This window comes from Arthrobacter agilis, from assembly GCF_006494655.1.
Lineage (GTDB): Bacteria > Actinomycetota > Actinomycetes > Actinomycetales > Micrococcaceae > Arthrobacter_D > Arthrobacter_D agilis.
This window is the reverse complement of the sequence record NZ_VHIM01000002.1, coordinates 1-55547: the sequence shown is the minus strand read 5'-3', so window position 1 is coordinate 55547 and position 55547 is coordinate 1. Positions and strand designations below refer to the sequence as shown.

Below are 55547 nucleotides of genomic sequence, written 5' to 3'. Positions count from 1 at the left end.
AGCCACATGCCGACGACGCCCGTGCCGAGCGTGTTGATCCAGAGAACCGGCCGGGAGATGTGGACCATGCGCAGCGCCGCTGGCGCAGTACCTGCCTCGGGCACGTCGGGTGTCCTCCTCGGACCTGCTGGGAGCGCAGCCGGGGTCGGAATCCGCGCGCTGGATGGCTCCAGCCTACGTGCTGGCACCGCGGCCGATCGTCCGCCGCCACCACCGCCCCTGCAGGTGCGCGCCTCGGGGCCTCCTGCTCGGCCCGGGGATGTGACGCAGTCGGCTCCGACGGGGCGGGTGTGTCTAGAATCATAGGCGGGCCCGACGGTGTGCTCCCGATGCACCATCCCTCCACTCGTCAAAGGAAACCCACGCCCCATGAAGATCGGAATCCTCACCAGCGGCGGCGACTGCCCCGGACTGAATGCCGTCATCCGCGGCGCAGTGCTCAAGGGCATCACGACGCACGACCAGGAGTTCGTGGGATTCCGGGACGGCTGGCGCGGCGTCGTCGAGGGCGACGTCGTCGACCTCCCCCGCCACGCGGTTCGAGGGATCTCCAAGCAGGGTGGCACCATCCTCGGGACCTCGCGCACCAATCCCTTCGAAGGTAACGGCGGCGCCGAGGCCATCAAGGCCAACCTCGATCGCCTGGGCATCGACGCCGTGATCGCGATCGGTGGCGAAGGCACCCTGGCGGCCGCGAAACGGCTCACAGACCTCGGCCTCAGGATCGTCGGGGTCCCCAAGACCGTGGACAACGACCTCGACGCCACCGACTACACGTTCGGATTCGACACCGCCGTGCAGATCGCCACCGAGGCGATCGACCGCCTGCGGACCACGGGCGAGTCCCACAGCCGCTGCATGATCGCCGAGGTCATGGGACGCCACGTCGGCTGGATCGCGCTCCACGCCGGCATGGCCTCCGGCGCCCACGCCATCCTGATCCCGGAGCAGCAGACCAGCATCGAGCAGATCGCGCAGTGGGTGTCGGACGCCAACGCGCGAGGCCGCGCACCGCTCGTCGTCGTCGCCGAGGGATTCGTCCCGTCGCACATGGAACAGGCGCACTCCGAGCGCGGCCTGGACACCTTCGGCCGCCCCCGCCTCGGCGGCATCGCCGATCAGCTCGCCCCCGAGCTCGAATCCCGGACGGGGATCGAGACGCGAGCCACCATCCTCGGCCACATCCAGCGCGGCGGCGTCCCGACGTCCTTCGACCGCGTCCTCGCGACACGCCTCGGCATGGCCGCCGTGGATTCGGTGAAGGAAGAACTCTGGGGCACGATGGTCTCGCTCAACGGCACCGAGATCGCCCACGTGGGCTTCGAAGCGGCGCTGGGCAACCTCAAGCGCGTGCCGCAGCACCGCTATGACGAAGCCGCGATCCTCTTCGGCTGAGCTCGATGGAACTCGATCCGGGAACCGTGGCAATCGTCCAACTCGCGTGGTCCAGGCTCCTGGGGCTCGACGACGACGCGCTCGCCGACGCGCCCGGGGGCTCCCGGGAACGGGAGCGCCTCTACAGCGTGGACGACGACGCCTCGGTGCTCACCTTCGTGACCCTCTTCGGGCGGGAGGTGCTCCGCGGGCCGCAGTGGGCGATCGACGCCGGGCGGACCCTGAGCGGCCTGGACCTCCGCAGCCATTCCACGCTGCTCACCCTCAGCCGTGACCACGGTGGCCGCGCCATCGGCGAGGCACAGCTGTACTTCTGCGACGACCTCCCCCGGTTCGACGGCCCGCCCGCCGTCGTCTCCAGTGATCCGGCCCTCGTCCGGGACCTCGAACGCCGGTGCCCGCCCGACGACGTCTCCGAGGCCGGACTGGGCGAGCTGGACCATCCCTTCGTCCTCCTCGAGGACGACGCCGCGGATGCCGGCCCAGGAGACTCCCCTGCCCGGGCTCCCCGGCCGCTCGCGGGCGCCGGGTACGACATCTGGGAAGGGATCCTCGCGCACACCGCGGTCATCACGCCGCCCGACGAGCGGCGGAAGGGCTACGCCCAGCGCCTGACCGCCGTCGTGGTCGAGGAAGCCATGGCGGCGGGACTCGTTCCGCAGTGGCGCGTCCGCACCGACAACACCGCCTCACAGCGGACGGCCCGACGCGCGGGCTTCGCCTTCGCGGGAACGCAGACCTCGGTGGCCCTCGGCTCCTGAGCGCTCACCCGGCGGACGGCACGCGCGGATGGTCATGCGGACGGGACCCGCCCACGGTGGGACGGCCGCAGCGTGTGCCGCATCGGCATCGGCCGGGCCGGACGCATCAGGCGAACAGGTCCAGGAGTTCCGCCCGACCGAACATCTCCGCGGCGGCACGGGCCGACGGCGTTCCGGCATCGGGATCGGCCCCCGCCGTGACGAGGAGCCGGGCGACCTCGGTGTGGCCCTTGAAGACGGCGCCGGCCAGGGGCGTCTGGCCGCGGTCGTTGGCCTGGTCCGCGTCGGCGCCCCGCTCCAGCAGGTCGCGGACGATCGCCGGGTGGCCGCTGTAGGCTGCGAGCATCAGCAGGCTGTCGCCCGCCGTATTGGTCAGCGTGTAGGGCACCCCGGCGTCGAGGTAGCGCGTCAGCGTCCCGGTGTCACCCTGGCGTGCGGCATCGAACAGCGCATGGGCCAGGGCGATCGCGGCGGCAGCGCCGTCGTTCCCGCCCGCGCCGTCCTCCCCGCTGCCGTCCAGGGTCATCGGGGCGACCTCAGGAAGCCGCTCGCGCGGCCGACGACCTGCCCGGCGTCCGGCGCAACGATGACCTCCTGGCCCGCGGCGTACACGTCCTCACCATCCTGGACGACGAGATCGGCCGTGGCGTCGACCGACCGCTTGAGCACGGCGAGCGCTATGGGGCCCATCTCGTAGTGGTGGCCCACGGAGGTCACCCTGCCCACCGTCCGTCCCTCACTGAGCACCGCGCTTCCCGCCTGCGGCAGGGTGTGCTGGCTGCCGTCGAGGTGAAGGAACGTGAGGCGGCGCGGAGGGTGCCCGAGATTGTGGACGCGCGCGATGGTCTCCTGGCCCTTGTAGCACCCCTTCGCGAGGTGGACCGCGGTGCGCATCAGGTCGAGTTCGTGCGGGATGGTCTTTTCATCGGTCTCGGACCCCGCACGCGGCCGCCAGGCGGCGATCCGTAGGGCCTCGGCGGCCAGCGACCCGGCCAGGGCCAGACCCGTCCGGTCGACGACGTCGCCCAGGGCCTCGCGCGGGACAAGGTACTCGAACCACGGACGCTCGCGGCCCGGATGGTTGCCGTCCTCGACGGTCGAGTACGCGTAGCCGCCGACGCCGATCGAGGGCCAGGGGTCCTGCCAGACGACGACGTCGTCCCCCAGCTCCGGCAGGGCCCTCGTGGCGCCGAGCACGGCCCATCGCTCCGTGACGTCGGCGATCTCGACCCGCAGCATGAACTTCATGCGCTCGAGCCACGCGGCGAGGGGCGCAGCCTCCCCGCCCTCCGTGACGAGCCATGCGGTGGCGCCGTCGTCGACGACGTGGATGGAGTACTCGATCCGCCCCTGTACGGTGAGCAGCAGCGTCTCGGAACTCCGCCCGGGCTCGAGCCCGAGGAGCAGCTGGGAGGACAGGGTGTTGAGCCAGCTCAACCTGTCCGGCCCGGCGACGGTGACCACTCCCCGGTGCGAGAGGTCCACCACTGCCTGACCGTCGGCCAGGAGGCGCTGCTCACGGAAGGGATCACCGTAGTGGGACGCGACGTCCGCGTCCGCTCCCCCACCTTCGACGGCACCGGGACGGGCAAGGAGCGGGCTGGGTGTGGTCATGACGATATAACGCCTTCCGGGCGGGCCTATTCCTGTGATGCGGGGATGCGGGGATGTCGGGATGCCGGCGGAGAGCGAGCCGGTCAGGAAGTCTTCTTCAGGATGGCGGAGGCGTGGGCCTCGAGAGCGTTGCCCTCCGCCGCAACGTCCCAGCGCCAGAAGAGGCTTCCCTCCACGAGGCCGAACAGCCGGGTGGCGGCGGTGTAGTCCTTGGAATGCTGCCCACGCATCACGAGATCCGTGCTGAGCTGGATCTGGGGACCCTTGATACTCCCGTAGTACAGCTCGGCGATGCCGCCGGGGTGCACGATCGTGGCCGTGATGTCGAACCCGCCCGCGTCGTTGCGGAACTGCTCGACCTCGTCCGCCGTCTTCAGCGCCGGCACGATGTCCGCGGGACTCAGGCCCGGGCCGACGTCCGAATCATTGAGCTTGCGCTCGAGGGACCAGAATCCGGTCTCGGCCGACAGCGGACGCAGCCTCGCGCCCTCCTCGTCGATCAGCCAGGACTCGGCGCTGTACTGCAGGTACGGAAGGCCGTTCTGGGAGAACACCACGCGCTGCGCGAACCGCTCCGACTCGGCCGTGCCCTCCCCCAGCATCCCCGTACCCTCCCAGGTTCCGAGGAGCCACGAGAGGGGGACGAGTTCGGGGGTCAGGTCGGTGGGCAGATCGATCGACATGGGTACTCCGAACCGATCGGCTACTTCTGGCCCTTGTACAGGCGCGTGATGACGAGGGCGGCGAAACCGGCCATGCCGAGACCGGCGACGACCAGCAGCGAGATGAAGAAGATTTCAAGGGCGAGGATGGACATGCTGCCATCCTAACGCGAGCGACCGACAGCGCCGCACGGGAGCCGCACCGCCCACCGGGGCTTGCGACATCTCGCAGCATCCACGGGCCGACGGGCTCAGGACAGGAAGAGCCTGTCGAGGAAGTAGACGACCGCCCCGAGGGCGAGGACGGGTGTGACCCCCGCCGAGACGGCCGCCAGGACGCCGAGGGGGGCTTCACGGCCCACGAGGAGGCGTCGCGTGCCCGCCAGCACCGCCCCGCAGGCGAGACCGACGACCGCGGCCGCCAGCGGCCGCACATCGGTGAACAGGAGCGCCCCCAGCGGACCCGCGAGTCCTGCGAGCACCACGGCGATCGGAGCTGTCAGCCGGTCCGGGAACGGCAGGAGGCACGCGAGGATCCCGACCAGGACACTGACGCCGGTCACGAGCAGGACGCCCGAGTCCGTGGCGTTGATCCCGAGCCTCTCGGCAGCCACCCAGCCGGACCCCATGCAGACGGCGACGACGCCGGAGCTCGCACCGAACGTCGATTCGAGCCGGTGGCTCTGCCCGGTCCCACGCAGCAGCTGGATCATGAAGATCGCACCGACACCGAGGGCCACCGACGCCGGGAACCAGGCGAGGAAGGACGACCCGGGCACCGTCGCGGCCAGGACGACGGCGAGCAGGGCACTGAGGCCGATGGCCGTCGACTGGCTCTTCCGGGCGGGGACCCGGAGGATGGCGGGCCATCCGATCGCCGCGAGGACGGCGAGGGCGCCGGTGACGACGGCGACCGCCGGCAGGGAGACGTACGAGGACCCCACGATCGCGCCTGCCGTCAGTACTGCAGCGCCCACCACTGTGCCCACACTCGTCCTCTTCACCCCAGCAATACTGCCCTACACGGGCCCCCGGCCGCTCCCGTCCAGGACGGACCGGACCGGAGCTCCGCGGTGGAACGGACACGGCGCAGGACCTGCGACGTGCGCCCCGTCACAGCCCTGCCGCTATACTTGACGAAATCTCGATTGACCCCGGCCTGTTCCAGGAGCGGGGCGCCGCTGCCCGATGATGCGCATTCCCGACCCGTGGAGGACTCATGCCGCACATCCTGATGCTGACCAACACCACAGGTTCGTCCGTGGAGATCCTGCCGGCGCTCGAACTGCTCAACCACCGGGTGCACATCCTCGCCGCCGAGCCCACCGCACTCCTCGAGACCGAACCCTGCGACGTGGTCCTCGTGGATGCCCGCAAGGACCTCGTGGGCGCACGGTCCCTCACCCAGTTGCTCAAGGCCACGGGGCTCAGTGCCCCTCTGGTCCTCGTCCTGACCGAGGGCGGCATGGCGGCCGTGGCGGCGAACTGGCTCGCGGACGACGTCGTGCTCGACACCGCCGGGCCCGCGGAGGTGGAGGCACGCCTTCGGCTCGTGATCGCGCGATCGGCGGCGGCCGGTGAGGAAGCCAGCTCCGAGATCCACGCCTCGGGTGTGGTCATCGACGAAGCGAGCTACACGGCAAGGGTCGGCGGGGAGCCGTTGAACCTGACCTACAAGGAGTTCGAGCTCCTGAAGTACCTCGCCCAGCATCCCGGACGCGTGTTCACCCGCGACCAGCTCCTGCACGAGGTCTGGGGCTACGACTACTACGGAGGAACCCGGACCGTCGACGTCCACGTGCGGCGCCTCCGGGCCAAACTGGGCGCCGATCACGAACAGCTGATCGGCACGGTGCGCAACGTCGGCTACCGCTTCACGCTCACGCGCCTGCCCGAGGACCGCAGTTCGGTCAACCAGGACGCCTGAGCGTTCCGCTTGCGGGACACACGAAAGCCCCTTCCACCGCCGGGTGGAAGGGGCTTTCGTGTGTCCCGCAAGCGGAACCTTGGTGGAGGACATACGGGTCGAACGTATCGCGGGCACCCCACTGGTGCATCCCCCTCGAGCAGATCACGACGTTACCGCACGGCCCGCCGACGGGCAAACCGGCGTTCGGCGGGCAGGGCTAGGCTGGGCGCATGACCGCCGCGCAGCAGATACCCACCTGGTCCGTCGACAGGATCGCCGGCGCTCCGGCGGCCGAGGTCCTCGAGGAGGTGCGCCGCCTCGCCGGCGCGGCCTCCGAGGCGGACGGCAATCCTCCCCTGTCCGAGCAGACCCTCGTCACCCTGCGCGCCAGGGACGTCGGCGAGCGCCTGCTCGTGTTCACCGCCCGATCCGCGGGTGAGACGGACAGCAACCTCTCCGGCGTCGCCGTGATCACGAGCGGCTCCGGTGAGGCCCCCGTCCTCGAGCTCGTCGTCGCCCCCGACTGCCGGGGTGAAGGAGTGGGCACCGCGCTGATCGACGCCGTCCTCGCCGAGGGCATCACGGATCTGCGGGGCTGGTCCCACGGCAACCACGCCGCCGCCGCCGTCCTCGCAGCCCGCTTCGGCTTCGCACCCGTACGGGAACTGTGGCGCATGCGGCTGACACGCGCCGCCGTCGAGGAATCGGTTCCGGCCCTCGAGCTGCCCGAGGGCGTCCTCCTGCGGTCCTTCGTGCGCGGGCAGGACGAGGAGGCCTGGCTCGCCGCCAACGCCGCCGCCTTCGTCCACCACCCCGAGCAGGGGGCCACCACACGCGACGACCTCGAGGCGCGCATGGACGAGGACTGGTTCGACGCGGACGGCTTCCTGCTCGCCGTGCGAGAGGCCGACGGGGCCCTCCTCGGCTTCCACTGGACGAAGGTGCACCCGGCCGCCAGAGGGCATGCGGCGATGGGCGAGGTGTACGTGGTCGGTGTCGCTCCGGAGGCCCAGGGCATGGGTCTCGGGAAGGCCCTGACGATCGCCGGGATCGAATACCTCCACGGGAAGGGGCTGCAGGCCATCATGCTGTACGTCGATGCGGACAACACGGCCGCCGTCGCGCTGTACCGCAGGCTGGGTTTCACGCGCTGGGACGTGGACGTCATGTACGCGGGCGAGGCGGCGCACCCCACCTTGTAAGGTAATTTCGAGACGTACCCGGCTGCTCTGCGCCGGGTACGAGACGATGCCCGCCCACGCTGCAGGAGACGCCATGGATTCACAGATCACACGCCGGGGTGCGTCGCTCTACGGCTCGTCCGAGACCGCTCCTGCACGGGCCACCCAGGATCGCATCGACATCCCCGAGTTCGCGCCCAGCCTCCTGCCGTCCGGGGAGATCCGCCCGGACCGGTTCCTGGACCGTGAGATCAGCTGGCTCGACTTCAATGCGCGCGTCCTCGAACTCGCGGAGGATCCGGACCTCTTCCTCCTGGAGCGCGTTAATTTCCTCTCCATCTTCGCGTCCAACCTCGACGAGTTCTTCATGGTCCGCGTCGCCGGCCTGAAGCGCCGCATCGCCACGGGACTCGCCGTCCCCTCGGCCGCCGGCCTGAGCCCCATCGAGCAGCTCGAGAAGATCATGCAGGACGGGTACCAGCTGCAGCAGCGCCACGCGGCCGTCTTCGCCGACCACATCCGGCCTGCGCTCGCGGACGAGCAGATCCACCTCACCACCTGGGAGGAACTCGACGAGCCGGCGCGCGCCGATCTGCACAAGATGTTCGCGGAGAAGGTCTTCCCGATCCTGACGCCCCTCGCGGTCGACCCGGCGCACCCCTTCCCCTACATCTCGGGTCTCTCCCTGAACCTCGCCGTCGTGGTCCGCAACCCCGTCAGCGAGAAAGAGCTCTTCGCGCGCGTCAAGGTGCCCGACCAGCTGCCGCGCCTCATGTCGGTGGACGGACCCCGGGCGGGCAACGTCGCCGGGCGCATCGCCCGATTCATCCCGCTCGAGGAAGTCATCGCCGTCCACCTGGACCAGCTGTTCCCCGGCATGGAGGTGCTGGAGCACCACCTCTTCCGTGTCACCCGCAACGAGGATCTCGAGGTGGAGGAGGACGACGCCGAGAACCTCCTGCAGGCCCTCGAGAAGGAGCTGCTGCGCCGCCGCTTCGGCCCACCCGTGCGCCTGGAAGTCACCACCGACATCAACCCGAGCATCCGCGCGCTGCTCTCGCGCGAGCTCGGCGTCGAGGAGGACGAGGTCTACAACCTCCCCGCCCCCCTGGACCTCCGCGGGCTCAGCGTCATCGCCGGGATCGATCGCGGCGACCTGCACTACCCGAAGCACGTGCCGCACACGAGCCGCTACCTCAATGAGAGCGAGACCTCGAAGGCCGCGAACGTCTTCGCCGCCATGCGCCGCCGGGACATCCTGCTGCACCACCCCTACGACTCCTTCTCGACGTCGGTCCAGGCGTTCCTGGAGCAGGCGGCCGCGGACCCGAAGGTGCAGGCCATCAAGCAGACGCTGTACCGCACCTCGGGTGACTCCCCGATCGTCGACGCCCTGATCGACGCCGCCGAGGCCGGCAAGCAGGTCCTGGCCCTCGTGGAGATCAAGGCCCGCTTCGACGAGCAGGCGAACATCTCCTGGGCCCGGAAGCTCGAGCAGGCCGGCGTGCACGTGGTCTACGGAATCGTGGGCCTCAAGACGCACTGCAAGCTCTCGCTCGTGGTGCGCCAGGAGATCGACGGGCTGCGGCGCTACTGCCACATCGGCACCGGCAACTACCACCCCCGCACGGCACGGTACTACGAGGACCTCGGCCTGCTCACCGCGAACGAGCAGGTGGGCCAGGATCTCTCCCGCCTGTTCAACCAGCTCTCCGGGTACGCTCCGAAGTCGACGTTCAAGCGGCTGCTCGTCGCGCCGCGCTCCGTGCGCTCCGGGTTGATCGACCGCATCGAGCGGGAGATCGCCAACAAGCAGGCCGGTCTCGCCGCGCGCGTGGTCATCAAGGTCAACTCGATGGTGGACGAGGCGATCATCGATTCGCTCTACCGGGCCTCGCAGGCCGGCGTCCAGGTCGACGTGATCGTCCGGGGCATCTGCTCGGTCCGCCCCGGCGTCCCGGGGCTCAGCGAGAACGTGACGGTGCGCTCGGTGCTCGGTCGGTTCCTCGAGCACTCCCGCGTGTTCGCGTTCGCGAACGGTGGCGACCCCGCCGTCTTCATCGGCTCCGCGGACATGATGCACCGCAACCTCGACCGCCGGGTGGAAGCACTCGTCCAGCTGAGCGCGGCCGAGGACATCTCCTACCTCATGAACCTCATGGACCGGTACATGAACCCCGGCGTCTCCAGCTGGCATCTCGACGAGACGGGGTGCTGGACCCGTCACCACAAGGACGACGACGGCGCGGCGCTCGAGGACATCCAGTCGTGGCTGCTCGCGTCCCGTGCCCGCCAGCGTGCGGTATCGCGCCGCTGATGGCATCGCCCACCAAAGACGCCGCTCCCACCGGCACCGAGGGCGGACGTGCCCCGGTGATCGCTGCCGGCACCCTCTGCTGGCGCATGGAGAAGGGCGCCCTCGAGGTCCTGATCATCCACCGGCCGCGGTACGGGGACTGGTCCTGGCCCAAGGGCAAGCTGGACCCCGGCGAGACCACGCCCGAGTGCGCGATCCGCGAGACCTTCGAGGAAGTGGGCCTGAGCGTCACACTCGGCATCCCCCTCGCTGTCATCACCTACCCGGTGGCGTCGGGCCGGAAGGTGGTGCACTACTGGGCGTCCCGGACGGAACGCCTCGTCCCGGTGCCCGACGGCAAGGAGGTGGACCGCACGCAGTGGGTCCCGCCGGAGCGGGCACGCGAGCTCCTGAGCAATCCGTCCGACGTCGAGCCCCTCGACGCCCTCGTCCGCGCCCACGCGGCGAAGGACCTGCAGACGTGGCCGCTGATCGTGGTGCGCCACGCAAAGGCGAAGCCGAGATCCTCCTGGAGCAGGGCGGAGGGTGAGCGTCCGCTCGCCGCGACGGGCCGTCGGCAGGCCGTCGCCGTGAGCCGCCTGCTGCAGGCCTGGAGCCCCGAGCGCGTGGTCAGCAGCCCGTGGGTGCGGTGCGTGCAGACCGTCTCCCCCTACGTGACGCAGCGCAGCGCGAAGCTGAAGCTCGTGGACGCCCTGACGGAGCACGACGCCACCCGGAAGCCCGGCCGCGCACGCACCGCCGTCGAGCGCGTCTTCGACAAGCGCCGGTCGGTGGCGCTCTGCACGCACCGGCCCGTGCTCCCCCTGGTGTTCTCGGTCCTTGCGAACCACATGACCAGCTCACTGCGTCGCGGGCTTCCCGTGGATGATCCATACCTCGCCCCTGGTGAAGCCGTGATCTGCCATGTCAGCAGCACGCACCACGGGCGGATCGTCTCGGTGGAGCAGTTCAGGGCGTACGACGACTGAACCAGGAGCTTGACGTCTCCGTCTTTGTATCAAACACTTGATACAAACAGATGGGGGACCAGCATGACGTACATCGAGGCCGCCGCGGTCAATCTGCTCGTGAGCACCATCGTGATCGCCCGCATCCTGTGGCTCGCGCACCGCAGCGGCGATCCTGATGCGCCGCCGCTGCGGCTGGCCCGCCGGCACGGGATGTGGGCCGCGCTGCTCGCGCTCCTCGCCGGAGGCGTGCTCGGGCAAACGCCGTTCGCGTTCCTCAGCGGGTACTGGACGGCTGACCAGGCCTCCCGGATCGCCGAGCCGCGAGTGCTGCAGGACCTCGCGCAGGCCGCCGGACCGTTCCTCGCCCTGGTGGGCGTCTACGTCCTCGCGCAGTACACGGGCCCGAGGCGCAGGAGCGACGTGCGGGTCGTCGACCTCGCGGTGCGGCGACTCCGGGACTACCTCCCGGTACGCCTCTGCGTGTTCACCGGGGTCCTCGCGCTCCTGGCCGCCGCGTCCATCGCGACCACCGCGGGTCTCCCCGCGATCGACCGCGAACCCGGCGCCGGCCAGGACGCCGCCATGACGCTCGTCGCGCGCGTGCCCGGGTACTACTTCGCCCTCGTCTCGGGCACGGCCTACCTGCTGCTCCTCCTCGGCACACTCTTCGCACTCGTCGTGATCGTGGCCCGGCCACGGGTCGGGACGCTGACCCACGTCGAGGACAGCATCATGCGCCGCGTGTTCATCAACCGCCTGCTCCGCACCATCGCCCTGGTCACCACCAGTGTCCTAAACGGGTGCCTCGAGTTCGCCGCACTCGGGCAGACGGACGCGTCCTGGGGTACGGCACGGTTCGTCCTGGCCGTCCTGTGGTTCGCCACCGTCGTCGTGGTGCTCGCCGCGCGTCCACGCTTCGAGCCCGCGGAGGTGGACCGGCAGGTGGATGCGCCGCTCCTCGCCCCCGAGGGTTCCCTGCGCAGAGCTGTTCTCGTGACGCTCAGCGGCCGTCGGCTCGGGTACGCCGCCTGGGCCCTCGGCATGGTTCCCCTCCTCCTCACGATCGGCGCGCCGATCGGAGGGCTCCTGAACCTCGTGGTGCTCTGTGCGGCCTACGTGCTCTTCCAGGTCGCGCAGCTGTGCGCCGAGCTGTTCCTCGCACAGAACCACGGCGAGAAACCCCAGCTGCACTGGAGCATCGCGCGCCGCCTTCCCGCCTCGCTCCTGCTCGTCGCGGTGCCGACGTGCGTCACCGTGGCCGGCGTGGCGTGGCTGGGCGGTTGGATCGCGACGCTGCCGGGTGCGTCGGCCGAGCTGCCGTTCTGGACGGCCGCCTACGCCCTCGTGCTCGGCGTGTCCCTGCTCGTGCTGCTCCTCGGGGCCTTCCGTCCGGCGATCAGGGAGGCCGTCGTGGAGGACGATCGCCGGCTGCGGGCGGCGTCTATCCGCCGCGCCCTCCTGATGCTCCAGTCGGCCATGCTCGCGCTCGCGGCGTTCCTCGTCTCGGACAACCGGTACGCGCTGGCCGCGGCGGTCGGCGACCGGACGGCCACCGGGCCGTACCCCGCGGACCAGGGCGAGTTCGCCGCCCTGATCCTGACGCTGATGCTCGGTGCCGTCCTCCTCGCCGTCCTGCCCGGCCGGAGGTTCCGCACGGCCCAGCCGGCGCCATCGACGGGCGCCGCGCCGTGAGTGCCGACCTCCGGCTGGATCTCTCCTCCCCGGTCCCGCCGTTCGAGCAGATCCGCGCCGGGATCGCCGGGCTCGTCCGCAGCGGCGTGCTGCTGCCCGGCGCGCGCCTGCCGACGGTCCGAAGCCTCGCCGCCGATCTCGGCGTCGCGGCCGGCACGGTGGCCCGCGCCTACCGTGAGCTCGAAGCCGCAGGGGTGGTCGAGGGGCACGGACGGCGCGGGACCACCGTCCGGCCCGCGCCGCCACGCGGTCCGGCGCCCCCGGACCTCACCGCCGCCGTCGCCCTCGCCGCGGCTCGCGCGAGGGCCGACGGCGTCCCGGTGGACGAGCTGGTGACGCTCGTCCGGCGGGCCTATCTCGACGACGTGCAGGTGTCGGGGCCCGCCTCGCCTCCGGCGCCGCCCCCCACGTCGACCCCGTCGCCGACTCCGTCCCGGACCGCGGCGAATTAGACTGGCCGGGTGAGCACTACCATCCCCACTCCGTACGAGGACCTGCTGCGCGACGTCATGGCCAACGGTGCAGCGAAGAGCGACAGGACAGGGACCGGCACGCGCAGTGTCTTCGGCCGGCAGCTGCGCTTCGACCTCGCCACGTCCTTCCCCCTGATCACCACCAAGCGGGTCCACTTCAAGTCCGTGGCGCTCGAACTGCTGTGGTTCCTGCGCGGCGACTCGAACGTGCGCTGGCTCCAGGAGCGCGGCGTGTCCATCTGGAACGAGTGGGCGGACGACGACGGCGAACTCGGCCCTGTCTACGGAGTCCAGTGGCGCTCGTGGCCCACGCCCGACGGCGGGCACATCGACCAGATCGCCCAGGTGGTCGAGGCGCTGAGGACCAACCCCGATTCCCGCCGGCACCTCGTCTCGGCGTGGAACGTCTCCGAGATCAAGGACATGGCCCTGCCACCGTGCCACGTGTTCTTCCAGTTCTACGTGACTCCCGGCGTCGACGGCGCCCCGGGGAGGCTCTCCTGCCAGCTGTACCAGCGCTCGGCGGACACGTTCCTGGGAGTCCCCTTCAACATCGCGTCCTACGCCCTGCTGACCCTGATGGTGGCTCAGCAGACCGGCCTCGAGCCCGGGGAATTCATCTGGACGGGCGGCGACGTGCACGTGTACGACAACCACGTGGAGCAGGTCGCCGAGCAGCTCTCCCGCGAGCCGTACCCGTACCCCCGGGTCGAGCTGACCCGGAAACCGGCGAGCATCTTCGACTACACCCTGGAGGACTTCGCCGTGCTCGACTACCGGCACCATCCCACCATCAAGGCACCGGTGGCGGTATGAGCACCGCGCGCGAGCCGGCGCCGACGCCGTCGCCCAGGACCCTGAGCGTCCCGGACGCCGTCGGCTCCCGGCCGGTGGTGGGCATGATCTGGGCCCAGACCGAGGACGGCGTGATCGGGAAGGACGGCGGCATCCCCTGGCATGTGCCCGAGGACCTGGCGCACTTCCGGGCGACGACCACCGGGCATCCCGTCATCATGGGGCGCCGTACCTGGGAATCGTTCCCCGAACGGTTCCGGCCCCTGCCCGACCGCACGAACATCGTCATCTCCCGCTCGGCCGGCGAGTTGCCGGGCGCCGTGGTCGTCCCCTCGCTTGAGACCGCGCTGGCCCTGGCTGCCGACAGTCCCGGTGCCGGGGAGATCTGGATCATCGGTGGGGGTCGCGTCTACGCCGACGGCATGGCCCACGCCAACGCCGCCCTCGTCACCGTCGTCGAATCCGCGGTCGAGGGTGACACCTTGGCGCCCGCCCTCGGCGCCGAGTGGTCGCTCGCCGCGCTGACCCCGGAGTCCGGCTGGCTGGAGTCGTCGAAGGGCCCGCGGTACCGGATCAGCCTCTGGACGAAGCAGGAGTAGATGCCCTCCGGGTCATAAAGCGGGCGCCCCCGCCCCGCCCGCCTAAACTGGACGGCATGACTTCAGCACCCGAGAGTTCCCCCCTGCCGACCGTCGGATTCGTCGGGTGGCGCGGCATGGTGGGTTCGGTCCTCATGCAGCGGCTCCAGGACGAGGGCGACTTCGCCCGGATCAACCCCGTCTTCTTCTCGACCTCCGCGGCCGGCGGAGCGGCGCCGACCTTCGCCGACGGCGCGGGCCCGCTCCAGGACGCCTACGACATCGAGACCCTCGCCACCCTCCCGATCATCGTGACGGCTCAGGGCGGCGACTACACCTCCGAGGTGTACCCCAAGCTGCGCGACGCCGGGTGGTCCGGGCTGTGGCTCGACGCCGCCTCGACGCTGCGCATGGAGCAGGACAGCGTGATCGTCCTCGACCCGGTCAACCGGTCGGCGATCGACGCCGGCCTCGCCAACGGCGTGCGGGACTTCGTCGGCGGCAACTGCACGGTCTCCTGCATGCTCATGGGCCTCGGCGGACTCTTCCGCCACGGCCTCGTGGAATGGGGCACCTCCATGACCTACCAGGCGGCCTCCGGCGGCGGCGCCCGGCACATGCGCGAGCTCCTCACGCAGTTCGGCGACCTGCACGGGACCGTGGCGATGAACCTGGACGACCCCGCCTCGGCCATCCTCGACATCGACCGGGCCATCCTCGCCAAGCAGCGACACCCGAGCCTGGAGGCCTCCCAGTTCGGCGTGCCGCTCGCCGGCTCCGTCATCCCGTGGATCGACAGCGACCTCGGCAACGGCGTCTCCCGCGAGGAGTGGAAGGCGGGCGCGGAGACCAACAAGATCCTCGGCACGGAATCCCGCATCCCGTTCGACGGACTGTGCGTCCGCGTGGGCGCCATGCGGTCGCACTCCCAGGCCCTGACCCTGAAGCTGACGGAGGACCTGCCCGTCAGCGAGATCGAGGCGATCATCGCGGCGGACAACGACTGGGTCCGGGTCATCCCGAACACGAAGGCGGACACACTGGCGTCCCTGACCCCGGTCGCCGCCACCGGGTCGCTGACCGTGCCCGTGGGGCGCATCCGCAAGCTCGAGATGGGGCCGGACTACATCAGCGCGTTCACGGTCGGCGACCAGCTGCTGTGGGGCGCGGCCGAGCCGCTCCGCCGGATGCTCATGATCGCCACCGGCAACCTCTAGTTACCCGGCACCTCTGCGGTGGCCGGCGACACCTGGTAGACAAGAGCCCTCGCGACGTCGTGGATCCGCACGTTGCTGTCGTTGGACATCTTCCGGAGGCGATCGAACGCCTCGTCGCCGGTGCACCGGTACCGACCCATGAGGATGCCTTTGGCCTGGTCGATGACGCCGCGCGAGATGAGCGCCTCCTGCAGTTGTTCCACCTCCCGCTGCGCCGACTGGTACAGGCTGGAGTGCGCCATCGCCGTCGTCGCGTAATGCACGAAGCGGCGGCCGGCCTCTGCCGAAGTCGCCGCCGACGGCTCCTTCAGGTACTCGAGAATCCTGACCAGGTCCTCCCGATGATCCGTCACGTCCTCCACCTGCTGCAGGAGCGCGACCAGCACGCCGTCCTGGAAAACCGGGATGTTGACGGGACTCCAGTACCGTTCGACGAAGACACCGTCCTCCGTGGGGTGCGGGATGTCGTATCGATGGACGTGCAGGACGTCGCGCTGTCCCGTGGAGATGACGCGTTCGAGGGAGCGCCGCATCGCGCGGGCGGGTGCGTCGTCGCTCTGCTGGGGATTCTCGACGAAGACCTCGAACGCCTGGCGTCCCACGAGCTCGTCCCGTTGCATACCCATGGACGATGCAAACATCGCATTGACATCAAGAATGACGAAATCGAGATCCATCAACGCCAGGCCCGAGGTCGAGGACTCGAACGCGCTGTCCCGGAGGGCTGCAACGCCCCCCTCCCGATGTATGACCTGCTGCTCGTCCACCCTCAGATCCTTCTCGCCCGGCTCTACCCCCGCGCACCGCCGGGCCGGCGGGCGCGCTACGTCAACACTCGATCCTAGCGACAACCGAGGACAGTTTCCCGACAGTCCCGGTCCTTGCCCCCTGGGCCAGGGAAAAGGTCGGTGGGCGGCGGCACCATGGGCGCATGGACCCCATGAATGCAGACACCGTCCTCCGGCGCTTCTTCGCCGCGAGCGGGCACATCCGGCATCCGGAGAGCCTGCTCAGGTACGAGCGGGTCCAGAGCCACCTCCGGACCTACCTCGAGGACGTGGCGGCCGAACGGCTGGGGCGGCCCGATCGGGCTCTGCTCGCCCTCGAGCGACAGTTCGACGACGGGACGCCCTACGCCCGGATCATGGGGGCGCCCGAACTGCTGCATGCGCTACCGGACTTCCTGGCTCCGCCCCAGCTCCTGCCGGACTTCCACGACCGCCTGGCCCAGATCAGTGCTACCTCGAGACTCGCCCAGTGGCTGTGCTCACGCCGGCTCGTCCAGCGGGAGGAGAGCTGGAACGACGTCGTCCTCACCCGGGCGGCGGCGGAACAGGCGCGGCGCTCCCCCGCCCTGTGACGGCCCGCGCCCGGGCTACAGCGAGCAGTTGACGAGCAACGGCTCCGCCTCGAGCCGGATACCGAATCGCTGGTCCACGCCGTCGCGCACGAGTCGCGCCACCGACAGCAGATCCGACGTGGACGCCCCGCCGCGGTTCGTCACCGCCAGCGTGTGCTTGGTGGAGAGGGACGCGCGGCCGCCGGCGGCAGCATGACCGTCGTCGTCCGAGAGGCCGAAGCCCTTCGAGAACCCGGCATGCTCGATCAGCCAGGCGGCGCTGAGCTTCACGCGCCCGCCCCCGGCTGCCGGGTAACGCGGAGCATCCCCCGGAAGACCGGCGGCCACGTCCTCGGAGACGATCGGGTTGGTGAAGAAGGACCCGGTGCTCCAGGTGTCGGGGTCGGGTGCGTCGAGGACCATGCCCTTGCCTGCCCGCAGGGTCAGGACCGCGCGGCGCACGTCGGTGGCGTAGGCGCGCGCACCGACCTCGATCCCCAGCGTCCTGGCCAGTTCCGCGTAGCGGACGGGCGCGCTCATGCGTCCGAGGCCGAGCTGGAACTGGACGGTCAGGACCACGTAGCGCGGGGAACCCTCGACTGTGCTCCGCTTGAGCAGCGAGTCGCGGTACCCGAATCCCAGCTCGAAATTGGTGAAGCTCCTGATGCTGCCCGTCTCGCGGTCGTAGGTGCGCACCGTCGCGATGGTCTGCGCCACGTCCGATCCGTAGGCGCCGACGTTCTGGACGGGTGTCGCGCCGGTCGACCCGGGGATCCCCGAGAGTGCCTCGAGCCCGGAGAACGCGTGCATCACGGTGTACTTCACGAGGTCGTCCCAGTCGTGTCCGGCCTGCACCGTGACCATGACGCCGCCGCAGCTCGCGTCGTCGTCGTCCACCGTGAAACCTGACGACGTGATGTGGAGAACCGTCCCGTCGAAGCCGTCGTCGCCGACGAGGACGTTGGAGCCCCCGCTGATGATGAGGAGCGGGCGTCCCTCGGCGTCGGCAGCGCGGACCGCGGCAATGATCTCCTGCTCCGTCGACGCCTCGATGAGCTCGCGCGCCCGCCCCCCCACGCGGGCGGTCGTCAGGTCGGCGAGGGGCGTGCCGGACACCGCGACGGGCGCCGTCATGCGAGCTTCACCACGGCCTGCGCCTTCACGAGGACCTTCTGTCCGGCGGACGTGACCGTGAGATCGATCCGCGCCGTCGACCGCTCGGTGTCGATCGCCCCGACCACTCCGGTCACCTCGACCACGGCACCCGGTTCACCCGGCTGCGCGGTGGTGTCCTCGACGACCACCGGCTTCGTGAAGCGCGTCTGGTAGTCGAGGATCGCGGCAGGATCCCCGCACCAGTCGGTCACCAGCTGGACCGAGGCGCCCATGGTGAACATCCCGTGCGCGATGACTCCCGGGAGGCCGACACCCTCCGCGAAGGACGGGTTCCAGTGGATGGGGTTGAGATCGCCGGACGCCCCCGCGTAGCGGACCAGGTCCTGGCGCGTGATCCCGACGGTGCGCGTACCGATCTGCAGCCCGACCTCGAGGGTGGCGAGTTCTACGGTCATGCTCACTGGTCCTCTCCGCGAACGAGCAGCGACGACGTCGTCGTGGCGGTGCGTACGCCGTCGACCGTGGAGATCTCGGCGCGTGTGGTGATCATGGCTCCGCCGCCCATCGCGCGGACCTGGTCCACGTGGAGTTCGGCGACCAGCTCGTCGCCGGCGACGATGGGGCGGTGGTGGACGAAGCGCTGGTCGGCGTGGACCACGCGCGAGAAGTCAATTCCGGCGCTCGGGTCACCGATCAGCTGTGCGTCCGCCCGCTGCGCCACGATGATCGCGAAGGTGGGCGGAGCCACCAGATCGGCATGGCCGAGGGCCTCCGCGGCGGCGACGTCGTAGTGCGCCGGATGCGTCGCCTTGACGGCCCGGGCGAAATCACGGATGGCCTCGCGTCCCACGGAGTAGCTGTCGCCTGCGGGATAGCTGCGTCCCTGCAGGCCTGGGTCGATGGTCAATGAATCCTCCGATGGAAGGGGGCGGGGGTACGGCGAAAGCAGAGGGTCAGGACGGCCCGGGTCAGCGCCGTGCCTTCAGACGACGGCGCATGTCGCGGGACCTCACGACCATACCGGCGAGATGGCATACCATGCCGGCCACGATGATCGGGATGGCCGTGAAGACCAGGGTCCGCTGGTCCGTCACCGCTCCGACCACCGCCACGAGGATGCCGAGGGCCGTGGTCACGAGGGCCGAGATCACCAGCTTGCGATAGAGGTCGGAGCCGGTCTCCCAGGGCGTGTTCAGCATGACCCGATTCTACCGCTGACCTCACCCCACAGGACGGCGGCAGGTCAGAAGAGGGATTCCTGCACGGCCGGGATCGGTGTGCGGAAGGCTCCGAAGCGCACACGCCGGCCCTTCAGCTGAGCCAGGTCGGCGATGAAGCGCAGATCCGTGCCGTCGAGGGCGACCAGCGCCGACGGTCCGAGGACGTGCTGCACCGTGAAGCCGTGCCGCCCTGTGGTCAGCGGCTGCGGATAGGGCTGGAGCGCCGCATGGCCGAGAACGGCCGACCAGGACGCGGGCGGCTCGAACTCCTCGCGCACCACCTCGTACCCGTCGATGCCGAGTCCACCTTCGAGCAGGCCGCGCGTCGCCAGGGCGAAACCGTCGTTCACGTGCTCGAGCCGTGCGGCCGCCAGCGGTGCACACAGCGCGGTCGCCTTGACCCCGGATCTCACGGCCTGCTGGAGACCGACAGCCCGGGTCACGCCGTCCTCGAGGACCCGCACCACCCGTCCGTCCGCGGCGTACGCCACGAACTGGGCCACGACGGCGCCCTGCTCCACGAGGCGGGCGTGCTTCCGTGGATGGGAGGCGGTGCCCACCTTGGTCGATCCGTCGGCGAAGGTCGCGACGTACAACCAGTGCGGCTGCTCGAGATAGCGCTTCAGCCCCGCGGGTGCGATCCCGGAACGGTGGAAGTCGTGCATGAACCGGACGTCGTCCTGCGCGAAGCATCGGCCGCACGGGGAGCCTCTCTCCGCCGGGGCCTGGTCCGCGCAGCGCACCCACGTGCGGTCGTCGCGGCCGTGCACGCGATGGAAGCCGAGGCAGAACCGTCCTTCATCCGCGACCTCGAAAGCGACCCGCGCGCCGGGTGTGAGCGGCAGGTCCGGTGCAGGGGCGTCGGCGGGCTCCCTGTCCTCCTGAACGGCGTGCAGGGACAGGACCGGGCCGGAGGAGCGCCAGGTCACGCCGCTGCTCAGGTACGTGGGGGTCACATGACCACCCTAGGTCCACCGCCGACGACACGATCAGGCAAGCACGTTCCTGAGGTCATAGGCAACCGGGAGGTCGAGCTGGTCGAAGGTGCACGAGCGTGCCTCGCGGTCCGGCCGCCAGCGCTCGAACTGGACCGTGTGCCGGAAGCGGTCACCTTCCATCTGGTCGTACCGCACCTCGACCACCCGACGCGGATGCAGTCTGACATAGGAGACGTCCTTTGCCGAGGCGAACCGGCTGCGCTCCGTGGCGCCCCGCTGGATCTCGCCGTCGTCATCCCGCAGCACATCCGGTTCCAGCTCCTCCACGAGTTCGAGCCTGCGCTTGGTGGAGAAGGCGGAAATGCCGCCCACGTTCCGCAGTTCACCGTCGACGTCGTACAGGCCGAGCAGGAGCGAACCGATGCCCTGACCCGATTTGTGGACGCGGTACCCGAGCACCACGGTGTCGGCGCTGCGGTGGTGCTTGATCTTCAGCATGCGGCGCTTGTTGGGTTCGTATGCGGCCGCCAGCGGCTTCGCGACGACGCCGTCGAGCCCCGCCCCTTCGAACTCGACGAGCCAGCGGCGGGCGAGCTCGACGTCCCGCGTGATCTGGGAAAGATGTACCCGGCCGCCGAACGATTCCCCGATGCCCTCGAGCGTGCGGCGCCGTTCCCGGAAGGGAAGGCCCGTGAGATCCGTCTGGTCGAGCGCGAGGAGGTCGAAGGCCACGAACGACGACGGCGTCTTGCCCGCGAGCAGGCGGACGCGGCTCTCGGCAGGATGGATGCGCTGGGACAGGGCCTCCCAATCGAGGCGCTCGGCACCCTGTTCACCCCGGCGGACGATGATCTCCCCGTCGACCACGCACCGCTCCGGCAAATGTTCGAGCAGGGTCTCGACGAGTTCCGGGAAGTAGCGGGTGAGCATCTTCGACCCGCGGCTGCCGATCTCGCAGCTTCCGCCGTCGATGCGCACGATCGCCCGAAAGCCGTCCCACTTCGGCTCGTAGACGAGCCCGCCCGGCACGCTGTCCTGGTTCGGTACGGCATCGACGGCCTTGGCGAGCATCGGCTGGAGGGGGAAGGGCAGGTCGGTCATGCCCTGATCCTGTCTCATCGGGAGTGGTTCCGGCCAGAGGGTGAAGCCGGCGGAAAGAAGGCGGTGCTGCGGACGCGAGGAAGTGGCGACCGGACTCGATCCGGCCGCCGTTCCCCGCATCCCTGCTGGAGGAACTCCTCAGGCGGTCTGGCCCTCGTGCGGGCCTTCCGCGATCTCCTCGAGCAGCTTGTCATTGAAGGCGTCGAGGTCACCGGGGTTGCGGCTCGTGACCAGTCCCTGGTCCACCACCACCTCCTCGTCGCTCCAGTTGGCCCCTGCGTTCTTCAAGTCGGTGGCGAGGGTGTGGTAGGACGTCAGGTCGCGGCCCTTGACCACACCCGCCTCGATCAGCAACCAGGGTCCGTGGCAGATCGAGGCCACCGGCTTGTGCTGTTCGAAGAAGGCGCGGGTGAACGCCTGGGCGTCGGCGTCGACTCGCAGGAAATCGGCGTTGACGACGCCGCCCGGCAGGACGAGGGCGTCGTAGTCGTCCGCAGTTGCGTCAGCGACTGCGAGGTCCACGTCGAAGGTTTCGCCCTTGTCCATGCCGTCGAAGCCCTGCAAAGTCCCCGTTTTCGGTGACACGAGCGTGGGGACGCCTCCCGCCTCCTTCACGGCGTTCCACGGGCTGGTGAGCTCGATCTGCTCCACTCCGTCCGTCAGCAGGAATGCGACTTTCTTGCCTGAGATGTCATGTGCGGGCATGCTGTTCTCCCTTGCGTAGAGCGTTGGCTGTCATACGGTCTCCAGCCTAGGAACCCCCGAAGTGATAAGCAAGCTGAGCATTTCCTGTTCCGACTGCTGCTTGGCGCCTCCGGGCGGGGCGTTCTACCGACCCGCGCCGAAGTGCCCTCCACGCTGCGGGCGCGCCCTGACGTGCATGCGTTCGCCCTGCCGGCCGAACAGACTGATGAACTCCACCGTCTTCCCGTCCGCGCTGGCGAACCAGTGGGGTGTATGGGTGTCGAACTCGGCGGCCTCACCCGGACCGAGGACGAAATCGTTGTCCCCCAGCACCAGGCGCAACGAACCGTTGAGGACGTAGAGCCACTCATAGCCCTCGTGGACCTGCAGGTCCGGCTCCGTACCGCGCGCATCACCTGCGAGGACCATCTTGAAGGCCTGCACGCCCCCCGGCCGGCGCGTCAGCGGGATCGCCGTATGGCCCTGGTGCTCGATGGGACGCAGGTGGATACGCGGATCCCCGGTGGGCGGCGCCCCGACGAGATCGTCGAGCGGGACGTCGTAGAGCTGGGCGATGGGCAGCAGCAGTTCCAGGTTCGGCCGGCGCTGACCGGCTTCCAGGCGGGACAGGGTGCTCACCGAGACACCCGATGCCGCGGACACCTCGGCGAGTGTCAGGTCGCGCTGTGTCCTGAGGGCTCGCAGCCGGGGGCCCACCGCGTCGAGTACGGCATCCAGTTCGAAGATCATCAGCCCATCTTGCCATATCGGCAAACTAACTTGCGGACATTCTCCGGCATGCCGATGCTGGAGACACACCCGCTACCCGAAGGAGACTTCCTTGCCACACACCGACGGCACCCTCCCTGCCCGCTACGACGTCGTCGTCATCGGAGGCGGCCCAGCGGGCCTGAGCGCCGCCGTCACGCTGGCTCGCGCGCAGCGATCTGTCCTCGTCATCGACGCCGGGGCGCCGCGCAACGCCCCCGCCCGGGGCGTGCACGGATTCCTCACACGCGAGGGCATGGACCCCCGCGCCCTCCTGGCAGCCGGGCGCGGGGAGGCGGAAGCGTACGGCGCCGTCGTCCTCGACGGCGAGGCAACCAGCCTCCGGCGGACGGCCGAAGGCTTCGGGGTGGAACTCGGCGACGGCCGCGCGGCGGCCGGCAGGCGGCTCCTCCTCGCCACGGGGCTCGAGGACGGACTTCCCGCCATCACCGGCTTGCGGGAACAGTGGGGCGCTGGCGTCGTGCACTGCCCCTACTGCCATGGCTACGAGATCCGCGGGCAACGGATCGGCATCCTCGGCACGGGCCCCCTGTCCGTCCACCAGGCCCTCCTCTTCCGGCAGTGGTCGGAGAAGATCACGCTCTTCCTCCACGACACGGTGGAGCCGACCGAGGAGGAGTGGGAGAAACTCGCCGCACGTTCCATCAGCGTGGTCGACGGCAGGGTGGTGTCCGTGGACCAGGCGGACGGCGTTCTGACAGGCGTCACGCTCGAGGACGGGGCACACATCGACCGCGATGCGCTGGCGGTCGGGACGCGGATGAATGCGCGCGGCGGCCTGCTCGAGGGCCTCGGACTCGACCTGCAGGATCATCCCACCGGAATGGGAAGCTTCATCGAACCCGGTCCCATGGGTTCCACGGCCGCCTCCGGCGTGTACGTCGCGGGCAATGTCTCGAATCTCTCGGCGCAGGTGATCGTCGCGGCCGCGGAGGGCACCATGGCGGGCGCGATGATCAACGCCCACCTGATCGAGGAGGAGACGGCCTGGGCCGTGGAAGGCCGCAGCGGACCGTTCTCCGCTGCGGGCGAGGCCGAGGTCTCGGAGCGCGTCCTTGGCAAGCGCCACCTCGGGCTGCATGATGGGGCGGTCACGCCCGCTCCCGGAACCGACACAACCACACCGACACCGATGCCGACGTTGGCATTGACGACGACGCCGGACGAAGGAGTGCACCATGCTCGTTGAATACACGCAGGAGTTCTGGGACGACCGCTACCGCCAGCGGAACCGCATCTGGAGCGGGAAGCCCAACCGGCACCTCGTCGCCGAGACAGCCCGACTGCCCCCCGGGAGGGCGCTCGACGTGGGCTGCGGTGAGGGAGCGGACGCTGCGTGGCTCGCGGAACAGGGCTGGAGCGTTCTCGGGATCGATGTGTCCGAGGTCGCTCTGGAGCGGGCGCATGCGCACTCGGCGGAACTCGATCCGTCGGTCGCTGCACGCCTGCACTGGAAGCAGGTGGACCTCCTCGCAGCGCCGGATCTGCCCCGTGACCTCGACCTCGTGTCGGCCCAGTTCCTGCACCTGCCCGAGCCGCAACGCTCACAGGTCTTCGCGGAGCTCGCGACCCTCGTGGCCGTCGGCGGAACGCTGCTGATCGTGGCACACGATCCGTCCGACCTCCACTCCGGGGTGGGGCGGCCGCACCAGGCCGACCTCTTCTTCACCGCGCCGGAGATCGCCGCCCTCCTGGACGATTCGTGGGACATCCGCGTCTGCGAATCCCGTCCGCGGGTGGAGCGGAGCGCTGACGGGCATGAGCACGCGATCAGCGACGCGGTCCTCCTGGCAATGCGCCGGAGTTGACGTCCGGGCGCTGTCGACGTCAGCAGGTCCGGAACACGTGGCCGGGCTCGCCCGCCGCGCGGAGTTCACGGTCGCGCACCACGGTCGACGCCGGTCGGTCGCCGGCGGCGCAGGGATCGTCCGCCGACGGTCCGGGGTACTCGACCGCCAGCACCGCATCGCCGTAGACCGCCGTGTAGGCGGCGCACTCGGCGAACTCGATGCACTGCTCGGCGATCGCGAAGTCGAACCCGACCCTCTCGAGTCCGGCAGCCTCCTCGGCTGCGTTCTTCTGGCCCACGAGTAGGCCGAGCGCGTGAGACTCCCGGAGCAGCACCTCCGCCAGCGCTACGTTGTCCGCGAGGGCGAGCCGGCCCTCCGACCGCCGGTAGGAGTCGAGATTGTCCAGCTCCACGGCGTCGAACCCCTGCTCCGCGCAGGTCCGTAGGACACGGACGGCCCGAGCAGCGATGGCCTGGCGTCGGGCCGCGGTCCCTGTGTCCAGCAGGTACTCGTCCGGCCACTCCGGATCCACCATCGGGGTGCCGTCCACCTCGAGGACCAGCCCGTCGGTCAGCCAGCCGGCCGCCTCGCCCGGCTGGCTCTGGAAGGCGTTGACGTAGCAGATCGAGTACAGCCCCTCCGCGGGTCCACTGTCCACGCTCCGCACGACGACGCCCACCCCCTCGTCGGGCTCGTAGGCCCCGCCGAGCTGATAGTCCCACGACACCCCGGCGGGGAAGGGCCGGGGATCGTCCTGCGGGGAACAGGCGACGGCAGATGTCGCGCCGAGCAGGAGGATCACCGCTACACGTGTCCACCGCCGGAGTATTCCCATTGAGCCACCGTAGCGCCGTCCGGAGCGAACCGGCGTCCGGCGCCCTCGGCCGGTCGGCGTGGGCTGACTGACCGGGCGCCGCCGACACCCCGACCGACGAGCGCCTGCGGTATCCGTCACGTGTGCGGCGCGCTGACGAGACAGTGATCGTCCTGCTGAACAAGTGGAATTTTGAGTAGTAATCGTCAGATATCGGGTACCGCTTACTCGTGTGCACGCCCGAAAGCTGGCCAATCATTGCATTGAGGTCCGACTGCTCGGACCACACCCTCCTTTCCCTGGTTATCAAGCCGGTCATCTCGGATGACCTTGCTAGCCAAAAGACCCATGCCAACTTCGTCGACGAAGTCCACTGCGTCGAGCGGCCGTCGGCGCTGCTCCCGATGCGGTGAGCCACTTTCCTCGAATGGGCATGCGCTCTTTCTGAAGGAGGCAGACGCGGGCGTGGGATTCGGCAGCGACCCCACGGCCATCAATCGCAAGGGAAACGCATTGGTCCTGATCAATAGTCTGCGCACGGGTCGCTCAGCTGACGCGGCAGTAGTCCGCGACGCACGTCCCCTCACTAACGCTTTCAGCCCTACGAGCTTCGACTGGCTGACCCCTCCCGACGACGAGGAGAAGTACTCCTACCTGCGAACGCCGCAGCATCGTTGGGTTTTTTGGGCTTCCGCCGGAGCCATGGCGGGGGTGGCAGCCAGCTTCGTCGGTCTTGCGACGCAGTCCTACTGGACGCTGGTCTTCCTGCTGCCATTGGTTCTACTTGTCGTCGAGCAGATCCTCAGTCTGTGGACCTCGACTTTTCGTCGGCGCGTGTCGATGGCAGACCACGCGTCCACCGTCGACCTGTGGAATCCCACGCGGATACCCAGCGTCGACGTCTTCCTTCCCACGTGCGGGGAGGACCTGGCGGTCCTCTCCAATACGGCTCATCACATCCGGAATCTGGTGTGGCCGGGCACGCTGGAGGTGCACGTTCTTGATGACGCCGCGCGCCAGGAGGTTCGCGATCTCGCGACGCGCAGCGGCTTCGAGTACAGAGCCCGCACCGGCAGCGACTTCAAGAAGGCCGGGAACCTCCAGGCTGCGTTCGAGGGCACGTCTTCCGATCACGTCGTCATCTTCGACGCGGACTTCGTGCCCCGGCCGGATTTCCTGCTGGAACTCGTGCCCTACATGGATGATTCCAGGGTCGGGATCGTCCAAAGCCCGCAGCATTTCTCCACCGACCGCTCGATGTCCTGGTTGGAGCGGTGCGCGGGCGCGACACAGGAACTTTTCTACCGGTTCATCCAACCCTCGCGCGACGCCGTAGGCGGAGCGATCTGCGTGGGTACATCGGCGGTCTATCGCCGTGAGGCTCTGGATGCAATCGGCGGCTTTCCGCTGATCGGTCACAGCGAAGATGTCTATACGGGCCTGCACATGCAGGAGCAGGGATACCAGCTCAGGTACGTGCCGACGCTCGTCTCACGGGGTCAGTCGCCGACGGACGTCGATTCCTTCATCGCCCAGCAATACCGATGGTGCGAGGGATCGATGTCGCTTGTGGCGTCGAACTCTTTCCACAACAGCGGTTCATTGACCCTTCGCCAGCGGGTCAGTTTCTGGGCCGGCTTCCTTTACTACATCAGCACGGCAACGGTTGCGCTTCTCGCGCCGATTCCCTTGTTGGTCATGGCGTTCCTGTTCGGCCAGAACGTCACTCCCCTGAACTCCCTCCCACTGCTGGGCGCAGTGGTTCTGTGGCTGATCGTACTGCCGGCGGTCTCGTTGGGCCGCTGGCGTCTGGAGGTGTTGCGCGTCCAGACCCTCTACGGCTTCGCCCATCTCTTCTGCATTGCCGACATGTTCCGCGGGCTGGTGTCCGAGTGGGTGCCGACCGGCAGCGTTGCCGCGCAGGTCCCCATCGGGCAGCGTGTGCGGTCCTTCATGGGCCCCTACATCCTGATCACCCAGACGATGACGCTGATGGGACTGGGATTGGGCGCCTATCGGTTCGGTATCGATCAGTTCTGGGCCACCATCGCCCTTTTCGCCCTCTCGGCCTATGTGTTCGTCCCTGTCGGGGTGCTGTCGATGGGCTGGGGTCGGGCGGCAGCCGCCGCCCATGAGCCTGCACGAAGGACGGAGGTAGCCCAGTGAGCACGACCATCGACTACCGCCCGACATGGCGAGCGGCGGCCGGATCCTTCCTACCACCGGCCAAACGTGCGGGGGCCGATCGCTACATCCGCCACATCCCAATCGCTCTGATTCTGCTGATCCAGGCGGTAGCGGCACTGCGGCTGACCAACACGGCCTTTCAGGACGAGGCGCTGTACCTCTACACCGGCGACTGGATCATGCAGTCCTGGATCGATCCGGAGGTCGTGGTGTCGACCAACCCCGACGCATTCTTCTCGGGAGCGCCGATGCTCTACCCCGTGTGGGCAGCATTCCTGAATCAGCTCGGCGGACTGGCCCTGGCCCGTTCGTTCTCCATGGTCTGTATGCTCAGCGCGACGGTAGCGATCTACTGGGGCACCAATGTGCTGTTTGATCACCATTCTCGTCCGCGAACTGCGGGCATCTTCTCCGCGTTCATCTTCGCCCTGTCAGCTCCTGTTATTTTTCTGTCGAACTTCGCCACGTTCGACGCGCCCAGTTTCGCTCTCATCGCCTGGGCGACGGCGCTCAGCATCTGGTCGAGCAAACGAAACCGCTCAGCCCTATGGGGAGTGGTGATCGGGACCCTGTGCTCCCTGGCTGTGCTGCTGAAATACTCCTCCGCCATCGATGTCCCGTTCGTGATGCTGCTCACCCTGGTCGTCGGTTGGGCCGTGCGGTCCACACGAGGCCGAGCGGTGGCGCGCGGGGCGATCGCAGGACTCACTGCCCTTGTGCTTTTGGTCGGTTCCGCGCTGACATGGGCCTCGACGCTGCTTGCCGGTCTTCGGATGACCACCACCGACCGGGCCGCGATCGTCGACGAGACGCCGGTCTTGGTTCTGGTCAGCCACGTCGGAGTCTGGGCTGGGATTGCATTCGCGCTCATGCTCGGCGGTGGGATCTACCTGATGCGCCGCCAGCCGATCCTGGCGATGTTGCTGCTCGCAGGGACGGTGACGGCCGCCGGTTACCAGATCTGGATGGGTGAGTCGGTGTCCCTGCACAAACACCTCGTGTTGGGGATGATCTTCGGCGCGCCGCTGGCAGGCGTCCTACTGGCGGCCCTGGTGCGGGCCGCGCGGCGCATCTCCGTCCTGCTCGTCGTGGTGGCTTGCTACGTCGCGCTCATGGGCGGGCTCATCCAGTCCGAGAAGCTTTTCGCAGTCTGGGTCGACACGTCGCCGCTCCATGAAACGGTCGAGTTCGCGGTCGATTCGATGCCACAGCTTTGCTCGCTGGTCGAGGTGCCCGAACCCCTGACCTACTCGTTGGGCGACAAGACCGATCCCTGGCAGTGGACCTCGACGTACGAAGGCTCGTTCTTCTACGATGACCCCCAGGACAAGGGGCAGGTCCTCCTCCAGGGACTTGAGGCTTACCAGCGAGCATTGGAGGACAACTACTTCCAACTGGTCGTCCTCGACGGCAGCACCACCATCGGCAGCCAGTTGCAGCCGGAAGCATCCGGTTTCATGCACACCGACACACTCACCGACCCCGACACCGGCCATATCTGGAAGATCTACCAGAGGTTCGATGACATCCCGCAGTCGACGTGCTCCACGCAGGACGCTCCCGCTGTCGCTCAGGGCGCTGCCGACTGAAGAACAGCTTCGCCGGATCGGACTCGGATCACTCCGCCAGCTGCAGACGGATCCATGAGCCGAACGCAAAAGAACCCCCCGGAATCTGAAGGACTCCGGGGGGTTCTTTTGTAGCGGTGCCGGGACTCGATCCCGGGACCTCACGATTATGAGTCGTGCGCTCTAACCAGCTGAGCTACACCGCCCCAAATGAGACTGCCCGCACCGACCTGGTGATCGTCACGGGCCCCTCATTCGCGAGCCCCCCACCGGAATCGATCCGGTGACCTCGTTCTTACCAAGAACGCGCTCTACCACTGAGCTAGGGGGGCAACAGCAAGAAACTTTACCAGTTCCCAACCGCTGGTGCGAAATCGTCGGACCCCCGGAAGGCGCCTCCCCGATTCCACCTCGGACCCGCGCTGGGCGCGGGTCCGACGGGGATCACACGATGCTTGCTACCACTGCTCGGACTGTGCGTTGGAGCGTCCTGCGCCCGCCCCTGCGCCCTTGCCGTGCCGGGGCTTCCGGCTGGCATCGCCCGAGAACCGGGTGTCACCGTCGCGCTTCGGGAAGTCCTTCTTGAAGGGCTTCTTGAACTCGCCCGCGCCGCGGTTACCCGAGGGCTTGCGGCCCTTGTCGAGCTCGAGGTGGATGAGCTCCCCACCGATACGGGTCCGGGAGAGGGCGCGCAGTTGGTCCTTCGACAGGTCGGCCGGAAGCTCGACGAGGCTGTGGTCCGCGCGGATGTCGATCCCACCGATCTGCGAGGAGGAGATTCCACCCTCGTTGGCGATGGCGCCGACGATCGAGCCGGGCATCACGCGCTGGCGACGTCCCACCGCGATGCGGTAGGTGGCGTTGCCCTCGGTGAGGGTGCGCGTCGGGCCGCGGGACCCGAAGGCATCCTTGCGACCCTCGGCGCGCTCGCGCTGGCCGGCGGGGGCCACGGGGATGTCCTGGACGAGGATCGGCTGGCCGCCCTGCGCCATGATGGCGAGTGCCGCAGCGATCTCGGCCGCCGGCACGTCGTGCTCGCGCTCGTAGTTCGCGATCAGGTCACGGAACAGCGAAACGTCCTCGGTGGCCAGCGTCTTGGTGATCTTCTCCGCGAACTTGTTCAGGCGCAGCTCGTTGATCTTGGCCGTGGAGGGCAGCTGCATCTGCTCGACCGGCTGGCGCGTGGCCTTCTCGATCGACCGGAGCAGGTACTTCTCCCGCGGGGTGATGAAGAGGATCGCGTCACCCGAGCGGCCCGCGCGGCCGGTGCGGCCGATGCGGTGCACGTAGGACTCGGTGTCGTGCGGGATGTCGTAGTTCACCACGAGCGAGATGCGGTCCACGTCGAGTCCACGGGCGGCGACGTCCGTGGCGACGAGGATGTCGATCTTGCCGTCGCGCAGGGCCTCGACCGTGCGCTCACGCTGCTGCTGGGGGATGTCTCCGTTGATGGCTGCAGCCGAGAAGCCCCGTGAACGCAACTTGTCCGCCAGGTCTTCGGTAGCCATCTTGGTGCGGACGAAGGCGATGATGCCGTCGTAGTCCTCCACCTCGAGGATGCGGGTCATCGCGTCCAGCTTGTGCGGGCCCATGACCTGCAGGTAGCGCTGGCGCGTGTTGGTGCCCGTCGTCGTCTTGCCCTTGACCGAGATCTCGGCGGGGTCGTTCAGGTACTTCTTGGCGATGCGGCGGATGGCCGGGGGCATGGTCGCGGAGAACAGGGCGACCTGCTTCTCGTCGGGCGTCGAGGAGAGGATCTTCTCGACGTCCTCGGCGAAGCCCATGCGCAGCATCTCATCAGCCTCGTCCAGGACCACGTACTCGAGGTTGGACAGGTCGAGCGAGCCCTTCTCGATGTGGTCGATGACGCGGCCCGGAGTGCCGACGACGACCTGCGCGCCACGACGGAGGCCGTTCAGCTGCGGGCCGTAGGGCGATCCACCGTAGACGGGGAGGACGGTGAAGCCCTCCATGTGCTTGGCGTAGGACGTGAACGCCTCGGCGACCTGGAGCGCGAGCTCGCGGGTCGGGGCGAGCACGAGGACCTGCGTGTTCTTGCTGGGGCCGCCGTTGATGTCGGCGAGCTCGGCCATCTTGGACAGCGCGGGGATGGCGAATGCTGCCGTCTTGCCGGTGCCGGTCTGGGCGAGGCCGACGACGTCGCGGCCTTCGAGCAGCGCGGGGATGGTCGCTGCCTGGATGGGTGAGGGCTTCTCGTAGCCGACGTCGGTGAGGGCGGCGAGGACGCGGCCGTCGAGGTTGAGGTCGGTGAAGCGGATGTCCACGCCGTCGTCCTCCGGCGCGGCGGCGGGAGCCGCAGCGGTCGCCTCGGTGACGGCTGATGGAGTGGTGTCGGTGATCTGCTCGGACAGGTTTTCAGGCACGGGAAGAATCCTCCAGGTAGGTGCCGGTCGGCCCTACGGGATGGAGCCCGGAGTGCCGAATGAACATAGAAATCCGGCACTGTTTCAATCCCGCGGCAGGACTTCTTGCCACACGTGGTTCTCTGCTCTCTCAGCAGTGATGTGTGACTTTTCTTCTAGCCGGCGCTCCCTGATGAATCTGCTCGTGAGTCTGTGCTCCGAGCCCCAACACAACCTATCCGGCCCGAAAGGGGCGGAAATAAAGGGAATACCGGTGTGGGGGATGTTTCAAGTCTACGGCATGCGGGCGCCCGCGGACGTCGCAGGGACGACGGCGGGAGGGTGACGTTCGGCACGTCAGGTGAGCGACGCCACTCTCAGGGCCTGCAGCGCGGCCTTCCGCACCTGCGGGGTGAGGCTGAGCGTCTTCGAGTCGGCGGCGCCGAGGAGGGACTGCGCCTGCTCCTCCGACAGACCGGCGTAGACCTGCGCAGCGGTGACCCCGTGCTCGGGGACATCTGTCACCCTGATGGTGTCCCCGGCCGAGACGGTCCCCTTCGTGACGACGCTCAGGTAGGTGCCCACGCGGTTGGCCTCGGCGAAACGCCTGACCCACGACCGCTCCCCCAGGTAGCGCGCGAAGTTGATGCACGGCGTACGCGGCATGGTCACCTCGAGCACCACCTCCTCGCCGATCCTCCAGCGCTCCCCGATGACCGCATGCGAGGCGTCGACGCCGGACACCCTCAGATTCTCCCCGAACAACCCCGGCGTGACCTCGCGTGCCAGTTCCGCCGACCAGAAGTCGGCGTCGTGCTGTGCGTAGGCGTAGACGGCCTTCGTGGGACCGCCGTGGTGCTTGCGGCTGGCCTGGACATCGCCGGTGAGCCCGAGGGTGTGGACCGTCACCGGCCCCTCGACCGGCCGCTTGTCGATCGCGGTGACACCCGTCGAGTCCTTGGTGGGCAGGAGCCCGTGGACGCGGCAGACGGCGAGGAGGGTTCCGGTGGTCATGGCGACCATCCTAGGCGTGCTGCAGCATGACCGGCGTCAGGGCTCGAACCTGTAGCCCATGCCGCTCTCGGTGACTAAGTAGCGGGGGGCGCCCGGGTCCGGTTCGAGCTTCTTGCGCAGCTGCGCCATGTACACGCGGAGGTACTGCACGTCCTTCGCGTAGGCAGGCCCCCAGACATCGAGCAGGAGCTGCTGCTGGGAGACGAGCTTCCCCGGGTGCGCGATCAGCCGGTCCACGATCTTCCATTCCGTCGGGGTGAGGCGGATGTCCCTGCCGTCCTTCACGACACGACGGGCGCCGGCGTCCAGGGTGAAGTCCGGCGTTTCCACGACCGGCGCGTCCGCCTCGACGGCAGCCCGCCGCGCCGCGGCCCGCAGCCGCGCGAGCAACTCGTCGAGCCCGAAGGGCTTGGTCACGAAGTCGTCCGCCCCTGCGTCCAGCGCATCCACCTTGTCCTGTGAGCCGTGGCGCGCCGACAGCACGATGATGTGGACCTGGGACCAGCCCCGGATCCTCCGGATGACGTCCACGCCGTCCAGGTCCGGCAGGCCGAGGTCCAGCACGATGATGTCGGGGTGGTGCTCGGATACGGCGGCGAGCGCGGTCTCGCCGTCCACCGCCGTCGCGCACTGGTAGCCGTGGGCGCGGAGGTTGATCTCGAGGGCGCGGAGGAGCTGCGGTTCGTCGTCGACCACCAGCACGCGCGTCACAGGTCCACCGCGCCGGTCGAGAGCGGGAGCCGGATCACGAGGGTCAGCCCGCCGCCGGGTGTCTGCTCGGCGTCGAGCACTCCGCCCATCACCTCCGTGAAGCCCTTGGCGACCGCGAGGCCGAGGCCCACACCCGCACCGGACGGTGCGTCGTCGAGGCGCTGGAACGGACGGAACATGGCCTCGACCTCGTCACGAGAGACTCCCCGCCCGTGGTCGACGACGCGCAGTTCGCTCGCCGGGTGACCGTTGATGAGGGCCCTGCCCGTACCGCCCACGGACGCCGTCACCTCGATCGCGGCGTCCGGCGCGTACTTGACGGCGTTCTCGACGATATTCGCGATCACCCGCTCCAGCAGCCCGGGATCCGCCTCGATCGCCGGGAGATTGGGTGGGATGGCGACACGCACGCGGTCCTCCGGGACGTTGGCGAGCGCGGGCCCGACGGCGTCGCCCCACCGCAGCGGCGTGCTGTGCACGGCGACGGCGTCACCCGAGATCCGCGACATGTCGAGCAGGTTGTTCACGAGGGCGTCCAGACGGTCGGAGTAGTCCTCGATCGTTTCGAGAAGCTCGTCCTCATCCTCCGGGGAGAAGGTGATATCGGGCTGGCGCAGGCTGCTGACCGCGAGTTTGATGCCGGCCAGAGGCGTCCGGAGGTCATGGGAGACGGATCTCAGGATCGCCGTGCGCATGACGTTTCCCTCGAGGAGGCGCCGGTTGGCACGCGTGCTCGCCAGGAGCTCCTGGCGTTGCAGCATGGAGCGGAGCTGGGCAGCGAACGCCCGCAGCAGGCTCCGCTCGCGCGTGGACAACGCCGTGCCGAACAGGGCGAGGAAGAAGTCGCCGTCCACCTGCTCCACCGCCGTCGCCCGACTGATCGTCCACGGATCGGCGCCGGAGGGTGCCCCCTTCCCGGTGCCGCCGTCGGGAGCCGGGCCGCGTACGGCCAGCGCCGTCCGTTCGACGTTGCGCCCGGGGCCCGCGGCGTCGGTCGCGGCCGTGGCGTCCGTCGCGGCCGTGGCGTCCGTCGCGGCCGTGGGGTGCGTCGCGGCCGCGGGGTCAGCAGGGGGCGTCGCGGCCGCGGGGTCCTCGAGGGCTGTCGTGTCCGCCGCATCCGGGGCCCGGGCGGTCGTCCCGGCGGCTTGCCGGAACAGCGCGACGGCGTCCGCGTCGAACTGCGTCTGCACATGCCGCAGGAATCCCAGCAGGGTGTCCTCCTCGGCCAGTGCGCCGCGCGCCAGCTCACCGAGCAGAACCGCCTCCTGCTGCGCCATCACCGCTTCCCTCGACCGCTGTGCGGACAGCCCGACGACGAGGGACACGGTCACCGCCACCGCGATGAAGATCAGCACCGTCGCAACGTTCTCCGCCTCGGAGATCTCGAGGGACCCGAACGGCTCGGTCGACGTGTAGTTGAGGATGATGCTGCTCCACAGCGCCGCCAGCAGCGCGGGCCAGAGCCCTCCGATCAGGGCGGCCGCGATGACCCCTGCGATCTGGAAGAGGACGTCCACGGCAAGAAGCGAACCGCCGACCGAGAACACTGCCAGTTCGAGCAGCGGGGGCAGCAGGAGTGCCACGACGCAGCCGGTTGCGACCCGCACGCGGCCGACCGGCGCCACGAGGGTCCGCCGCGACGCTGGACGCATCAGGTCTGCCGGGGGCCGGGGTCGGCGTCGTCGTTCATCGGCGCCCGTCCCGAGGCCGGACTGCCCGCGGGTGCGTGGACGCCGGGACGGCTCACCTCGTCGGGTGCATCGGTGGCGACGTCGTCCGCCGAACCGCCGCGGACATCCGTGCTCCTGGCAGCGGACGGTCCTCCCATCGCCGTCGCGGGCGCTTCAGTTCCTGCCCCGGGTGCTTCCGTCCCGCCCGCGTGCGCGAGTGCGCGGGAGAGCAGCACCCAGAAGGCAGTGACGGCGAGCGCGCAGAGCACGCCCGCGCTCGAGGCCACCAGCCAGCCGGTGGTCAACTGCGAGTTGAGGTCCTCGGCGCCGAGGAGCAGGCCGATGGTCTTGGGCGAGTAGACGAAGACGACCAGCGTCACGACGAAGAGCACCATGGCTGCACGCCGGTACGTCGTGAGCGCCGGCGGGAGGACCGCGGCCTGCCCCGCGAGGACCGCGAGGACGACGACGATCCAGACCCAGTGGTGGGACCACGAGATCGGGGAGATCAGCAGCATGAGCAGCGCGGTCATCGCCATCGGCAGGAAGCGGTCACCGCGCTGCTGCGCCGTCCGGATGATGTAGGTCGCCGCTGCAACGAGCAGGAGGGAGACGATCAACCAGGGGATGGTGGAGGGGAAGTCGGGGCCCATGACGTGCAGGATGGCGCCGCGGACGGAGAGGTTGTCCACATAACCCTCGCCGCCGATGCGGCCGGTGTCGCGGAGCATCTGCAGCCAGTACGTGGCGGACTCCGACGGCAGGAAGATGAAGCCGAGCGCGATCGTCCCTAAGAAGCCCGCCGCCATGGTGAACAGTTGCTTCCACTCGCCCCGCACGAGGAAGTACAGGCCGAACACGAGCGGCGTCAGCTTCACCCCGGCGGCGATCCCGGTCAGCAGGCCCGTGGGTACCCGGCGGTGCGGCCCGGAGAGCAGGTCGGCGGCGATCATCGCGAACAGGAGGATGTTGACCTGGGAGAAGGCCATCGTCTCGCGCCACGGCCCCAGCAGGCATACGAGCCCGGTCCCGACGATGGCGAGGGGCAGCGCGGAGGGGTGCGTGAGGACGCCGCGCAGGGACCGGAAGCCGCCGAGGTAGCGCGTGATGACCAGGGACGTCACGGCGGCGATGACCACCGAGAGGCCGACGAAGAGCATGGCGCCGGTCTCGGCACTCACGAGGGTCAGGGCCGTGAATGTGAGCGCGGCGAACGGCGGGTAGGTGAACAGGAGCGAGCCCTCGCCCTCTCCGAACAATCGCGTGTAGAGCGAGCCGTCGCCGTCGACCACGGACTGTCCGCCCATCCGGTACACGCGGTAGTCGAGTCCGATGAAGTCGGCCCATGCGAACGCCCACACCACGAGAGCGGCGGCGACAATCACCGCGGCGACGATGCCGGCCGCCCGCGCCGCTGCCGGGGTACTGCGCTCGCTCATGCTCGCCTTTCGAAGAACCGTGGGTGGAGCCGGACCCGTGGATTCCCGGGCACGGCTCGTCCAGTGTAGGCACGGCCCCTCGCATGCCGCGTCCATGCCGCTAGGGTGGAAATCACCCCCTCCCCGTGCGAAAGGTCCATCCACCGATGTCCTCCACCAGCGGCACGTCCGCCTCCGCTCCAGCCGGCAGCCCCATCACCGCCATCACCAACGCGCATGTCGTCCCGATCGACGGCGATCCGTTCGATGGCACCGTCGTCGTCGAGGGCGGTCGCATCGCTGCTCTCGGGGCCTCGGTCTCCGTGCCCGACGGCGCGACCGTGGTCGACGCGGGCGGGAAGTGGCTGCTGCCCGGCTTCGTCGACGCGCATGTACACCTCGGCACGCACGAGGAGGGTGAGGGCGCCGCCGGTGATGACACCAACGAGATGACGGACCCGAACACCGCCGGTGTCCGCGCGATCGACGCCATCAACCCCTACGACCCCGGGTTCGACGACGCGCTCGCGGGCGGCGTGACCACGGTGAACGTCAACCCCGGCTCGGGCAACCCCATCGGCGGGCTCGCCGTCGCCATCCACACGCACGGACGCTATCTCGAGGAGATGGTGCTCCGCTCCCCCAGCGGCCTGAAGTCGGCGCTCGGCGAGAACCCGAAGCGCGTCTACGGGGGCAAGGGCAAGACGCCGTCGACGCGCCTCGGCACCGCGCTCGTGATCCGTGAGGCGTTCATGAAGGCGCAGAACTACATGGGCAAGGCCGACGAGAACGCCCGCGATCCGCACCTCGAAGCCCTCGCCATGGTGCTGCGCCGCGAGATCCCCTGGCGCCAGCACGCCCACCGCGCCGACGACATCGCGACCGCGATCCGCATCGCCGACGAGTTCGGGTACGACCTCGTGCTCGACCACGGCACCGAGGCACACCTGCTCGCGGACGTCCTCGCGGAACGCGGCACGCCCGTGCTGATCGGACCCCTGTTCACCACGAAGTCCAAGGTGGAACTGCGCGGCCGCTCGATCGCGAACCCCGGCAAGCTCGCGAAGGCCGGCGTCGAGATCTCGATCATCACCGACCATCCGGTCATCCCGATCAACTTCCTCGTGCACCAGGCCACGCTCGCCATCAAGGAGGGACTGGACCGCGAGACGGCCCTGCGCTCGATCACGATCAACCCCGCGAAGGTCCTCGGCCTCGCCGACCGACTGGGCTCGCTCGCCGTCGGGAAGGACGCGGACCTGGTGCTGTGGAGCGGCGATCCCCTCGACGTCATGCAGCGCGCCCTGCAGGTCTGGATCGGTGGCACGGAGGTCTACTCGTACGACACCGGGACGCACAGCGCCACCGTTGCCCCGCGCGTCTAGGCCGACGTCGGTGGCGACTCCCCTGCCGCCGCGGCCGTTCACGCTGCGCGCTGCGCTCATCCTGTGGCTCGTCATCTCGGTGCTCCTGGGCGTCGCGGCGGGGACCTTCATCACCTTTGCGACGCTGCAGGACTCCGACCGGGCCGGTTTCATCGGGCTCGGGACGCTGTTCGGAGCGCTCGCCATCCTGCAGCTGCTCCTCCTGCTGCCGCTTCGGCGGGGCAGGAGGAGCGCGCGTGAACTGCTCAGCACGGTCGGCATCATCGTCGGGGTCCCCATCCTCGTGCGGGGCACCCCGGGGCTGTCCCTCGTCGCGGGGGCCATGCTGGTCGCGGTCCTGCTCATGTGGCTGCCGCAGAGCAGCGACTACTTCCAGCTGACGCAGCCGAGGGCGAAGAAGCGGCTCCGGCTGCCCGGCTCCCGCTAGTCGGGCTCGGGGCCTCCTCTGCCGTCGTCGTTCTCGCGTCGCGGGTTCCTGGAGGCCCGCTGTCGCTGTCGGCCGCTTTCCTGAGTCCGTCCCGCGCAGCAGGGCGTCTACTGCGTCTTCGTGCTCGCGCTTCTGGCGCCCCAGGGCGTGTCGGCCTGCGACACGCCGGGTAGGACGCCGTTGCCGCCGGAAGCGCGCGCCCGACGCCGCAGCCCCGGCCCCGCACCCAGCCGCAGGACCCGGAAACGCGAAGGGCCCCTCCGAGCGGAGGGGCCCTTCAGCTGCGAACGGGGTCAGCGCAGTGCCGAGATGGCCTGCTCGAGGTCGCCGATCAGGTCTTCGAGGTCCTCGATGCCGACCGACAGCCGGATCAGGTTCTCGGGGACCGCGAGCTCGGTGCCCTTCACGGAGGCGTGGGTCATATCCGACGGGTAGTTCATCAGTGACTCGATGCCGCCCAGCGATTCCGCCAGGATGAACACCGTCGTGTTCTCGGCGACCTTCTTCGCTGCCTCGGCGCCACCTGTGAACGTCACGGAGATCATGCCGCCGAAGTCCTTCATCTGCGCGGCGGCGAGATCGTGGCCCGGGTGCTCGGGCAGGCCCGGGTAGTACACGCGCTCCACCTCGTCCTGCTCCTGCAGCCACCGGGCGATCGCCGTCGCGTTCGAGGAGTGGCGGTCCATGCGGACGCCCAGCGTCTTCAGGCCGCGCGTCGTCAGCCAGGCCTCCATCGGGGCGGACACCGCGCCGACGGCGAACTGCACGAAGCCGATCTTCTCGGCCAGCTCGTCGTCGTTCACGACGACGGCACCGCCGCTGGCGTCGGAGTGCCCGCCGATGTACTTGGTGGTGGAGTGCACGACGACGTCGGCGCCGAAGGTCAGCGGCTGCTGCAGGTACGGCGAGGCGAAGGTGTTGTCGACCACGAGCAGTGCCCCGGCGTCGTGCGCCAGCTGCGCCGTCACAGCGATGTCGGTGATCTTCATCATCGGGTTGGAGGGCGTCTCGACCCACACCATCTTCGTGTTGTTCGCCGCGATCGCGGCCTGCACGGCGCCGGGATCCGCCATGTCGACGGCGGAATTGGTGATGCCCCACTGCGACAGCACGCGGTCGATCAGGCGGTAGGTGCCGCCGTAGGCGTCGTTCCCGAGGACGATGTGGTCTCCGGGACGAAGCGCTCCACGGATGAGCGCGTCCTCTGCCGCAAGGCCGGAGGAGAAGCTGAAGGCGTGCTTGCCTCCTTCGAGTGCCGCGATCTGCACCTGGAGTGCATCCCTGGTGGGGTTGCCTCCGCGACCGTACTCGTAGCCGCCGCGCAGCTGGCCGATGCCGTCCTGCGCGAACGTGGTGGTCTGGTACAGCGGCGGGATCACCGCTCCCGTGATGGGATCGGGGGTCTGGCCGGCGTGGACGGCTCGGGTGTTGAAGCCCTGGGCGTCAGAGTGCGTCACGATGCTCCTACGGATTAGGGGTTTATTTGCTCATGTAGGTCAGCAAGTCGTGGCGCGTAAGAATTCCCACGGGCGACCCGACGAACGTGACCATCAGCGTGTCGTTGTCCTGCAGCCGGTCACGTGCCGTGCCGACGGACTCGAGCGAGCCGATCAGCGGCAGCCTCGCGTCCATGTGCTGGGAGATCGTGTCCGTCAGCTTCGCCTCGCCGTGGAAGATCTTCGCCGTCAGGGATCTCTCGTCGACGGACCCGAGGACCTCGCCCATCTTCACGGGCGGCTCCTGCGACAGGACAGGGATGCTGGAGACGCCGTACTCGTCCATGATCGAGATGACGTCGCGCACCGTCTCGGTGGGGTGCGTGTGAACGAGCTCCGGCAGGGAGCCGCTCTTGGAACGCAGCACCTCGCCCACGCTGGCGTCGTCGCCGCTGTCCATGAAGCCGTAGGACTTCATCCAGTCGTCGTTGAAGATCTTCCCGAGGTAGCCGCGGCCGCCGTCGGGCAGGAGGACCACGACGACGTCGTCCGCCGTCAGGTCCCTGGCCACGCGAAGTGCCGCGACAACAGCCATGCCGCAGGAGCCGCCGACGAGCAGGCCCTCCTCACGGGCGAGTCGCCGGGTCATCTCGAAGCTCTCCGCGTCGGTGACGGCGTGGATCTCGTCGGGGACGGTCGGATCGTAGGAGCCGGGCCACATGTCCTCGCCGACGCCCTCGACGAAGTAGGGGCGGCCCGTGCCGCCCGAGTAGATGGAGCCGTCAGGGTCCGCGCCGATGATGCGCACTGGTCCGCTTTCGCGGTCGGCGGAGACCTCCTTGAGGTACCGTCCGGTGCCGGTGATGGTGCCGCCGGTGCCGACGCCGGTGACGAAGTGGGTGAGCCTGCCGTCGGTGTCGTTCCAGATCTCAGGACCGGTGGTCTCGTAGTGGCTGAGGGGGCCGTTCTGGTTGGAGAACTGGTCCGGCTTGTAGGCGCCGGGGATCTCGCGGACGAGGCGGTCGGAGACGCCGTAGTAGGACTGCGGGCTGTCCGGAGCGACGGCGGTCGGGGTGACGACGACCTCGGCGCCATAGGCCTTCAGGACGTTGCGCTTGTCCTCGCCCACCTTGTCCGGCACCACGAAGACGCACTTGTAGCCGCGCTGCTGCGCGACGAGGGCGAGGCCCACCCCGGTGTTGCCGGAGGTCGGTTCGACGATGGTGCCGCCGGGCTTGATCTTCCCCTCGGCTTCGGCGGCGTCGATGATCTTGGCCGCGATGCGGTCCTTCACCGACCCGCCCGGGTTGAGGTACTCGACCTTGGCGAGGACGGTGGCTGCGATGCCCTCGGTGACCGAGTTGAGCTTGACCAGCGGGGTGTTGCCGATCAGATCGACGATGGAATTGGCGTACTTCATGGTTATAAAGTTACCGGCTGGCCGGCCCACCTCCGCGCCGCCGTTACGTCACGGGACGCGAGCAGGCGCACGACCCGGCGGTGCTCCCGGGGCCACATGCCATACTGACCGGCGGAATGGAGACCGCCTGTGAACGTTCGGAGTGCCTCCCGGGCGATCCTGCCGGGCCTGGCCGTGCTGTGTGTCCTGTCGGGGCTGCTGCCCGGTCCTGATCTCGCGGAGCTCTGGGCCCGGATCTGGCCGATCCTGCTGTTCGTGACGTCCATGACCGTGGTCACCGACCTGCTCTTCACCGCCGGGGTCTTCGAGCGCGTGATCGGTGCCTCCGCGCGCCTGGCGCGCGGCCGCACCTTCGCGCTGTGGCTCGTGACGGTTCTCCTCGCCGTCGTCTGTACGGTGTTCTTCTCGCTGGACACGACGGCGGTGCTCCTCACGCCGCTCGTGGTGCTCCTCGCCCGGCGCACCGGGCTGCCGCCGCTTCCCTTCGCCGTGACGATCGTGTGGCTCGCCAACACCGCCTCCCTGCTGCTGCCGGTGTCCAACCTCACCAATCTGCTGGTGCAGGAGCGCCTGGGTATCAGTCCGGTGGCCTTCGCGGGCCTCGTGTGGGCGCCGGCGATCGTCGGGATCGCGGTCCCGTGCGCCGTCGTGTTCCTGATCTTCCGGCGCCGGCTCACGGGGCGGTTCTCCCCTGCCCCCGCACGCCCCGTCGACGATCCCGTCCTGCTGCGAGCGGGTTATGTCGTGCTCGCCCTGCTCCTCCCGGCGCTCGTCAGCGGCGTCCCGGTGGCCCTGAGCGCCACCGTCGCCGCCGTCGCGCTGGTGTGCCTGTTCGCCGTACGACGGCGCAGCGCACTCACGCTGCGGCTGATACCGGCAAATCCCCTCCTGCTCGCTCTCAGTCTCTTCGTGCTCGTCACCGCGGCCCACGCACAGGGACTGGACGCATTCCTCGCCCCCGCCGCGGGACACGGCGAGGACGTCGGGAGCCTCCTGCAGCTCGCCCTCGCGGGTGCCGCCGGCGCCAACGCCGTCAACAACCTGCCCGCCTATCTAGCGCTCGAGCCGTCGGGGACGTCCCCGCTCCGGCTCGCCGCCCTGCTGATCGGCGTCAACCTGGGACCGTTGATCACTCCCTGGGGTTCCCTCGCCACGCTGCTCTGGGCCGAGCGGCTCCGGTCGCTGGGCATCACGATCCGCTGGGTGCCCTTCGCCCTGGCAGGACTGCTCGTCACCGCCCTGATGCTGCCGGCCGCCGTTGCCGTGCTGTCCTGGGCCGGTGGCTGAGCCTACGCTGGGATGATCAGCAGCCTGTCGACAAGGAGCACCAGCCATGCCCACCACCTATCGCATCGCGGTCATCGCCGGGGACGGCATCGGCAAGGAGGTGGTCCCGGAGGGCCTGCGTGCATTGCGGGCCGCCGCTGACCGGTACGGCTTCGAGGTGGACGCCGTGGAGTTCGGCTACGCCAGCGCGGAGTACTACCTCGAGCACGGGCAGATGCTGCCCGACGGTTGGTTCGAGGAACTGCGCGGGTTCGACGCCATCTTCTTCGGCGCGGTGGGCTGGCCCGACGTCGTCCCCGACCACGTGTCGTTGTGGGGCAGTCTCCTGCAGTTCCGCCGCCACTTCGACCAGTACGTGAATCTCCGGCCGGTCCGGCTGCTCCCGGGCATCACGAGCCCGCTCGCGGGCCGGGAACCGGGCGACGTCGACTTCTGGGTGGTCCGCGAGAACACCGAGGGCGAATACTCGAGCGTGGGCGGCAGGATGTTCGAGGGCACCAGCCGGGAGACCGTCATCCAGGACACCGTCATGACCCGCACCGGGGTGGACCGGATTCTGAAGTACGCCTTCGAGCTCGCGCAGAAGCGGGAGAAGAAGCACCTCACCTCCGCGACGAAGAGCAACGGCATCTCGATCACCATGCCCTACTGGGACGAGCGCGTGGAGGCCATGGCCGCGCACTACGACGGCGTCCGGGTGGACAAGTTCCACATCGACATCCTCTGCGCCAACTTCGTGCTGCACCCGGACTGGTTCGACGTCGTCGTGGCGAGCAATCTCTTCGGCGACATCCTCTCCGACCTCGGCCCCGCCTGCACCGGGACCATCGGGGTGGCTCCGAGCGGCAACATCAACCCGGACCGCACCTTCCCGAGCCTCTTCGAGCCGGTCCACGGATCGGCGCCGGATATCGCGGGCAAGGGCATCGCGAACCCCGTGGGTCAGATCTGGAGCGCATCGATGATGCTCGACCACCTCGGCGAGACCGAGGCCGCGGCCGGCATCCTCGCCGCGATCGAGTCGACGCTCGCGACCGGCGGTGACACCCTGACGCGCGATCTCGGCGGGACGGGGACGACGGCGTCACTCGGCGAGAGCATCGCGCGCACCATCGCGGGATAGGCCCGCCCGGCCCGCCGTGGCGCCCGGACCAGCGGTGTGACCGTGGCACGATGGACGCATGAGCATCGCCCCCGCCGTCGTCCCGTCGGACGCGCACACGACGGAGTGGGTGCCGGCCGGCCCCTACGACCTCGCGCGGACCATCGGCACGCTGCAGTGCGGGGCGCACGACCCGAGCTTCCTCGTCCAGGGGCCCGATCATTGGCTGGCCTTCCGCACCGTGGAGGGCCCCGTCACCCTGTTGCTCCGACAGCGCGGTTCCCTCACCGAGAGCCGCGTCCGGGCGACGGCGTGGGGTCCCGGAGCGGTCCCGGCCCTCGCCGCCCTGCCCCGGCTGCTCGGAGCCGACGACGACTGGAGTGCGTTCGACACCGCGGACTTCCGCGCGACCCTCCCGGAGCTGGCTCGGAAGGGCAGATACCTGAACCCGGGCCTGCGCCTGCCGGCATCGGGCCGCATGCTCGACACCGTGGCCCGGGTCATCCTCGAGCAGAAGGTCACCGGGATCGAGGCCAAGCGCGCGTGGCGCTACCTGCTCACGAGATACGGTGACGCAGCGCCCGGAGCGGGCGAGGTGGCACCTGCCGGGCTGCGGCTCCCGCCCACCGCCGGGCAGTGGCGCCGGGTCCCGTCCTGGGACTGGCACAAGGCCGGGGTGGATTCCAAGCGGTCCTCGACCATTCTCCGGTGCGCCCTGGTGGCGAGCGGCCTCGAGCGCCTCGCCGCGCTCCCCGGGGGCGACGCCGTCCGCTCAGGGCTGCGGTCCGTTCCGGGGATCGGCGTGTGGACCGTTGCGGAAGTGGTGCAACGGACGCACGGCTGCCCCGACTCCATCTCCGTGGGTGACTATCATCTCGCCGCGTACGTCGGTGCGGCGCTCACAGGCCGCAGGACGGACGACGCGGGGATGATCGAACTCCTGAAGCCGTGGCAGGGGCAGCGGCAGCGCGTGGTCCGGTCGCTGTACTCGAGCGGCTTCAGGAAGCCGACGTTCGGCCCGCGCCTCTCACCCGAGGACCACCGCAGCCGGTAGCGGCTGCCATGGGGCGAGGCGCGGATGCGCGGCGCACCCGTGCCGCCGCTAGGGTGGGAAGCATGAGCCGACCCGTAGACGTCACCGCAGTATTCACCCCGCTCGACGGCGAGTTCTTCCGTGTGAAACTCGCCCTCGATATCGCCATCGAACAGGTGGTGCAGGAGCCGGGATGCATCCAGTACGAGATCACCGATGCGCAGGAGGACCGGATCACCCTGACCGAGCAGTGGGAGTCGACCGAACTCCTCGACGCGCACCTTCGCGGTGCCGCCGTCCAGGACCTCGGCGAGTCGCTGAGCGCCCTGCTGGCCAAGCCCGCCGAGGTGGTCCGCTCGGATCAGCAGACCTGAGGTCCGACTGCCTTCTGCCTGCCTTCCGATCAGAAGCAGAGAAACCCCGCACTCGAGGAGTGCGGGGTTTCGTCGTCTCTGTGGTTGCTACTCGCTGGGCGCGGTGCCGCCCGGCTCCTGCTGCTGGGCGATCTGCTCGTGCACGGCCTTCATGTCCAGGCTCTTGACGGCGTCGACCAGTTCGCCGAACTGGGAGGCGTTCAGGGCTCCGGGCTGTGAGAACACGAGTACCTTCTCGCGGAACGCCATGAGCGTGGGGATCGACGTGATGCCCGCGGCCGCGGCGAGGGACTGCTCGGCCTCGGTGTCCACCTTCGCGAAGGTGACATCCTCGTGCTGCTGCGACACGGAATCGTACACGGGCGCGAACTGCTTGCACGGTCCGCACCACTCGGCCCAGAAATCGACGAACACGATGTCGTTGCCCTCGATGGTTTCCGGGAAGCTTGCCTCGGTGATATTGATTGTCGACATCCTTCTAGGCTAGCGAGGGCCGCGGACTATGTCAGGCCTGTTCGCTACCGATGAAGATTCCCCACTCCCACGGAGGCCCGCATGACCACCGACCCCTACGACCTTGCCCGGTTCGTCGACGCGCAGGACGCCCACGGCACCTACGACCAGGCCCTCACCGAGCTACGCGCAGGCCACAAGACAGGGCACTGGATGTGGTTCGTCTTCCCGCAGATCGCCGGGCTGGGAAGCAGCCCCACCTCGCGCCGCTACGCCATCTCCTCGCTGGCCGAAGCGATCGACTACCTGGAGCACCCCGTCCTCGGCCCGCGGCTCCTCGAGTGTGTTCACGCTGTGCTCGCTGTGGAGGAGAACGACCCCGTTGCCGTCCTCGGAGGGATCGATGCCCGCAAATTGCAGTCGTCCATGACGCTCTTCGACCGTGCAGCGCCGCAGGAGCCGTGGTTCAGGGCCGTTCTCGACCGCTTCTACGACGGCAAGGAGGATTCGGCGACGACGTCGATCCTCGCTGAGTGACGCCGTCGTTCGCTGCAGGGTCCCTCCCGCCCCTACTCGCCGACCTCCGCAGCATGCGTCAGGGACGCCCTGCCGATGAAGACCACGGCGGCCGCTACGAGCACCATGACAGCCGCGACCGCGTAGGTGGTCTGCGGGTTGTAGAGCTCGGCCAGCGTCGTCGCAGCGAAGGGAGCGAGTGCACCGCCCAGCCAGCGGACGAAGTTGTAGCCGGCCGACGCGACGGGGCGGGGCGCGTCCGAGACGCCCATGGCCAGCTCGGTGTAGAGCGTGTTGTTGACGCCGAGCAGGGCGCCCGAGACGATCACGAGCACGACGACGGCCGTCACCGAACGCTCGGCAGCGAGGGTCAGCCCCACGAGGACGAGCGCGAGGGCACCGAGTGTCAGGAGCAGGACGCGCGTGGTGCCGAGCCGCCGCTGCAGCAGGGGTGCCACCAGGACCGAGAAGACGGCGACCATGAGACCCCAGCCGAAGAACACCGCCCCGATCCCGTAGGCGTCCATGCCCAGGACGAACGGGGTGAACGCGAGGATGGTGAAGAAGCCGTGGTTGTAGAACAGGGCGCTGGACGCCGTGGTCCGCAGGCCGCGGTGGCCGAGGGCGCGGAGAGGGTCACGCAGCGAGGTCTTCGTGGCGGGAGCAGGCGTCGCCGGCAGCAGGATGGTGAGCGCGATGAAGGCCGCGGCCATCAGGGCCGCCGTACCGAAGAACGGCGCACGCCACTGCCACCCGCCGAGGAGGGCACCGAGCAGCGGACCGAGCGAGATGCCGAGGCCGAGCGCGGCCTCGTACAGGATGATCGCCGTCGCCGTTCCACCGCTGGCGACGCCCAGGATCACGGCGAGCGCCGTCGCCACGAACAGGGCGTTGCCGAGCCCCCATCCGGCGCGGAAACCGACGAGGGTGGCGACGTCGCCCGACAGTCCGGCGAGCGAGGCGAACACGACGATCAGGCCGAGCCCCAGCAGCAGCGTCTTCTTCCCGCCGACGCGGGACGAGATGACACCCGTGACCAGCATGGCGACCGCCGTCACGAGGAAGTAGCTCGTGAACAGGAGCGACACCTGGCTGGGCGAGGCGTCGAGGTTCTCGGCGATGGCGGGGAGGATCGGATCCACGAGCCCGATGCCCATGAAGGCGAAGACGGCGGCGAGGGCCGTCGCCCAGACGGCCTTCGGCTGGCGGAAGAAGGACTGCTTCTCCTCGCTCAGCACGGGGTCGGGGGTGGCATGCGTGGTCACGGCGGGTACTCCTCTGCGGTGGAGGTCGGGTCGCGCACGCGGCGTCCCTCAGGTCGGCGGCGCGCGATGTTGCTCAGATGATGTTGCTCAGACGACGTGGTTCAGCTTCTCGATGACCGGCAGCGCGGCGGCGAGCCGCGCGCGGTCGTCGTCGTCGAGCTGGGCCAGGAGGGTCGCGACGCGCTCGTTCCGGAGCCGGCTGGCGTCCTCCCAGGCCGACCGTCCCCGCTCCGTGAGCTGGACCAGAACCGCCCGGGAGTCGGTGGGGTCCTGCCCGCGGCTGACGAGCCCGGCCTGCTCGAGCTTGATGATCTGCTCCGTGGCGGACGGCACCCTGATCCCGAGGTTCGCCGCGACGCGACTCACCCGGATCGGTTGCTCGGCAGCCATGCTGAGCGTACTCATCTGCGTGGTGGTGATCTCGGCCTCGCCGTCCATCGAGCGGCTGAGATACACCGCGTGCCGCAGGGTGGTCCGGAAGGACTGCGCGAGGGCGAGCAGTTGAGGATCCGTCGAGGAGGTCATAGTTAGGTAGCCTAACATTACGTCGGCGCGAATGATAATCGGCGCCTGCCCGCGTCGCGGGTTAGCGTGGCAGGTGCCGACCACGGAGGGGAATCCATGAACGACGCCGCACGTCACGGCATCACCGACCCGCTGGGCTTCCTCGCCGGCTCCTGGACCGCGCAGCGGCGTCTGCTGGATCGGGCCGCCGGTGTCGCCGGAACATTCGCGGGGACCACCACCTTCACTCCCGATCACGAGGAAGGCCTGCAGTGGGCCGAGCAGGGCACTGTGCGGTGGCCGTCCTTCGAGGGACCGGCGTCGCGCTCCTACCGGGTTCTGAGGACTACCGGGGCGGCCATCGAGGTGCGGTTCGAGGACGGGCGGGTGCTCTGCTGCCTGGATCTCACGACCGGAGGAGCCCGCGACGAGCACGCGTGCGACCCGGACACCTACCGGGTGGATTTCGCCGTCCGGAGCAGTGATCGCATCGAGTACTGCTGGGACGTGACGGGACCCGCCAAGGACTTCCTGCTCACCACAACGCTGACCCGGGTGAGGACACGGGCAAAGGTGGGTCCGCACAGCCTGTAGCACCACGCCTGGGAGTCCTCGGACGTCCGACGACCGGAGGTCAGGCCCTCGACCGGCGGAACCGGGACCGGCGTACCCGGTCCCGCGGCCGCCGCTTCAGCGCGGGCAGTTCGAACAGCAGGTTGACGGACGCGTGCTTCCTCGTCGAGTAGACCCAGGCCAGCCCGAGCGGGATCCCGACCCCGACGAGCAGGAGCACCGGCAGGAGGTACCACGCCTCCGTCAACCCGACGGCGTCGGCGAGTGCGAGCCCGATCATGATCGGGCCGAGATGCGCCACGTAGAAGACGATCGAGTATCGTCCGACGAACTCCAGCGCCGCCGTCACCCGGTTCTCCGCCAGTCGCGGGAATGCCCAGCAGAGCACGGCGAGCCCGCCGGCGACGCCCCACACGTATTCAGCCCGGTACAGCACCTCCTGGCCCCCCAGGTTGAGTACGCCCACGGCAGCGGCTGCTCCCGCGCCCAGCACGACGACCCATGGCCGGGTGAGCACCCGGGCCGTGCGCTGCGGGTTCGCGGCGCACCAGGCGCCGAAGAAGAAGAAGGCGGCGAGGAAGGCCATCGTCTCCGGACGGCTCGCGTCCGGGAGGATGAAGGAGATCGCGAGTCCGACGGCGGCGACGGCCAGCGGCGGTACGCGCTGCAGGGGGTAGGCGATCACGTAGAAGACGAGGATGAACCACAGGTACCAGAGGTAGGTCGGCGAGAGGTAGAGGATTTGGATCACAGACGCGGGCGTGAGATCCCCACTCGCAGCGAGGATGATGACGGACCAGAGCAGGTAGGGCCACGCCACCATCGAGGCCTTCCCGGCGAAGTACTCCCGCCCCGGCTTCGCGACGGACTTCGGGAGCAGCATCCCGGACAGGAACATGAGGACCGGCATACGGAACGGTTCGAGGAACAGGTTGACCCCATCGACCGCCGGCGTCGGCCCGACGGCGACCCGCACGGCCTCGCCGGCATGGAGCACGACGACGAGAAGGATGGCGACGCCGCGCAGGCTGTCGAGCCACCCGATGCGTGTCTCCGTGCTGGTGGTGATCCTGCCCTCCCCTGACATTCCACATCCACTGTAGGCAGGTGCACCGACACTTCGTCGACGAGGATCTGGGCGGGGGTCGACTCGGCCGGACCGCGCCGACACTGTACCCTGCGGTCGGCCGGGAGATCCCCGAAGCGGGTCGCGCAGGACCGACTTACCCTTGGAGCAGAGATACCGACCGCGGAGGAAACGCTTGGCTACCCTCGACAGACCAGCGCAGACGGGCGCAGCCACCCGCTCCGGCGCCATCGACGCCCTTCGAGTGGTCGCGGTGGTCGGAATCGTCGCGGGCCACGTCTGGTCCGGCCCCCTCGTGGATGCGTGGCTCTACACCTGGCACGTGCCGGCTTTCTTCCTGCTCTCCGGATACCTGTGGAAGACGCGTGAACCCGGGGCCCGCGGGGCAGTCAGGGCGGAGGCCGGGAAGCGGCTGCGGACCATCATGGTCCCCTACGCCGCCTGGCTGGCGGTGACCCTGCTGATCCACGTCGTCATGCTGAACGTCCGCGATCAGTTCCAGCCGGAGGCGGTGATCCTGCCGGTGGTCGGTGGCTCCCTCAACGCAGGACCGTTCGGTGCCTACTGGTTCATGCCGGCCCTGTTCCTCTCGGCCGTCGCCTTCCGGGCGCTGGAAGTGGTGCCCCTTGCCCTGCGGATCACGACCATCATCGCGATCACGGCCACCCTCTATCCGGTGGGCCAGGACCTCGCGCTGCTTCCCCTGTCCGTCGGAGTCTCCGGCGGGGCCCTGATCTTCATGCTGGCAGGGCAGGGGCTGCGCCACATACGTGCCAGGGTGAGGTGGCCCATACGCGTCGGAGCCCTGTGTCTCCTGACGGGCCTGGTACCCACGCTCATCGGACGGCCCGCTTCCCTGGACATCAAGTACGGCGAGTTCGGTACCCCCGTCCTCGGCATCGTCGCTGCCGTCCTGATCTCCTCCGGTCTGCTGCTGATCCTCGAGGGCGTGTTCACCCGTCTTCCGGCCGCGGTCCATGCGGTCTCCACGAGCCTCGCCGCCGGGTGCCTGATGGTGGTGCTGACACACACCTATGTTCTCTGGCTGCTCGAGATCCCGGAGGAGGAGCGACCCTTCTGGGTGCTCCTCCTCGCTCTCGCCGTACCCTGGGGAATCGCCCTCGTCCTCCACCGGACACCGCTCTCCCGCGTGCTCCTCGGAACACCGCGGGCCGGCAGGATCGGAGCGAGCCGGCCCTCGCCGTCACGCGCAGCCGGCAACCCGGCGTGACCCGCTCCTGCGATCAGGCTCTCGTGATGGTGAGCTGCATCGGTGCGCACTTGTCCGCGTAGCGGATCAGTGCGGCCTTCTCCTTCGTGTCCACGCTCATGCCCCAGCGGGCTTTCACGGTGGTCCACTGCGCCACGTACAGGCAGACGTTGGCCGGTGGGACCCAGGCCTCGGGCCCCTTGGCCTGCTTCTGCTGGTTCAGGAGGGTGGTCTGTGCGTTCAGCGTTCCCGAGTACCCGCGGTCGTTGTAGAAGGCGACGCGACGTGCCTGCGTCCACCTCCTGGCACCGGACCCCCATGCCTCCACCACCGGCACGGTGTGGTCGATCTGGACCGTTTTCGCTGACGTGTGGACACGATTGTCCCAGCTCGTGACCCAGCGACCGGTCGCGACGGTGCAGCGCTTCGCCGTCGTGAAGGTCGGAGTCACCCTGCTCTCCGTGATCAGCACCTCGGCCCGCGTAGCCTGGCAATCCTTGTCCTGATCGATCCAGTCGCCGAAATAGCGGTCGCGGTCGTATCCCGCGTTGTTCTGGGTCGCCACCGGCAGTGCGCGCACGGCGGCGCGGAGGTTCGTCGTGTAGGTGGCGCCTGCCTCCACCGGCGCTGCGATCGTCGTGACCAGGAGTCCTGCAAGAAGGGCCGAAACGAGCCCGTGTCTGATATTCATGTCATCCCCAGAATGATGTGCACCCCCTGCGGGCGCGGGTTCATCGTTCCACGCGCCCCACGATGCGGAGGGTTCGCGGGCCAAAGCTCAGCAGAAACTGAGCGAAAGAGCAGGGTGACCGGGCTGCAGTACCACGCATCCCCGCCACGGGTCGACAGCGTCCGCTCCCATGATGCTCCGAGGTGGCTGCCGTATAACTGGTTCTGGTCTCGTCAACGAGAGGTGAGAGGACTGGTATCAATGATGAACATCCTGCGCAGGGCCTCGATTGCCGTCAGAAGGATTACGAGACAGATGCGCTACGAATTCAAGGTGCTTGCCGGACCGGACGAGTTCGAATTCTGAGTCCGGGCCGCGTATGAGCCCCTCAGGGCTTGAACGCGAAAGGCCGGTACCTCCCCTAGTTCTAGCGGAGGTACCGGCCTTTCCTTGCTGTGGCAGATGAGGGATTCGAAACCTTTTGGCGGTGCAGGTCTGGATCAAAAACCTCGGAATTGCGCGGATCTTCATCACTAAAAATCCTCGTCAATCACCCGGCTTCCGGGTCAAATGTTGCCAAAATGTTGCCGAATAAAATCGAGCTGTAACTCTACTTGCGCGGTCCGTGATGCGTGGATCGACCCCTAGCTCGTGCGTACTGCGATCACAGCGCGTCTAGGTTGACCCGTCACGAGATTGACCCGCTAATCTGAGCGCCGTGGCGCTGTCATCACTCAATGCGTCTAACCAAGCGGGGTGTTAGCGGGTATCAAATCTTCGCCCGCTCGTAGGCTGACACGATCCACCGTTTCGGCGCCTTCGAGGGTGGGCTCGGAGTGATAGAGACCTGCCATGGCGTCTTCAGGTTCGACCTGAAAAGCTTCGTTTGTTGAATTCGGAAGGTACAGCGAAAACGGCCAATTTTCATCCGTGGCGCATGCATGGCAAACATCGATGATCTTTGACGCACTGATAGCGCTGCCATTCATTGCGGAAACAGCTTCATTCACCGCGTCTCTCGATTCTCGGTCAATGGCAAAAATGGGGTATTCCCTAGCTCGCCAAACGCCTTTCAAGACGTGTGCTCCGCGAAACACAAAATCCTTTGTCGTGTGAGTTTCGAATCCTACTTTTTGGCCCGCCGCCGAGTGAGCGGCCAAGCTGATAGCCCAAGCAACCTCAACCGAAAGCGTGAAGTATCTGCGGCTCGAATGTCCGAAGATTCGGAATCCAGTATCAACACTTGGGCCAAAATAGTCGTAAAGGTACTTTGTTGGCGCCCGCTGGCCGGACAGGGCCTTGGCGTTCTGATGAACTACCGGCTCGTCGGATTGGCCCTCCCCGGGGTCAATAGGCACTGTTGACTCACTGTCCGGCCCTGGGAAGGTAGCAATGAAGGCTCCTCCTTTGAGGGCTAGCTTCCGATCGATGAGAACCTGCTTTTCGTACTCATCGATGGCGCGAATCCAGACGCGGACCGCGCGACTGACCGCGGCTTCATCCCCGACGAGGACTTCGAAGATTAGTTCGTCGCCCACTGCCTTCCAGAGGCGGAAGGCAGTTTGCCCTCCGTCAATCTCAGCCTGTACCCGATTTGCCTCATGAATAAACTGGGGAAATTCCCAGTAGAAACTGAGGAAGATCTTCTGCCAGCCGGGCTCTGTTTGTTTGAAGTGTGTAGAGCCGACAAGATCGCAAGACACAAAAAGTTTGGATTTTGGAATGCTGTGTTTAGATGCCAATTTACAGTCCAAGCACCTGCGCTCGAACCTCTGCTGCTCGCGGAGATACTCCGAAGATCTGGCTCAAGGCCCACCAGTCCCGCCCACAGCGACTGAACGCCGCCTTGAAAAAGTCTTCCGGCATGAGAAGCGAGGCGGCAAAGACGTTAGCCTGCGTTTCGCCGCGATTACTTTCGCCGCGCCAAAAGCTTTTCGGCGTTGTCATTCCAGGTTGAAGATAGTGGAGAAAGTAGTGCCCCAGTTCGTGCGCAATCGTAAATCGGTCTCGACGATTAGAAGTCATCGGCGGAAGATGAACGAGGAAATCGCCCTGACCGTGAACCGTCAGTGCTTCCTGGGCGAAGAACGACTCCGATACATCGACGCGCCCGCCTAGAACCTCAACCAGGCGCGTGACGTCTGCCTGTCCTTCGTTGGAGTAGATCCCGTGGTGTCTTCCCACTCGCTCCGCATACTCGGAGATCCCGTGGTTGGATAACGGGGATTCCGTGAGCGTGCGTTCCACAACTGGCCCCTTTCCCTTAGGCACTCACTCTATGGCACCGCGCCGACGATACTAGGTGAGTTCAGTCTCTCGCGCGCACGAGTCGCGCGTGGGAGGCCAGTGTGCGGCTAACCTCCCACGCTGGTGACTCAAGCCACGGAAGATAGTTGGGCGACTGCGAATGATGCCGGCCGCGCGATCACGGGCACGAAGCGGCCCTCGACGCGTAGGACGGTCTGGTTCAGGTGGTCGAGCTTGAAGGGGTTCCACTGCAGACGGGTTCCGCCACGGTTTGCGAGCCCAATGGTGGAGGCGTCAAAAGCCCCGACGACTGCCCTCCCGACGCCTACGGACGGCGCGAGCTGCACCGGGACGCCCCAGAGGGACGGTTGGCCTGCTCTGGTGGGCGTGCCGTCCAGGAGGAAGCTCTGGTCAGTGATCTTCGTCGTTTCGATCTCCTCCCAGTCGTCCGGGTGGAGCACGATAGCGGTTGGCTGTGTGCCCTCGCTCTGGATGCGACCGACTGCTCGGCGCAGGGTCAGGAGCTTGTCCGTAACGAACGCCTGGACCTTCACGCCGGACAGGCCCAGGAGCCCGGTAACGGGTTCGCCGTTCTCGTCCGTGCCTCCGTTGAGGAGAAGGTCATCGAGGCCCAGAGCCATCCCATACAGCATCTCGAACTCGATGATCTGAGCGAACTTCCCGAAGGACTCGAGATACTGGTTCGGCACTTCGGCCAGGTGCGCGACGGTGGCGAAAGCGTCGGTGACGCCCTCAAACGAGAGCGACGAATTGGGCTTCTCCGCGCCGCGCGCGACCGTCGCGGCGGCGAGGGTGCGCCCGATCTGGCGGAGATAGGACACCCCGTCGCCATCCTCACCGTTGGCGGGGAAGATCGTCACCAGGTTGCTGAGGAGATAGTTCGACTGGGACATAGTGGCTACGCCCTGGTGCACGGGGACGGTGACGCTGCCACCTGTAGCTGTAACGGCCTTGAAGGAGCCGGTGCCGGCCTTCTCCTGGACCTCGGCCATGATGGACTTCGCGGATGTGCTCGACGCGCCTCCACCGAGGGAAACGGCCTTCGTGCCAGCCGAGTCTGTGCCGAGGTCGTCGGAGACCATCGACTTCAGTGCCTCGCGTGCGCCGTCCTCAGACTCGATGGCCTTGCTCAGTTCCTCGACCTCGGTCCGGATTGCCTGCGACCGGGTGACGTCCTCCGAGGCAAGCCCGCCGGTGCCGGCTGCTTTCTCCATGAGGGTCCGAGCCTCGGCCAGTAGTGCTTTACGACGATCTCGCTTGCTCATGACAAATCCTGTTCTGGCGACGCCGAAGGGGGCGTGCCGATAAGTGAAGGGTGCGTTGAGGAGTAGCCGGCGGAGTCAGTGGGCACCCATGCGATTAGGTGCGCGCTCTACGCGGAGCTATCCGTGTGAACGGCAGATCGGTTCGGCTAGCTCAGGCGGACTCCAGAGGCGGCGGGCCTCGGATGGAGTTAGAGCGCCGGCAGATCGGCTACGTTCAGATTAACAGCCCGCTGCGTCGTTTTCAGCGGTATCGAGCATTCTGATTACTCCCTGGAAGAACACGGACGGATCGGCGCCCTCCGGAAGCGCGTGCGCGATCATTCCGCTGAGCCCATAGAGCACGCCTGGGATCGATGCCGGGTCGTTGAGCAGCGATTGGATCATCTCGTGCGTTCCCGTGTCATCGCCTGCCAGTACGAGGCGGGCCAGTGCAACCGCGTCCCTTGCGGTGCTGAACTGGGTGGTCGTGGGGGTGGGGTCGGTGCTCATGGTCAGTCCTCTTTCGTGTGGTTGTGGGTGTCGCAGAGGTTGGTGGAGGGTGAGCCCTCGAAGATGGCGCCGCAGACGTCGCAGAGGCGGGTCCACGTTTGCGCCGGAGCGACGAGCCGGCGTCGCGCGCTCTGACAGCCTCGGCAGAACTGCGATACCGCGCGATGGCGCAGGGTCTTCCCGCAGCCTGCGCACGGCTGCTTCGGATGATGCTCGGCGCAGTACTTCGGCGCAGCTCCCCGTCGAGCCCTTACAGGCACGGTGGTCCCACAGACAGAGCAGGGTGCCGTCCGTGGTCCTGGCTCCGGCGTGGGCTGAGCCCGGGTCTGTTTCGCGGCTTCCTTGTGGCGCCGGCTACAAAACTTCGCGCGATCACTCATGCCCTCTAGCTGTACTGCCCAGGGAGGTTGGTTAGCCGGGTGATGGGTGGTTTGCCTCCGATGGCGGTGTGGGGCCTGTGGTGATTGTATTCGTGGAGCCAGCCCGGTAGTGCTGCCCGGCGGGCTGATTCGCTGGT

At 68.4% G+C, this 55547-nt stretch carries 57 protein-coding genes and 2 tRNA genes (1 of these 59 running past the window's edge); 25 read left to right on the top strand and 34 right to left on the bottom strand.

Annotated elements, in window-relative coordinates; all coding sequences use genetic code 11:
• A protein-coding gene (locus FJV46_RS03060; RefSeq protein WP_232008460.1) for a UbiA family prenyltransferase crosses the window boundary here: on the bottom strand, positions 1-104 show its beginning. 763 nt of this gene lie to the left of the window's left edge; the window shows 104 of its 867 coding nt (coding positions 1-104); the start codon lies at positions 102-104; its stop codon lies off the left edge, out of view.
• A gap of 265 nt (positions 105-369) precedes the next feature.
• Here FJV46_RS03060 and FJV46_RS03055 point away from each other — a divergent pair, with 265 nt between their 5' ends.
• On the top strand, positions 370-1395 hold the full coding sequence (locus FJV46_RS03055; RefSeq protein ID WP_087030151.1) for a 6-phosphofructokinase: 1026 nt from the start codon (positions 370-372) through the stop codon (positions 1393-1395).
• A 5-nt stretch (positions 1396-1400) separates the two neighbouring features.
• On the top strand, positions 1401-2156 hold the full coding sequence (locus FJV46_RS03050; RefSeq protein ID WP_087030154.1) for a GNAT family N-acetyltransferase: 756 nt from the start codon (positions 1401-1403) through the stop codon (positions 2154-2156).
• Positions 2157-2262: 106 nt separating this feature from the next.
• On the opposite strand, the gene FJV46_RS03045 is transcribed toward FJV46_RS03050, so the two are convergent.
• The 4 genes from FJV46_RS03045 to FJV46_RS03030 all read right to left on the bottom strand — a co-directional run bounded on the left by FJV46_RS03045 (position 2263) and on the right by FJV46_RS03030 (position 5421).
• Positions 2263-2682 (bottom strand): ankyrin repeat domain-containing protein, encoded by a 420-nt coding sequence (locus tag FJV46_RS03045; RefSeq protein WP_087030157.1) that lies wholly within the window; start codon positions 2680-2682, stop codon positions 2263-2265.
• Positions 2679-3770, bottom strand: coding sequence for a CAF17-like 4Fe-4S cluster assembly/insertion protein YgfZ (gene ygfZ / locus FJV46_RS03040; protein ID WP_087030160.1), 1092 nt, complete (start codon positions 3768-3770; stop codon positions 2679-2681). The genes FJV46_RS03045 and ygfZ overlap by 4 nt, the downstream gene beginning before the upstream one ends.
• 83 nt (positions 3771-3853) lie before the next feature.
• Complete coding sequence (locus FJV46_RS03035; RefSeq protein ID WP_087030162.1) at positions 3854-4453, bottom strand: heme-binding beta-barrel domain-containing protein; 600 nt, start codon at positions 4451-4453, stop codon at positions 3854-3856.
• Between the two features lie 230 nt (positions 4454-4683).
• Positions 4684-5421 (bottom strand): hypothetical protein, encoded by a 738-nt coding sequence (locus tag FJV46_RS03030; RefSeq protein WP_232008462.1) that lies wholly within the window; start codon positions 5419-5421, stop codon positions 4684-4686.
• 230 nt (positions 5422-5651) lie between these two features.
• Here FJV46_RS03030 and FJV46_RS03025 point away from each other — a divergent pair, with 230 nt between their 5' ends.
• The 9 genes from FJV46_RS03025 (at position 5652) to asd (ending at position 15544) form a co-directional block, all read left to right on the top strand.
• Positions 5652-6359, top strand: a complete 708-nt coding sequence (locus FJV46_RS03025) for a winged helix-turn-helix transcriptional regulator (RefSeq protein WP_087030165.1) — start codon at positions 5652-5654, stop codon at positions 6357-6359.
• 212 nt (positions 6360-6571) lie between these two features.
• Positions 6572-7543 carry a mycothiol synthase gene (gene mshD, locus FJV46_RS03020; protein WP_087030167.1) on the top strand — a complete coding sequence of 324 codons (972 nt, stop codon included), beginning with the start codon at positions 6572-6574 and terminating at the stop codon, positions 7541-7543.
• A gap of 73 nt (positions 7544-7616) precedes the next feature.
• Positions 7617-9839, top strand: coding sequence for an RNA degradosome polyphosphate kinase (locus FJV46_RS03015; RefSeq protein ID WP_179195226.1), 2223 nt, complete (start codon positions 7617-7619; stop codon positions 9837-9839).
• Positions 9839-10807, top strand: coding sequence for an NUDIX hydrolase (locus tag FJV46_RS03010; protein ID WP_087030415.1), 969 nt, complete (start codon positions 9839-9841; stop codon positions 10805-10807). The genes FJV46_RS03015 and FJV46_RS03010 overlap by 1 nt, the downstream gene beginning before the upstream one ends.
• Positions 10808-10870: 63 nt before the next feature.
• The gene (locus tag FJV46_RS03005) at positions 10871-12481 is read left to right on the top strand and encodes a hypothetical protein (protein ID WP_087030172.1); all 1611 of its coding nucleotides are present in this window, start codon (positions 10871-10873) and stop codon (positions 12479-12481) included.
• On the top strand, positions 12478-12933 hold the full coding sequence (locus tag FJV46_RS03000; protein WP_087030175.1) for a GntR family transcriptional regulator: 456 nt from the start codon (positions 12478-12480) through the stop codon (positions 12931-12933). Before FJV46_RS03005 ends, FJV46_RS03000 begins: the two co-directional genes overlap by 4 nt.
• 57 nt (positions 12934-12990) lie before the next feature.
• Positions 12991-13770 (top strand): thymidylate synthase, encoded by a 780-nt coding sequence (locus FJV46_RS02995; RefSeq protein ID WP_232008707.1) that lies wholly within the window; start codon positions 12991-12993, stop codon positions 13768-13770.
• Entirely contained in the window at positions 13767-14348 is a 582-nt protein-coding gene (locus FJV46_RS02990; RefSeq protein ID WP_087030180.1) for a dihydrofolate reductase, read from the top strand. The genes FJV46_RS02995 and FJV46_RS02990 overlap by 4 nt, the downstream gene beginning before the upstream one ends.
• A gap of 56 nt (positions 14349-14404) precedes the next feature.
• Positions 14405-15544 (top strand): aspartate-semialdehyde dehydrogenase, encoded by a 1140-nt coding sequence (gene asd, locus FJV46_RS02985; RefSeq protein ID WP_087030183.1) that lies wholly within the window; start codon positions 14405-14407, stop codon positions 15542-15544.
• Here the strand turns inward: asd and FJV46_RS02980 are convergent.
• Positions 15541-16311: an ANTAR domain-containing protein gene (locus FJV46_RS02980; protein WP_087030186.1), complete on the bottom strand. Its 771-nt coding sequence runs from the start codon at positions 16309-16311 to the stop codon at positions 15541-15543. The two genes, asd and FJV46_RS02980, sit on opposite strands and share 4 nt — an antisense overlap.
• Positions 16312-16484: 173 nt before the next feature.
• Here FJV46_RS02980 and FJV46_RS02975 point away from each other — a divergent pair, with 173 nt between their 5' ends.
• Entirely contained in the window at positions 16485-16904 is a 420-nt protein-coding gene (locus tag FJV46_RS02975; RefSeq protein WP_087030188.1) for a hypothetical protein, read from the top strand.
• A gap of 15 nt (positions 16905-16919) precedes the next feature.
• Here FJV46_RS02975 and FJV46_RS02970 read toward each other — a convergent pair whose 3' ends face one another.
• From FJV46_RS02970 to FJV46_RS02935, 8 genes are all read right to left on the bottom strand, one after another.
• Positions 16920-18017: a UDP-N-acetylmuramate dehydrogenase gene (locus FJV46_RS02970; protein ID WP_232008464.1), complete on the bottom strand. Its 1098-nt coding sequence runs from the start codon at positions 18015-18017 to the stop codon at positions 16920-16922.
• Positions 18014-18454: a MaoC family dehydratase gene (locus FJV46_RS02965; protein ID WP_087030191.1), complete on the bottom strand. Its 441-nt coding sequence runs from the start codon at positions 18452-18454 to the stop codon at positions 18014-18016. Before FJV46_RS02965 ends, FJV46_RS02970 begins: the two co-directional genes overlap by 4 nt.
• A 2-nt stretch (positions 18455-18456) precedes the next feature.
• Positions 18457-18906 (bottom strand): FAS1-like dehydratase domain-containing protein, encoded by a 450-nt coding sequence (locus FJV46_RS02960; RefSeq protein ID WP_087030193.1) that lies wholly within the window; start codon positions 18904-18906, stop codon positions 18457-18459.
• A 61-nt stretch (positions 18907-18967) separates the two neighbouring features.
• Complete coding sequence (locus FJV46_RS02955; RefSeq protein ID WP_087030196.1) at positions 18968-19198, bottom strand: hypothetical protein; 231 nt, start codon at positions 19196-19198, stop codon at positions 18968-18970.
• 44 nt (positions 19199-19242) lie between these two features.
• Positions 19243-20175: a DUF2797 domain-containing protein gene (locus FJV46_RS02950; RefSeq protein ID WP_232008465.1), complete on the bottom strand. Its 933-nt coding sequence runs from the start codon at positions 20173-20175 to the stop codon at positions 19243-19245.
• A gap of 33 nt (positions 20176-20208) precedes the next feature.
• Positions 20209-21258 (bottom strand): ATP-dependent DNA ligase, encoded by a 1050-nt coding sequence (locus tag FJV46_RS02945; protein WP_087030198.1) that lies wholly within the window; start codon positions 21256-21258, stop codon positions 20209-20211.
• Between the two features lie 138 nt (positions 21259-21396).
• Positions 21397-21963, bottom strand: coding sequence for a type 1 glutamine amidotransferase domain-containing protein (locus FJV46_RS02940; RefSeq protein ID WP_087030201.1), 567 nt, complete (start codon positions 21961-21963; stop codon positions 21397-21399).
• Positions 21964-22086: 123 nt separating this feature from the next.
• Positions 22087-22692, bottom strand: coding sequence for a helix-turn-helix domain-containing protein (locus FJV46_RS02935; RefSeq protein ID WP_087030203.1), 606 nt, complete (start codon positions 22690-22692; stop codon positions 22087-22089).
• A gap of 91 nt (positions 22693-22783) precedes the next feature.
• Here FJV46_RS02935 and FJV46_RS02930 point away from each other — a divergent pair, with 91 nt between their 5' ends.
• On the top strand, positions 22784-23920 hold the full coding sequence (locus tag FJV46_RS02930; RefSeq protein ID WP_087030206.1) for an NAD(P)/FAD-dependent oxidoreductase: 1137 nt from the start codon (positions 22784-22786) through the stop codon (positions 23918-23920).
• On the top strand, positions 23910-24539 hold the full coding sequence (locus tag FJV46_RS02925) for a class I SAM-dependent methyltransferase (RefSeq protein WP_087030209.1): 630 nt from the start codon (positions 23910-23912) through the stop codon (positions 24537-24539). Before FJV46_RS02930 ends, FJV46_RS02925 begins: the two co-directional genes overlap by 11 nt.
• 19 nt (positions 24540-24558) lie before the next feature.
• On the opposite strand, the gene FJV46_RS02920 is transcribed toward FJV46_RS02925, so the two are convergent.
• Positions 24559-25356 carry an endo alpha-1,4 polygalactosaminidase gene (locus tag FJV46_RS02920; RefSeq protein WP_197715694.1) on the bottom strand — a complete coding sequence of 266 codons (798 nt, stop codon included), beginning with the start codon at positions 25354-25356 and terminating at the stop codon, positions 24559-24561.
• A 444-nt stretch (positions 25357-25800) separates the two neighbouring features.
• Here FJV46_RS02920 and FJV46_RS02915 point away from each other — a divergent pair, with 444 nt between their 5' ends.
• Positions 25801-27501 carry a glycosyltransferase family 2 protein gene (locus FJV46_RS02915; RefSeq protein WP_158250105.1) on the top strand — a complete coding sequence of 567 codons (1701 nt, stop codon included), beginning with the start codon at positions 25801-25803 and terminating at the stop codon, positions 27499-27501.
• Positions 27498-29111: an ArnT family glycosyltransferase gene (locus FJV46_RS02910; RefSeq protein WP_087030213.1), complete on the top strand. Its 1614-nt coding sequence runs from the start codon at positions 27498-27500 to the stop codon at positions 29109-29111. Before FJV46_RS02915 ends, FJV46_RS02910 begins: the two co-directional genes overlap by 4 nt.
• Before the next feature lie 111 nt (positions 29112-29222).
• Here the strand turns inward: FJV46_RS02910 and FJV46_RS02905 are convergent.
• The 7 genes from FJV46_RS02905 to FJV46_RS02875 all read right to left on the bottom strand — a co-directional run bounded on the left by FJV46_RS02905 (position 29223) and on the right by FJV46_RS02875 (position 36287).
• Positions 29223-29296 (bottom strand) — tRNA-Met (locus FJV46_RS02905).
• A 54-nt stretch (positions 29297-29350) separates the two neighbouring features.
• Positions 29351-29422 (bottom strand) — tRNA-Thr (locus FJV46_RS02900).
• A 126-nt stretch (positions 29423-29548) separates the two neighbouring features.
• Positions 29549-31474 carry a DEAD/DEAH box helicase gene (locus FJV46_RS02895; RefSeq protein ID WP_232008467.1) on the bottom strand — a complete coding sequence of 642 codons (1926 nt, stop codon included), beginning with the start codon at positions 31472-31474 and terminating at the stop codon, positions 29549-29551.
• A 336-nt stretch (positions 31475-31810) separates the two neighbouring features.
• Positions 31811-32467 carry an MOSC domain-containing protein gene (locus tag FJV46_RS02890; RefSeq protein ID WP_087030427.1) on the bottom strand — a complete coding sequence of 219 codons (657 nt, stop codon included), beginning with the start codon at positions 32465-32467 and terminating at the stop codon, positions 31811-31813.
• A gap of 36 nt (positions 32468-32503) precedes the next feature.
• On the bottom strand, positions 32504-33178 hold the full coding sequence (locus FJV46_RS02885; protein WP_087030218.1) for a response regulator: 675 nt from the start codon (positions 33176-33178) through the stop codon (positions 32504-32506).
• Complete coding sequence (locus FJV46_RS02880; RefSeq protein WP_087030221.1) at positions 33175-34830, bottom strand: sensor histidine kinase; 1656 nt, start codon at positions 34828-34830, stop codon at positions 33175-33177. The genes FJV46_RS02885 and FJV46_RS02880 overlap by 4 nt, the downstream gene beginning before the upstream one ends.
• Complete coding sequence (locus FJV46_RS02875) at positions 34830-36287, bottom strand: glycosyltransferase 87 family protein (protein WP_158250104.1); 1458 nt, start codon at positions 36285-36287, stop codon at positions 34830-34832. Before FJV46_RS02875 ends, FJV46_RS02880 begins: the two co-directional genes overlap by 1 nt.
• A 146-nt stretch (positions 36288-36433) precedes the next feature.
• On the opposite strand from FJV46_RS02875, the gene FJV46_RS02870 reads away from it, so the two are divergent.
• Together FJV46_RS02870 and FJV46_RS02865 are read left to right on the top strand one after the other, a co-directional pair.
• Positions 36434-37651: an amidohydrolase gene (locus FJV46_RS02870; protein ID WP_087030228.1), complete on the top strand. Its 1218-nt coding sequence runs from the start codon at positions 36434-36436 to the stop codon at positions 37649-37651.
• Positions 37652-37661: 10 nt separating this feature from the next.
• Positions 37662-38078 (top strand): hypothetical protein, encoded by a 417-nt coding sequence (locus FJV46_RS02865; RefSeq protein ID WP_087030230.1) that lies wholly within the window; start codon positions 37662-37664, stop codon positions 38076-38078.
• Positions 38079-38371: 293 nt separating this feature from the next.
• Here the strand turns inward: FJV46_RS02865 and FJV46_RS02860 are convergent, their stop codons facing one another.
• Together FJV46_RS02860 and FJV46_RS02855 are read right to left on the bottom strand one after the other, a co-directional pair.
• Entirely contained in the window at positions 38372-39535 is a 1164-nt protein-coding gene (locus tag FJV46_RS02860) for a cystathionine gamma-synthase (RefSeq protein ID WP_087030233.1), read from the bottom strand.
• A 22-nt stretch (positions 39536-39557) separates the two neighbouring features.
• Positions 39558-40934 (bottom strand): cystathionine beta-synthase, encoded by a 1377-nt coding sequence (locus FJV46_RS02855; RefSeq protein ID WP_087030236.1) that lies wholly within the window; start codon positions 40932-40934, stop codon positions 39558-39560.
• A gap of 129 nt (positions 40935-41063) precedes the next feature.
• Here FJV46_RS02855 and FJV46_RS02850 point away from each other — a divergent pair, with 129 nt between their 5' ends.
• The 4 genes from FJV46_RS02850 (at position 41064) to FJV46_RS02835 (ending at position 44730) form a co-directional block, all read left to right on the top strand.
• Entirely contained in the window at positions 41064-42221 is a 1158-nt protein-coding gene (locus FJV46_RS02850; protein WP_087030238.1) for an SLC13 family permease, read from the top strand.
• Positions 42222-42267: 46 nt separating this feature from the next.
• Positions 42268-43344 (top strand): tartrate dehydrogenase, encoded by a 1077-nt coding sequence (locus tag FJV46_RS02845; protein ID WP_087030241.1) that lies wholly within the window; start codon positions 42268-42270, stop codon positions 43342-43344.
• A gap of 58 nt (positions 43345-43402) precedes the next feature.
• On the top strand, positions 43403-44377 hold the full coding sequence (locus FJV46_RS02840; RefSeq protein WP_087030245.1) for a DNA-3-methyladenine glycosylase family protein: 975 nt from the start codon (positions 43403-43405) through the stop codon (positions 44375-44377).
• Between the two features lie 62 nt (positions 44378-44439).
• Positions 44440-44730 carry a putative quinol monooxygenase gene (locus FJV46_RS02835; RefSeq protein ID WP_087030247.1) on the top strand — a complete coding sequence of 97 codons (291 nt, stop codon included), beginning with the start codon at positions 44440-44442 and terminating at the stop codon, positions 44728-44730.
• An 87-nt stretch (positions 44731-44817) separates the two neighbouring features.
• Here the strand turns inward: FJV46_RS02835 and trxA are convergent, their stop codons facing one another.
• A complete protein-coding gene (trxA, locus tag FJV46_RS02830) occupies positions 44818-45204 on the bottom strand; it encodes a thioredoxin (RefSeq protein ID WP_087030250.1) in 387 nt (128 codons plus the stop codon).
• Between the two features lie 81 nt (positions 45205-45285).
• Between trxA and FJV46_RS02825 the strand changes: the two genes are divergently transcribed.
• Positions 45286-45720, top strand: a complete 435-nt coding sequence (locus FJV46_RS02825; protein WP_087030252.1) for a DUF1810 domain-containing protein — start codon at positions 45286-45288, stop codon at positions 45718-45720.
• 32 nt (positions 45721-45752) lie between these two features.
• Here FJV46_RS02825 and FJV46_RS02820 read toward each other — a convergent pair whose 3' ends face one another.
• Together FJV46_RS02820 and FJV46_RS02815 are read right to left on the bottom strand one after the other, a co-directional pair.
• The gene (locus FJV46_RS02820; protein ID WP_232008469.1) at positions 45753-46964 is read right to left on the bottom strand and encodes an MFS transporter; all 1212 of its coding nucleotides are present in this window, start codon (positions 46962-46964) and stop codon (positions 45753-45755) included.
• Between the two features lie 87 nt (positions 46965-47051).
• On the bottom strand, positions 47052-47489 hold the full coding sequence (locus FJV46_RS02815; protein WP_232008471.1) for a MarR family winged helix-turn-helix transcriptional regulator: 438 nt from the start codon (positions 47487-47489) through the stop codon (positions 47052-47054).
• 96 nt (positions 47490-47585) lie between these two features.
• Here FJV46_RS02815 and FJV46_RS02810 point away from each other — a divergent pair, with 96 nt between their 5' ends.
• A complete protein-coding gene (locus FJV46_RS02810; RefSeq protein WP_104150490.1) occupies positions 47586-48062 on the top strand; it encodes a DUF6314 family protein in 477 nt (158 codons plus the stop codon).
• Positions 48063-48102: 40 nt separating this feature from the next.
• Here FJV46_RS02810 and FJV46_RS02805 read toward each other — a convergent pair whose 3' ends face one another.
• Positions 48103-49128: an acyltransferase family protein gene (locus FJV46_RS02805; protein WP_158250103.1), complete on the bottom strand. Its 1026-nt coding sequence runs from the start codon at positions 49126-49128 to the stop codon at positions 48103-48105.
• Positions 49129-49303: 175 nt separating this feature from the next.
• On the opposite strand from FJV46_RS02805, the gene FJV46_RS02800 reads away from it, so the two are divergent.
• On the top strand, positions 49304-50359 hold the full coding sequence (locus FJV46_RS02800) for an acyltransferase family protein (RefSeq protein WP_158250102.1): 1056 nt from the start codon (positions 49304-49306) through the stop codon (positions 50357-50359).
• Between the two features lie 13 nt (positions 50360-50372).
• Here the strand turns inward: FJV46_RS02800 and FJV46_RS02795 are convergent, their stop codons facing one another.
• From FJV46_RS02795 to FJV46_RS02770, 6 genes are all read right to left on the bottom strand, one after another.
• On the bottom strand, positions 50373-51029 hold the full coding sequence (locus FJV46_RS02795; RefSeq protein ID WP_087030263.1) for an HNH endonuclease family protein: 657 nt from the start codon (positions 51027-51029) through the stop codon (positions 50373-50375).
• 722 nt (positions 51030-51751) lie between these two features.
• The gene (locus FJV46_RS02790; protein WP_126130634.1) at positions 51752-52762 is read right to left on the bottom strand and encodes a hypothetical protein; all 1011 of its coding nucleotides are present in this window, start codon (positions 52760-52762) and stop codon (positions 51752-51754) included.
• Entirely contained in the window at positions 52752-53255 is a 504-nt protein-coding gene (locus FJV46_RS15380) for an ImmA/IrrE family metallo-endopeptidase (protein ID WP_197715695.1), read from the bottom strand. The genes FJV46_RS02790 and FJV46_RS15380 overlap by 11 nt, the downstream gene beginning before the upstream one ends.
• Before the next feature lie 128 nt (positions 53256-53383).
• Complete coding sequence (locus FJV46_RS02780) at positions 53384-54541, bottom strand: phage major capsid protein (RefSeq protein WP_087030266.1); 1158 nt, start codon at positions 54539-54541, stop codon at positions 53384-53386.
• 219 nt (positions 54542-54760) lie between these two features.
• Positions 54761-55030: a hypothetical protein gene (locus FJV46_RS02775; RefSeq protein ID WP_087030269.1), complete on the bottom strand. Its 270-nt coding sequence runs from the start codon at positions 55028-55030 to the stop codon at positions 54761-54763.
• A 385-nt stretch (positions 55031-55415) separates the two neighbouring features.
• The coding region (locus FJV46_RS02770; protein ID WP_140995570.1) for an integrase core domain-containing protein at positions 55416-55547 on the bottom strand (132 nt) is incomplete at its 5' end.

Excerpts from the sequence above, each read along its gene's own strand:
- FJV46_RS02940 (WP_087030201.1), bottom strand. The coding sequence starts at position 21,963 with ATGCCCGCACATGACATCTCAGGCAAGAAAGTCGCATTCCTGCTGACG.
- FJV46_RS02815 (WP_232008471.1), bottom strand. The coding sequence starts at position 47,489 with ATGACCTCCTCGACGGATCCTCAACTGCTCGCCCTCGCGCAGTCCTTC.
- FJV46_RS02805 (WP_158250103.1), bottom strand. The coding sequence starts at position 49,128 with ATGTCAGGGGAGGGCAGGATCACCACCAGCACGGAGACACGCATCGGG.
- FJV46_RS03005 (WP_087030172.1), top strand. The coding sequence starts at position 10,871 with ATGACGTACATCGAGGCCGCCGCGGTCAATCTGCTCGTGAGCACCATC.
- trxA (WP_087030250.1), bottom strand. The coding sequence starts at position 45,204 with ATGTCGACAATCAATATCACCGAGGCAAGCTTCCCGGAAACCATCGAG.
- FJV46_RS03025 (WP_087030165.1), top strand. The coding sequence starts at position 5,652 with ATGCCGCACATCCTGATGCTGACCAACACCACAGGTTCGTCCGTGGAG.
- FJV46_RS02975 (WP_087030188.1), top strand. The coding sequence starts at position 16,485 with ATGAATGCAGACACCGTCCTCCGGCGCTTCTTCGCCGCGAGCGGGCAC.
- FJV46_RS03050 (WP_087030154.1), top strand. The coding sequence starts at position 1,401 with ATGGAACTCGATCCGGGAACCGTGGCAATCGTCCAACTCGCGTGGTCC.
- FJV46_RS02925 (WP_087030209.1), top strand. The coding sequence starts at position 23,910 with ATGCTCGTTGAATACACGCAGGAGTTCTGGGACGACCGCTACCGCCAG.
- FJV46_RS02955 (WP_087030196.1), bottom strand. The coding sequence starts at position 19,198 with ATGCTGAACACGCCCTGGGAGACCGGCTCCGACCTCTATCGCAAGCTG.
- FJV46_RS02935 (WP_087030203.1), bottom strand. The coding sequence starts at position 22,692 with ATGATCTTCGAACTGGATGCCGTACTCGACGCGGTGGGCCCCCGGCTG.
- mshD (WP_087030167.1), top strand. The coding sequence starts at position 6,572 with ATGACCGCCGCGCAGCAGATACCCACCTGGTCCGTCGACAGGATCGCC.
- FJV46_RS02965 (WP_087030191.1), bottom strand. The coding sequence starts at position 18,454 with ATGACCGTAGAACTCGCCACCCTCGAGGTCGGGCTGCAGATCGGTACG.
- FJV46_RS02890 (WP_087030427.1), bottom strand. The coding sequence starts at position 32,467 with ATGACCACCGGAACCCTCCTCGCCGTCTGCCGCGTCCACGGGCTCCTG.
- FJV46_RS02875 (WP_158250104.1), bottom strand. The coding sequence starts at position 36,287 with ATGAGCGAGCGCAGTACCCCGGCAGCGGCGCGGGCGGCCGGCATCGTC.
- asd (WP_087030183.1), top strand. The coding sequence starts at position 14,405 with ATGACTTCAGCACCCGAGAGTTCCCCCCTGCCGACCGTCGGATTCGTC.
- FJV46_RS03045 (WP_087030157.1), bottom strand. The coding sequence starts at position 2,682 with ATGACCCTGGACGGCAGCGGGGAGGACGGCGCGGGCGGGAACGACGGC.
- FJV46_RS02835 (WP_087030247.1), top strand. The coding sequence starts at position 44,440 with ATGAGCCGACCCGTAGACGTCACCGCAGTATTCACCCCGCTCGACGGC.
- FJV46_RS02855 (WP_087030236.1), bottom strand. The coding sequence starts at position 40,934 with ATGAAGTACGCCAATTCCATCGTCGATCTGATCGGCAACACCCCGCTG.
- FJV46_RS02970 (WP_232008464.1), bottom strand. The coding sequence starts at position 18,017 with ATGACGGCGCCCGTCGCGGTGTCCGGCACGCCCCTCGCCGACCTGACG.
- FJV46_RS02945 (WP_087030198.1), bottom strand. The coding sequence starts at position 21,258 with ATGACCGACCTGCCCTTCCCCCTCCAGCCGATGCTCGCCAAGGCCGTC.
- FJV46_RS02810 (WP_104150490.1), top strand. The coding sequence starts at position 47,586 with ATGAACGACGCCGCACGTCACGGCATCACCGACCCGCTGGGCTTCCTC.
- FJV46_RS03035 (WP_087030162.1), bottom strand. The coding sequence starts at position 4,453 with ATGTCGATCGATCTGCCCACCGACCTGACCCCCGAACTCGTCCCCCTC.
- FJV46_RS02780 (WP_087030266.1), bottom strand. The coding sequence starts at position 54,541 with ATGAGCAAGCGAGATCGTCGTAAAGCACTACTGGCCGAGGCTCGGACC.
- FJV46_RS02840 (WP_087030245.1), top strand. The coding sequence starts at position 43,403 with ATGAGCATCGCCCCCGCCGTCGTCCCGTCGGACGCGCACACGACGGAG.
- FJV46_RS02845 (WP_087030241.1), top strand. The coding sequence starts at position 42,268 with ATGCCCACCACCTATCGCATCGCGGTCATCGCCGGGGACGGCATCGGC.
- FJV46_RS02995 (WP_232008707.1), top strand. The coding sequence starts at position 12,991 with ATGGCCAACGGTGCAGCGAAGAGCGACAGGACAGGGACCGGCACGCGC.
- FJV46_RS02870 (WP_087030228.1), top strand. The coding sequence starts at position 36,434 with ATGTCCTCCACCAGCGGCACGTCCGCCTCCGCTCCAGCCGGCAGCCCC.
- FJV46_RS03055 (WP_087030151.1), top strand. The coding sequence starts at position 370 with ATGAAGATCGGAATCCTCACCAGCGGCGGCGACTGCCCCGGACTGAAT.
- FJV46_RS02795 (WP_087030263.1), bottom strand. The coding sequence starts at position 51,029 with ATGAATATCAGACACGGGCTCGTTTCGGCCCTTCTTGCAGGACTCCTG.
- FJV46_RS02825 (WP_087030252.1), top strand. The coding sequence starts at position 45,286 with ATGACCACCGACCCCTACGACCTTGCCCGGTTCGTCGACGCGCAGGAC.
- FJV46_RS03010 (WP_087030415.1), top strand. The coding sequence starts at position 9,839 with ATGGCATCGCCCACCAAAGACGCCGCTCCCACCGGCACCGAGGGCGGA.
- FJV46_RS02920 (WP_197715694.1), bottom strand. The coding sequence starts at position 25,356 with ATGGGAATACTCCGGCGGTGGACACGTGTAGCGGTGATCCTCCTGCTC.
- FJV46_RS02880 (WP_087030221.1), bottom strand. The coding sequence starts at position 34,830 with ATGCGTCCAGCGTCGCGGCGGACCCTCGTGGCGCCGGTCGGCCGCGTG.
- ygfZ (WP_087030160.1), bottom strand. The coding sequence starts at position 3,770 with ATGACCACACCCAGCCCGCTCCTTGCCCGTCCCGGTGCCGTCGAAGGT.
- FJV46_RS02990 (WP_087030180.1), top strand. The coding sequence starts at position 13,767 with ATGAGCACCGCGCGCGAGCCGGCGCCGACGCCGTCGCCCAGGACCCTG.
- FJV46_RS03015 (WP_179195226.1), top strand. The coding sequence starts at position 7,617 with ATGGATTCACAGATCACACGCCGGGGTGCGTCGCTCTACGGCTCGTCC.
- FJV46_RS02775 (WP_087030269.1), bottom strand. The coding sequence starts at position 55,030 with ATGAGCACCGACCCCACCCCCACGACCACCCAGTTCAGCACCGCAAGG.